General features: G+C 63.4%; 42 protein-coding genes (2 of these 42 cut by a window edge). 25 read left to right on the forward strand and 17 right to left on the reverse strand.

Going from position 1 to position 57,671, the window contains the following annotated elements; genetic code table 11:
• On the reverse strand, window positions 1-120 hold the beginning of the coding sequence (locus tag AC5E6W_RS14640; RefSeq protein ID WP_491753052.1) for an aldo/keto reductase. Its footprint begins 906 nt before the window's first position; only the first 120 of its 1,026 coding nucleotides appear in the window; the start codon lies at window positions 118-120; its stop codon lies beyond the left edge, outside the window.
• Between the two features lie 294 nt (window positions 121-414).
• On the opposite strand from AC5E6W_RS14640, the gene AC5E6W_RS14645 reads away from it, so the two are divergent.
• Complete coding sequence (locus AC5E6W_RS14645; RefSeq protein WP_491753053.1) at window positions 415-7,887, forward strand: choice-of-anchor D domain-containing protein; 7,473 nt, start codon at window positions 415-417, stop codon at window positions 7,885-7,887.
• Between the two features lie 12 nt (window positions 7,888-7,899).
• Here AC5E6W_RS14645 and AC5E6W_RS14650 read toward each other — a convergent pair whose 3' ends face one another.
• A complete protein-coding gene (locus AC5E6W_RS14650; RefSeq protein WP_491753054.1) occupies window positions 7,900-9,111 on the reverse strand; it encodes a BaiN/RdsA family NAD(P)/FAD-dependent oxidoreductase in 1,212 nt (403 codons plus the stop codon).
• Between the two features lie 83 nt (window positions 9,112-9,194).
• On the opposite strand from AC5E6W_RS14650, the gene AC5E6W_RS14655 reads away from it, so the two are divergent.
• Both AC5E6W_RS14655 and AC5E6W_RS14660 read left to right on the forward strand, forming a co-directional pair.
• Complete coding sequence (locus AC5E6W_RS14655) at window positions 9,195-9,524, forward strand: hypothetical protein (RefSeq protein WP_491753055.1); 330 nt, start codon at window positions 9,195-9,197, stop codon at window positions 9,522-9,524.
• Between the two features lie 47 nt (window positions 9,525-9,571).
• Window positions 9,572-10,861: a class I SAM-dependent rRNA methyltransferase gene (locus AC5E6W_RS14660; RefSeq protein ID WP_491753056.1), complete on the forward strand. Its 1,290-nt coding sequence runs from the start codon at window positions 9,572-9,574 to the stop codon at window positions 10,859-10,861.
• A 12-nt stretch (window positions 10,862-10,873) separates the two neighbouring features.
• Here the strand turns inward: AC5E6W_RS14660 and AC5E6W_RS14665 are convergent, their stop codons facing one another.
• The 3 genes from AC5E6W_RS14665 to AC5E6W_RS14675 form a co-directional block, all read right to left on the reverse strand.
• Entirely contained in the window at window positions 10,874-11,986 is a 1,113-nt protein-coding gene (locus AC5E6W_RS14665) for an alpha/beta hydrolase family protein (RefSeq protein WP_491753057.1), read from the reverse strand.
• A gap of 139 nt (window positions 11,987-12,125) precedes the next feature.
• On the reverse strand, window positions 12,126-14,945 hold the full coding sequence (locus tag AC5E6W_RS14670) for a M16 family metallopeptidase (RefSeq protein ID WP_491753058.1): 2,820 nt from the start codon (window positions 14,943-14,945) through the stop codon (window positions 12,126-12,128).
• Between the two features lie 160 nt (window positions 14,946-15,105).
• Window positions 15,106-15,819 carry a YceH family protein gene (locus AC5E6W_RS14675; protein ID WP_491753059.1) on the reverse strand — a complete coding sequence of 238 codons (714 nt, stop codon included), beginning with the start codon at window positions 15,817-15,819 and terminating at the stop codon, window positions 15,106-15,108.
• A 57-nt stretch (window positions 15,820-15,876) separates the two neighbouring features.
• Between AC5E6W_RS14675 and AC5E6W_RS14680 the strand changes: the two genes are divergently transcribed.
• From AC5E6W_RS14680 to AC5E6W_RS14710, 7 genes are all read left to right on the forward strand, one after another.
• A complete protein-coding gene (locus AC5E6W_RS14680; RefSeq protein ID WP_491753060.1) occupies window positions 15,877-16,338 on the forward strand; it encodes a DUF1569 domain-containing protein in 462 nt (153 codons plus the stop codon).
• Between the two features lie 80 nt (window positions 16,339-16,418).
• Window positions 16,419-18,530, forward strand: a complete 2,112-nt coding sequence (gene mnmG / locus AC5E6W_RS14685) for a tRNA uridine-5-carboxymethylaminomethyl(34) synthesis enzyme MnmG (protein WP_491753061.1) — start codon at window positions 16,419-16,421, stop codon at window positions 18,528-18,530.
• A gap of 56 nt (window positions 18,531-18,586) precedes the next feature.
• Complete coding sequence (locus tag AC5E6W_RS14690; protein WP_491753062.1) at window positions 18,587-19,573, forward strand: VWA domain-containing protein; 987 nt, start codon at window positions 18,587-18,589, stop codon at window positions 19,571-19,573.
• A gap of 152 nt (window positions 19,574-19,725) precedes the next feature.
• Window positions 19,726-20,697, forward strand: coding sequence for an SPFH domain-containing protein (locus AC5E6W_RS14695; protein ID WP_491753063.1), 972 nt, complete (start codon window positions 19,726-19,728; stop codon window positions 20,695-20,697).
• Window positions 20,698-20,759: 62 nt separating this feature from the next.
• A complete protein-coding gene (locus AC5E6W_RS14700) occupies window positions 20,760-21,707 on the forward strand; it encodes an SDR family oxidoreductase (protein WP_491753064.1) in 948 nt (315 codons plus the stop codon).
• 115 nt (window positions 21,708-21,822) lie between these two features.
• Entirely contained in the window at window positions 21,823-23,211 is a 1,389-nt protein-coding gene (locus AC5E6W_RS14705; RefSeq protein WP_491753065.1) for a nucleotide sugar dehydrogenase, read from the forward strand.
• Between the two features lie 44 nt (window positions 23,212-23,255).
• On the forward strand, window positions 23,256-23,966 hold the full coding sequence (locus AC5E6W_RS14710; protein ID WP_491753066.1) for a hypothetical protein: 711 nt from the start codon (window positions 23,256-23,258) through the stop codon (window positions 23,964-23,966).
• Between the two features lie 22 nt (window positions 23,967-23,988).
• Here AC5E6W_RS14710 and AC5E6W_RS14715 read toward each other — a convergent pair whose 3' ends face one another.
• Window positions 23,989-24,390, reverse strand: a complete 402-nt coding sequence (locus AC5E6W_RS14715) for a DoxX family protein (protein ID WP_491753067.1) — start codon at window positions 24,388-24,390, stop codon at window positions 23,989-23,991.
• A 174-nt stretch (window positions 24,391-24,564) separates the two neighbouring features.
• On the opposite strand from AC5E6W_RS14715, the gene AC5E6W_RS14720 reads away from it, so the two are divergent.
• From AC5E6W_RS14720 to AC5E6W_RS14750, 7 genes are all read left to right on the forward strand, one after another.
• Window positions 24,565-25,371, forward strand: coding sequence for an SDR family NAD(P)-dependent oxidoreductase (locus tag AC5E6W_RS14720; RefSeq protein ID WP_491753068.1), 807 nt, complete (start codon window positions 24,565-24,567; stop codon window positions 25,369-25,371).
• A gap of 101 nt (window positions 25,372-25,472) precedes the next feature.
• The gene (locus AC5E6W_RS14725; RefSeq protein ID WP_491753069.1) at window positions 25,473-26,132 is read left to right on the forward strand and encodes a hypothetical protein; all 660 of its coding nucleotides are present in this window, start codon (window positions 25,473-25,475) and stop codon (window positions 26,130-26,132) included.
• A 153-nt stretch (window positions 26,133-26,285) separates the two neighbouring features.
• The gene (locus AC5E6W_RS14730; RefSeq protein ID WP_491753070.1) at window positions 26,286-27,143 is read left to right on the forward strand and encodes a hypothetical protein; all 858 of its coding nucleotides are present in this window, start codon (window positions 26,286-26,288) and stop codon (window positions 27,141-27,143) included.
• 93 nt (window positions 27,144-27,236) lie between these two features.
• Window positions 27,237-27,815, forward strand: coding sequence for a 3-hydroxyacyl-ACP dehydratase FabZ (gene fabZ, locus AC5E6W_RS14735; protein ID WP_491753071.1), 579 nt, complete (start codon window positions 27,237-27,239; stop codon window positions 27,813-27,815).
• 4 nt (window positions 27,816-27,819) lie between these two features.
• Window positions 27,820-28,629, forward strand: a complete 810-nt coding sequence (gene lpxA, locus AC5E6W_RS14740) for an acyl-ACP--UDP-N-acetylglucosamine O-acyltransferase (protein ID WP_491753072.1) — start codon at window positions 27,820-27,822, stop codon at window positions 28,627-28,629.
• Between the two features lie 18 nt (window positions 28,630-28,647).
• Entirely contained in the window at window positions 28,648-29,535 is an 888-nt protein-coding gene (locus AC5E6W_RS14745) for an LpxI family protein (RefSeq protein ID WP_491753073.1), read from the forward strand.
• A gap of 121 nt (window positions 29,536-29,656) precedes the next feature.
• Window positions 29,657-30,187, forward strand: a complete 531-nt coding sequence (locus AC5E6W_RS14750) for a peroxiredoxin (RefSeq protein ID WP_491753074.1) — start codon at window positions 29,657-29,659, stop codon at window positions 30,185-30,187.
• Between the two features lie 87 nt (window positions 30,188-30,274).
• Here AC5E6W_RS14750 and AC5E6W_RS14755 read toward each other — a convergent pair whose 3' ends face one another.
• Both AC5E6W_RS14755 and AC5E6W_RS14760 read right to left on the reverse strand, forming a co-directional pair.
• Window positions 30,275-30,991 (reverse strand): hypothetical protein, encoded by a 717-nt coding sequence (locus AC5E6W_RS14755; protein WP_491753075.1) that lies wholly within the window; start codon window positions 30,989-30,991, stop codon window positions 30,275-30,277.
• Between the two features lie 239 nt (window positions 30,992-31,230).
• Window positions 31,231-33,180 carry a lytic transglycosylase domain-containing protein gene (locus tag AC5E6W_RS14760; RefSeq protein ID WP_491753076.1) on the reverse strand — a complete coding sequence of 650 codons (1,950 nt, stop codon included), beginning with the start codon at window positions 33,178-33,180 and terminating at the stop codon, window positions 31,231-31,233.
• A 72-nt stretch (window positions 33,181-33,252) separates the two neighbouring features.
• On the opposite strand from AC5E6W_RS14760, the gene AC5E6W_RS14765 reads away from it, so the two are divergent.
• The 4 genes from AC5E6W_RS14765 to AC5E6W_RS14780 all read left to right on the forward strand — a co-directional run bounded on the left by AC5E6W_RS14765 (window position 33,253) and on the right by AC5E6W_RS14780 (window position 38,160).
• Complete coding sequence (locus AC5E6W_RS14765; RefSeq protein WP_491753077.1) at window positions 33,253-34,440, forward strand: serine hydrolase domain-containing protein; 1,188 nt, start codon at window positions 33,253-33,255, stop codon at window positions 34,438-34,440.
• A 109-nt stretch (window positions 34,441-34,549) separates the two neighbouring features.
• Window positions 34,550-36,352: a translation elongation factor 4 gene (lepA, locus tag AC5E6W_RS14770; protein WP_491753078.1), complete on the forward strand. Its 1,803-nt coding sequence runs from the start codon at window positions 34,550-34,552 to the stop codon at window positions 36,350-36,352.
• Window positions 36,353-36,574: 222 nt separating this feature from the next.
• A complete protein-coding gene (locus tag AC5E6W_RS14775) occupies window positions 36,575-37,072 on the forward strand; it encodes an NUDIX hydrolase (protein ID WP_491753079.1) in 498 nt (165 codons plus the stop codon).
• 47 nt (window positions 37,073-37,119) lie between these two features.
• Window positions 37,120-38,160 (forward strand): YncE family protein, encoded by a 1,041-nt coding sequence (locus tag AC5E6W_RS14780; protein ID WP_491753080.1) that lies wholly within the window; start codon window positions 37,120-37,122, stop codon window positions 38,158-38,160.
• A gap of 53 nt (window positions 38,161-38,213) precedes the next feature.
• On the opposite strand, the gene AC5E6W_RS14785 is transcribed toward AC5E6W_RS14780, so the two are convergent.
• The 3 genes from AC5E6W_RS14785 to AC5E6W_RS14795 form a co-directional block, all read right to left on the reverse strand.
• The gene (locus tag AC5E6W_RS14785) at window positions 38,214-39,440 is read right to left on the reverse strand and encodes an acyltransferase family protein (protein WP_491753081.1); all 1,227 of its coding nucleotides are present in this window, start codon (window positions 39,438-39,440) and stop codon (window positions 38,214-38,216) included.
• 184 nt (window positions 39,441-39,624) lie between these two features.
• Window positions 39,625-40,449, reverse strand: coding sequence for a hypothetical protein (locus AC5E6W_RS14790; protein ID WP_491753082.1), 825 nt, complete (start codon window positions 40,447-40,449; stop codon window positions 39,625-39,627).
• A gap of 152 nt (window positions 40,450-40,601) precedes the next feature.
• Entirely contained in the window at window positions 40,602-40,784 is a 183-nt protein-coding gene (locus tag AC5E6W_RS14795) for a hypothetical protein (protein ID WP_491753083.1), read from the reverse strand.
• Between the two features lie 132 nt (window positions 40,785-40,916).
• On the opposite strand from AC5E6W_RS14795, the gene AC5E6W_RS14800 reads away from it, so the two are divergent.
• A complete protein-coding gene (locus AC5E6W_RS14800; protein WP_491753084.1) occupies window positions 40,917-41,279 on the forward strand; it encodes a hypothetical protein in 363 nt (120 codons plus the stop codon).
• A gap of 108 nt (window positions 41,280-41,387) precedes the next feature.
• Here AC5E6W_RS14800 and AC5E6W_RS14805 read toward each other — a convergent pair whose 3' ends face one another.
• The 3 genes from AC5E6W_RS14805 to AC5E6W_RS14815 all read right to left on the reverse strand — a co-directional run bounded on the left by AC5E6W_RS14805 (window position 41,388) and on the right by AC5E6W_RS14815 (window position 46,018).
• Window positions 41,388-43,088, reverse strand: coding sequence for a M20/M25/M40 family metallo-hydrolase (locus tag AC5E6W_RS14805; protein ID WP_491753085.1), 1,701 nt, complete (start codon window positions 43,086-43,088; stop codon window positions 41,388-41,390).
• Between the two features lie 239 nt (window positions 43,089-43,327).
• Window positions 43,328-44,656: a cytochrome P450 gene (locus AC5E6W_RS14810; protein ID WP_491753086.1), complete on the reverse strand. Its 1,329-nt coding sequence runs from the start codon at window positions 44,654-44,656 to the stop codon at window positions 43,328-43,330.
• A gap of 180 nt (window positions 44,657-44,836) precedes the next feature.
• Window positions 44,837-46,018, reverse strand: coding sequence for a fatty acid desaturase family protein (locus tag AC5E6W_RS14815; protein ID WP_491753087.1), 1,182 nt, complete (start codon window positions 46,016-46,018; stop codon window positions 44,837-44,839).
• Between the two features lie 417 nt (window positions 46,019-46,435).
• Here AC5E6W_RS14815 and AC5E6W_RS14820 point away from each other — a divergent pair, with 417 nt between their 5' ends.
• Window positions 46,436-49,705: a thioester reductase domain-containing protein gene (locus tag AC5E6W_RS14820; RefSeq protein ID WP_491753088.1), complete on the forward strand. Its 3,270-nt coding sequence runs from the start codon at window positions 46,436-46,438 to the stop codon at window positions 49,703-49,705.
• 81 nt (window positions 49,706-49,786) lie between these two features.
• Here AC5E6W_RS14820 and AC5E6W_RS14825 read toward each other — a convergent pair whose 3' ends face one another.
• Complete coding sequence (locus tag AC5E6W_RS14825) at window positions 49,787-50,542, reverse strand: hypothetical protein (protein ID WP_491753089.1); 756 nt, start codon at window positions 50,540-50,542, stop codon at window positions 49,787-49,789.
• Window positions 50,543-50,810: 268 nt separating this feature from the next.
• Here AC5E6W_RS14825 and AC5E6W_RS14830 point away from each other — a divergent pair, with 268 nt between their 5' ends.
• Window positions 50,811-53,063, forward strand: a complete 2,253-nt coding sequence (locus AC5E6W_RS14830; protein ID WP_491753090.1) for an MMPL family transporter — start codon at window positions 50,811-50,813, stop codon at window positions 53,061-53,063.
• Window positions 53,064-53,078: 15 nt separating this feature from the next.
• Here the strand turns inward: AC5E6W_RS14830 and AC5E6W_RS14835 are convergent, their stop codons facing one another.
• Window positions 53,079-54,212: a PepSY-associated TM helix domain-containing protein gene (locus AC5E6W_RS14835; protein WP_491753091.1), complete on the reverse strand. Its 1,134-nt coding sequence runs from the start codon at window positions 54,210-54,212 to the stop codon at window positions 53,079-53,081.
• Between the two features lie 14 nt (window positions 54,213-54,226).
• Complete coding sequence (locus AC5E6W_RS14840; protein WP_491753092.1) at window positions 54,227-56,575, reverse strand: TonB-dependent siderophore receptor; 2,349 nt, start codon at window positions 56,573-56,575, stop codon at window positions 54,227-54,229.
• A gap of 581 nt (window positions 56,576-57,156) precedes the next feature.
• Here AC5E6W_RS14840 and AC5E6W_RS14845 point away from each other — a divergent pair.
• Window positions 57,157-57,671 carry the start of a TonB-dependent receptor gene (locus AC5E6W_RS14845; RefSeq protein ID WP_491753093.1) on the forward strand. Its footprint extends 2,263 nt past the window's final position, so the window shows 515 of its 2,778 coding nt (coding positions 1-515); the start codon lies at window positions 57,157-57,159; its stop codon lies off the right edge, out of view.

A 57,671-nucleotide genomic window follows, 5' to 3' on the forward strand; every position in this document is an offset into this window, starting at 1 on the left:
ACGCATCCCGTAGAAGTCCGACATGCCCATGCAGCCGAGGCCCATGCGGGAGACGGTCGCGCCTTGTGATCCAAGCTTTACGGTAGTCAGCTTCGGGGTGTCCGGCTTCGCGATGCTCATGCAAACCCTTATACCGAATCGGGGCAGCTGAGGTCTCGGGGGCAACGAGCGCACGGATGGAGCGGGCGGCGTGCACGCCGATACTTCCGGGGGCCCAGGCGTGCACGGCCGCTCCTGCAATATTCGGATGCCGGATTCCAACAGGGGTTGACTCTGTACACGATCAAGAAGTCGCGTCTTCTTCGAGTTGCCTGCAGCTGGGGTTGCCCGTGACTGCGAGTTAGGGCAACTCGTTGCCGTTTCCTGCTACACTCAGCGCCAAACCGAAAGCCCGTTGTCCTGTTCCGATTCGGCATGCCTACTGGAGACGCCAGGAGTATCTTCCTCGCGCCATCCGGCAATCCTGCCGAAGATGCGGAAGATGAGCCGAGCACCGGGCCCAATATCGGTGGATTTGGGAATGCCTGCTTGCCGCTGAGTCGTATCGCGAGCTTCCCCTGCAGCTCGGCGTGGTCCTCCACGACGCCGGGCCGGATCTCTCTTGCGCGCAGACTTGTCGTGGGCCTCGCGGTACTTACGCTCACAGCGGGCCTGCCAGCCGCTTCACAGAGTGGCGACAACACCCCTTCGGCCCAGGCGCGCAGTCATGCGCGGGCGTTTGCGGCAGGGCGAGGGGTCACTTCGGCAGCATGGCGGACGGACGCCTCCCGCACTCCGGCTCAGGCGCTCGCGCAGGCACGGAATCAGTCGCAGGCGATGGCCGCAGCCCGCACGGCGCGGCCGGACAGTGCCACCCTAACCGCACCCTGGCAGCCCCTCGGGCCCAGTTCGGTGGCCTCCATCAGCTATGGAAACGTCACAGGGCGGATCACGACGATTGCGCTCGATCCGAACGATGCAACGGGCAATACGGTGTACGTGGGGACAACCGGCGGAGGCGTCTGGAAGTCGGTGAACGCCGCCGGAGCGCTGAGCTCCGTGACATTGGCTCCGCTCACGGACGACCTGCCGGTGTTCAGCGGCAATGCGGGTTCCTCCGTGATTCCGTCGATCTCGATCGGCGCGCTGGCCGTGCAACCGCAATCCAACCCGGTGCTGCTCGCGGGCACGGGCGACCCCAATGACGCGACCGACTCGCTGTACGGCGAAGGGCTGCTGCGCTCGACGGATGGGGGCCAGACCTGGACCGTGGTGCAGGGCTCGCACGACGGAGCGAACGGCAACCACAGCTTCATCGGACTGGGGACGGCGGGCATTGCCTTCTCGACCGCGACGCCGGCCCTGGTCGTGGCGGCGTTCTCTACTTCCGCTGACGGGGTTCTCACCGGGGCTTCCAACACTGCGACGGCGGGACTCTATTACTCCACCGACGCGGGGCTGACCTGGCAGATGGCCAGCGTCTACGACGGTGCGCAGGTGGTGCAACAACCGACCCCATATACGGGATCGCAGCCGGGCAACGCCGCGACCTCGGTGGTGTGGGATGCACAGCGAGCCATCTTTGTGGCCGCCGTCCGTTATCACGGCTACTACAGCTCGGCGGATGGCGTGACGTGGACGAGGCTGGCCTCGCAGCCGGGAGCGGGACTGACCACGGCCGACTGCCCCTCGATTACCACGTCGACGGCCTGCCCGATCTTCCGCGGCACGCTGGCCGTGCAGCCGCTTACGGGCGACCTGTATGCGCTTACCGTAGATGCCAGCGCGGGTGATCAGGGTCTGTGGCAGGACCTCTGCCGCCTGACCAGCGGCGTCTGCAGTACGCTGGCGCCGACCTTCCCCACAAGGCTGGACAACGGCGCGCTCGAGGTGGGTTCAGGCAACACGGCCATCGCACAGGGAACTTATAACCTCACGCTGGCGGCAGCCCCGGCGAGCTCGGGCGAGACGGAGCTCTATGCCGGTACGATCGACCTGTACCGCTGTACGCTGGCCAACAACTCCGGATCCTGCGCGTGGCGCAACACCACCAATGCGGTGAACGGATGCGCGGCGCCGGCGAAGGTGGCTCCTGCGCAGCACGCCCTGGCGGCCTTGAGTCAGGCTTCGGGATCGCCGCTGCTATTCCTCGGCAACGATAGCGGCCTGTGGCGCTCGCTGGATGGTGTTGCGGAGACCGGCGCCGCGTGCTCCGCGACCGACGCGAGCCACTTCGACAACCTCAACGCGGCGATTGGCGCCGGCGGCTCGCTGGCGGAGATTGTTGGTCTTGCACAGCATCCGTCGGATGCCAACACGCTCCTCGCGGGGATGGGACAGAACGGCTCGGGCGCGACCAGCGCGGCCAGCACTCTCGCGGCGTGGCCGCAGCTCTCGGCGGGCGAGGGTGGTTATCCGCTGCTCGATCCCAACACGCCGACGAACTGGCTGCTGGCGATCGGCGCGGAGGTGAACTTTTCCCTCTGTGTGGTGGGAGGGAGCTGCACGGCAAACAACTTCGTTCCGCCGGCAAGCGTAAGCGAGGCGCAAGTGAGCTACGACGCCGCGCAACTCGACGCGCCGGCATTGCTGGACCCGGGGAGAACCACCAACCTGGTGACCGCGACCTGCCGCGTGTGGCGTGGGCCTGCGTCGGGGAACGCGTGGTCGGCCAGCAATGCGCTCTCAAGCGCCTTCGACGGAAGGGCAACACCATGCACACCTTCAAGTGCGTTGGTGAGGTCTATCGCGGCAGGCGGTCCGGTGGCGAGCTCCGGGAGCGCACAGTGGGCCGGCTCAAAGGTGATGTATGCGGGCATGAGCGGAACGCTGGACGGTGGAGCGGCGATCGGCGGACATGTGTTCGTGACGACGGGGGCGGACACCGCCTCCAGCTCGAGCGTGTGGACCGACCTCAAGGGGTCGCCAGTCACCAATGACTCTTCCGGTTTCAATCCCGCCGGATTCGATATCTCAGCGCTGGCGGTCGATCCGCACGATGCGACGGGAGCCACCGTTTACGCCACAGTGATGGGATTTGGCCAGCCGCATGTCTACCAGTCCACGGACTTTGGGGCGCACTGGACCAATCTCTCCGCGAACCTTCCTGACGCTCCCGCGAATGCTGTTGCCGCCGATCCCGGCGATGCCAGCACCGTCTATGTCGCGCTTGATACAGGCGTCTACGTGACGACGGCCGTGACCACTTGCGCGACAGCCAACTGCTGGAGTCCGCTGGGTACGGGCCTACCGAATTCGCCGGTGACATCCCTGGTAGCGGGAGCGAGCCTGCCCACGGGCGATGGCCGCGTGGGCCTGTTACGGGCGGGCACTTATGGGCGCGGCATCTGGAGCACGCCGCTCCTCACGGCAGCACCCCCGGTGGTGCCGGCCATCACCGTGTCGCCGCTGAGCCTCGCGTTCCCGGCTACGGGAGTGGACATCAACTCCGCGACGCAAGTGGTGACGGTGACGTCCAGCGGAAATACTGCGCTCACTCTCGGCACGTTGACGATCAGCGGCAACTTTGCCATCACTGCCAACACCTGCAACGAAGTGACGTTGGCTGCAGGCTCCAGCTGCACGGTAGGCGTGGTCTTCGCTCCGGTGGTGCTCGGTGCGGCGACGGGAACGCTGAGCATTCCTTCAGCGGCGAGCACCGGGACTGTTGGAGTAACCCTGAGCGGCACGGGAGTTCACCCGCCGACAGACACACTTGCACCCACCTCGCTGACTTTTGCTTCGCAGCAGACTGGCACCAGCAGTGCGGCGCAAAGTCTTACGCTGACGAACTCGGGCGATCTCCCTCTGAGTAATATCTTGATCACCTCCTCGAGCCTTCAGTTCGTGGAGAGCGACACATGTGGCAGCTCACTGGCGGCGCAAAGCTCGTGCAGCATCAGCGTAACGTTCGCTCCCACGGTGAGTGGCGCGGTCACTGCCTCGTTGATAGTGGCGGACGCCCTCCGTAGCCAGACGGTGAGCCTTAGCGGCACAGCATTCAACCCTGCGACCGACACCCTCTCATCAACGTCGCTTACTTTCCCTTCGCAGATACTGAACACAACCAGCGCTGCGCAAACGGTGACACTGACAAACTCCGGCGACGTCGCGCTGGGTATCACGAGCATTAGCTCGACGAGCGCGGAGTTCGCGCAGACGAACAGCTGCGGAAGCTCCATCGCGGCACACAGCGCATGCACGGTGAGCGTTACTTTCACGCCAGGCGTGAGCGGCACGCGTACGGGCTCGATTATTGTGGCCGACGCTCTCCAGACGGAGACCGTGACGCTCAGCGGCGGCGGCTATCTTCCAGCGACGGACACGATGGCGCCGCTCGCGCTCACGTTCGCCTCGCAAGCCGTGAATACGACAAGCGCGCCGCAAAGCGTGACATTGACCAACACGGGCGACGTCGCCCTGAGCATCACGAGCATCACAGCTTCACCCGCGGTCTTCGCGCTGAATAATCCTTGCGGCAGCTCGCTGGCAGCGCACAGTTCCTGCACGCTGAGCATCAGCTTCACCCCCACAGCCAGCGGCACGGTCATTGGATCGCTCGTCGTCACGGACACGATTCGCGCACAGACCGTCTTGCTGAGCGGCACCGGCTACCTGCCCGCGACAGACACCCTCTCCACGAACAACATCAGCTTCGGCACGCAGCTGGTGAGTACGGCGAGTTCGCCGCGCGACGTCACACTCACGAACTCCGGCGATGTGTCTCTCGCGATCACCGGGATTGGCTCATCGAGCGCAGAATTCCCGCAGTCGAACACCTGTGGCAGCTCCCTGGCCGCGCATAGCTCCTGCACGATCACGGTGAGCTTCGTCCCGGCAACTCCCGGCAATCGCACTGGGAGCATCAATGTCGTCGACGCCAACGGTACGCAAAACATTGCGCTTACGGGTCTAGGCGTCGCGGCGCCAGGCGTCACGTTGACTCCCGTGAGCATGGGTTTCGGTTCGGTGCTCATCGGGACAACGAGCCCCGCGCAAATCGTAACGATGACCAACAACGGAGGCTCGGTGTTGACGTTGTCATCGGCGGTCGCGAGCTCAAACTTCGGAATTGCTTCTTCGACCTGCGCCGCGACGCTGGCCGTGGGAGCCTCCTGCACGTACAGTCTCACGTTTTCTCCACCGGGCAGCGGGACGTACAGCGGCAGCTTCACGCTCACGGACAATGCGCCAACGTCGCCGCAGGTCGTGTCACTGACCGGTACGGGAGCAACGCCGGCCGCGCTCCTGGTCTTGCCCGCGTCGCTTACCTTTCCATCCACGACTACGGGAAGCAGCAGCCCTGCGCAGGTCGTGACGCTGACCAACACCGGCGGCCTGCCGCTGACTCTTTCGGGCATAACGACCAGTGTGGAGTTTGTTGTGAGTTCCAACACTTGTGGGGGAACGCTGGCTGCAGGCGTCTCGTGCGCGGTGAACATTGTGTTTGTACCCACTGCCACGGGCGGGGTCAACGGCTCGCTGACGATCAGCAACAGCGCGACGCCCTCGACGCAGACTGTCGCACTCAGCGGCACCGGCCTGGCACCGGCTACCGACACGCTCGCACCGTTGTCGCTCAGCTTCGGCTCACAGCCCACGGGCGCCACCAGCTCTGCGCAGGGCATCACGCTGACCAACTCCGGCGACTCCGCGCTGAACCTCACTAGCGTCTCCACAAGCCCGACGTTTACCGTTGCGAACGGCTGCGGTATGGTGCTGGCCGCGCACAGTGCATGCACTCTGAGCGTGACCTTCAGTTCCGCAACGAGTGGCACCTCGACCGGCACGCTCAGCGTGAGCGATACAGGCCGCACGCAGACGGTTTCGCTGACGGGAAGGACATACGATCCGGCGACGGACACGCTCTCCTCATTAACGCTGAGCTTTGGTTCGCAGGCTATTGGCAGCACCAGCAACTCACAGCCGATAACGCTGACCAACACCGGCCAGGTGGTGCTCAACATCACCAGTATCACGACCTCGAGCGCGGAGTTCGGGGCAACAGGGAACTGCGGTTCGTCTCTTGCGGCGCACAGTTCGTGCACGATCAATGTCACGTTCACACCTACGGGCTCAGGACTACGCAGCGGCAGTATGACCGTCGTGGACGCTGTCCACACGCAGACGGTAGGCCTCAGTGGCACGGGCTACCTGGCCGCGACCGACACGCTGAGTGCGGCGTCGTTGAGCTTCGCCGCGCAACAGGTAAATACGGTCAGCGCGGCGCAGAGCGTTACGCTGTCCAACTCGGGCGATGTCGCGCTGGCAATCACCAGCCTTACGCCTTCAAGCCCGGAGTTCGCAGCGGTGACGAACTGCGGAGCGTCGCTTGCTGCACATAGCTCCTGCACCCTCAGCATCACCTTCACTCCGTCAGCCACAGGCACCCGTAGCGGAACGATCACACTGGTCGACAGTGCGCACACGGAGTCCATCGCGCTGAGTGGAACGGGAGTGGCGGCGGCCGATCTTGTGCTCACACCGGCGGCAGTCCTGTTCCCTGCGACGATCGTGAACCAGACGGCTGCAACGCAGGTCATCACGCTCTCAAACATCGGGGGCGTCGCTGCCACACTGCAGACGCCCATCATCAGCGGCGACTTTGCGATCGCGAACAATACCTGTGGGGGCCAGCTCGCGCCGGGCACTGGCTGCTCGATTGCGATTACCTTCACTCCCACTGGCAGCGGCCTGCGCAGCGGCTCCCTGAGCGTGGGCAGCAGCGTGGGCACGCAGACCGCGGCGCTGAGCGGCACGGGCAATGCTCCCGCAACCGATACGCTGACGCCCCTCGCGTTGACGTTTGCGATGCAGGTGATTGGCAGCACCAGCGCCGGTCAACAGGTCACGCTGACGAACAGCGGAGACGTGGCGCTGACGCTCCTCAGCGCCTCCACCTCGACGGCCGAGTTTGGGGCCGTCAACGCCTGCGGCACGTCACTTGCGGCGCATTCCACGTGCGCCGTGGTAGTGACATTCACGCCCGCAGCGACGGGGACACGTACGGGACTCCTGACCGTCAGCGATGCCTTCCGCAGCCAGACCGTGGTCCTCAACGGTACCGGTGTTGCTCCGCCGGGCGTCTCACTGACGCCGACCTCGCTGAGTTTCGCGCCCACGGGTGTGGGGCTGACCTCCGCCACGCAAGCCTTAGTGTTGACGAACAACGGCGGCCTGCCGCTCGACATCGCGAATGTCGGCGTCAGCCCGGGCTTTGCCCTGACGGCGAATGGTTGCGGAGCCACGCTGTCCGCGGGTACGAGTTGCACGATTCAGATCGTATCGACTCCTGGCGCCGCCGGACCGTATTCCGGCACATTGACGATGGTCACCAATGCCACGCCAGCTACACGGACGGTCACCCTCGAGGGGACTGGCGTGGACTTCGGGCTGACGGCAACCGGTGCGAGTTCGCAAACGGTGAGCAGCGGGGCCGTCGCAACATACTCACTGCAGCTCTCATCGCTAAGTTCTCTGAGCGGCGCCGTCGCGCTCAGCTGCGCGGGAGCGCCGGTGGACTCGCACTGCATCGTGACGCCATCGGCGGGAGCGCTGGGCGGCACACAGGTACTCACCGTAACGGTGACCACGGGCGTGGCAGCTCTCACTCCCGGAGCCGCTATGCCGTGGATGCGCCGTAGCGCTCCTGTGCTGTTCGCGATTGCCGCGCCGTTGTTGTGGTTGAGCAGGCGCAGGCGCAACATCGCAGGGCCGATGGTGGCAGTCCTGTTGTCGCTGGCAGCCGTCGGCGTCATGGGATGCAGTGCGGGACGAGCACTTCCTCCCGGCGCGACGACAACCAACCCCGACCCGACTCCTACGCCAAACGGAACGTACACACTCACCGTGACGGGGACGGCTTCCGGCGTATCGCACGCTGTCCAACTCACGCTGATCGTGCAGTAGCAGCGCGCGCGACTACGCCGAGCGGCCTGCCGAAACGCCGCTGGCCCAGGCCCACTGGAAGTTATAGCCTCCCAGCCAGCCGGTCACGTCGACGACCTCGCCGATGAAGTAGAGCCCCTCGACGCGACGACTCTGCAGCGTGCGAGCATCGAGCTCGCGTGTGTCGACGCCGCCGGCGGTGACCTCGGCTTTCGCGAAGCCCTCGGTTCCCGCAGGCCGCACAGTCCAGGCATGCAGCGCGGCTTCGAGCCTGGCGAGCCCGGTGTTGCTCCAGTCCTGCGGGTTCTCGTTCTCGATCCAACGCTCCGCCATGCGCGCAGGAAGCACGGCGCGCAGTGCGGCGAAGAGGGATGCGGGATCTCTGCGCGCGTTCTTCGCATAGAGCGGCTTGAGCACTTCGTGGCCGGGCGCGAGATCGAACCGCATCGCTTCACCTTCCCGCCAATAGCTGGAGGCCTGCAGTACCGCGGGGCCGCTGACGCCGCGATGAGTGATCAGCAGCTTCTCGCGGAAGGCGGGAATGCGTCCACCGCGAGTTTTCTTTTCGGGAGGATGCTCGGCCTGCGCGATCACTTCGGCGGAGATGCCGCTGAGGTCGCACCACCGCGCGCGATCCTCTTCGCCAAAGACCAGAGGCACAAGCGCGGGGCGCGGTGTGATGATGCTATGCCCGAACCGCCGCGCCACGTCATAGCCAAAGCCTGTTGCTCCCATCTTCGGAATCGACAGGCCGCCGCTCGCGATGATGAGCGATTCGCACGCGAAGTCGCCGGCGCTGGTGAGGAGCTCGAAGCGCAGCGGGGAAGCGACGAGGGGACGCACCTCGCGGACAGTGACGCCGCAACGTATCTGCACGCCAGCCTCGCCGCACTCGCGCTCCAGCATGGTCACGATCTGCCGCGCGGAGCCATCGCAGAAGAGCTGGCCTAGGGTCTTTTCGTGGAACGCGATCCCATGCTTCCGCACCAGTGCGATGAAGTCGCTCGGCTGGTAGCGGGCCATGGCGGACTTCGCGAAGTGCGGGTTTGCGCTGAGATAGTTCTCCGCGCGTGCGCCGAGGTTGGTGAAGTTGCAGCGGCCGCCGCCGGAGATGAGGATCTTGCGGCCGACCTGGTCGCCATGCTCCAGCACCAGGACGTGGCGACCACGGCGACCCGCCTCAAGCGCCGCCATCAGTCCGGCGGCGCCTCCGCCGATCACCACCACGTCCGTTTGCGTCTGCATCGTCTTCATTGTATGGAGCCGCGCGATTGGGAGCAGACGCGGCGGCGGCGGATGGCATCTCAACTGTGCAGGAGGACGACGCGATGACAAAGATGATTTCCTGGGTGGCAGCAGCGGCGGGTATTGCAGTGGCGGCTTATGTGCTGAAGAACATGCCGGCTCCGCAGCATGCGACAGGTTCCGATGACGTTGAGGGTGCAGCACGGCGCACGTCCGCGTGGGGTTCCAAGCAGCGCATTGGCGGCAAGGGGAACAGCGTGGTCGGCAGCATTAAGCAGGGTATCGGACGCGCGACCGGCAACCAGAACCTGCAGGATGAAGGTGCCGTCGACCACATCGGCGGTGCTGTGCAGGACGCCGCGGGTGAGCTGGCGCAGGCCGCAGGCAAGACCCTCCACGACCTCAATCGCTAGGCAATCGCGCGGCGGTGCGAATGCTGGGGTTCTACACTTGAACGAGAATGTCTGATTCTCCCCTTCTTCGCATCAGCCGCCGCGCCGCCGACCGTCTTCGTAACGGTCATCTCTGGGTCTATCGCAATGAGCTTGAGGACCCCGCGGTGGAATTTGCGCCCGGGGTTCTCGTCACGCTTGTGGATAGCCGTCAACGTCCGTTCGGCACGGCTCTCTATTCCAGCGCATCGTTGATTGCGGCACGACTGATCTCAAGCAGCGCCGGAGTCACGCGCGAGGAGTATCTCGCCGAGGTGCGGAAGCGTGTGGCAGCGGCCCTGCAGCGGCGGCACATCGTTGCTCCGCTGGATGAGCACAATACCGCGCAGCGCTTGATCTTCAGTGAGGCGGACGGTTTGCCAGGCATTATCGTCGACCGCTATGGCGCGATGGTTGTGCTTCAGTTGCTGACCCAAGGCACCGCGCAGCAGGACCTGCGTCAGGCGGTTGTGGACACGCTGCGAGCCGAGCTGACTCCCAACGGGGAGCCGCTCACCATCTGGGAACGGCCTGACTCTCGTATCCGCGAGATCGAACAGCTCAGCGCTCCCGCAACGGATGCGCTCTTCAGCAATCAACCCGAGCCCGAAGGTACGACTATCTTTTCGCTCAATGACCTGCGCTTCGCCTATGACGTGGGCGCGGGACAGAAGACGGGCGCGTTTCTGGATCAGCGGCTCAACTATGCCGCCGCCGCGGCGCATGTTCGCGCCTCGGGACTGCATAAGCGAGCGCTGGATATCTGCACCTACCATGGCGGCTTTGCGCTGCATCTGGCGCAGGTGTGCGAGCGCGTCACCGGGGTGGATCAGTCGCGTTCGGCGCTGGAAGCGGCGGAGAAAAACTTCCAGCTCAATGCCGATGCGTTGTCGAGCGGGAAGGTCGACTGGATCGAGGCGGATGCCTTCGACTTGATGCGCGCGCTGGACGATGCGCACCGTAATCCGGACGAGACGACGAAGCTTCCGCTCGATGCGCGCGAACCCTTCGATGCGATCGTGCTCGATCCTCCCTCGTTCGCGAAGACCAAGCGTGCAGCGGAGGGTGCGCTGCGTGGCTACAAGGAGCTGAACCTGCGTGCGATTCGCCTGCTCGCGCGGGGAGGCACGCTGATCACATGCTCGTGCTCGCACCATGTGTCGCTGGCGGAGTTCACCGAGGTCATCGCCGACGCTGCCGGAGACGCAGGCCGCCGCGTGCAACTACTGGAGACACGGGCCGCTGCGCCGGACCATCCTGAGGTGCTCACGCTGCCGGAGACGCGCTACTTGAAGTGCCTGATATTGCGGGTCGAGTAGGCGGGAGCAGCGCTACCAGACCTGCAGCTCTTTCCCGAAGAACTCCACCGCCATGCCAGCTACCTGCGCATGGACCTTGTCGCGATCGACTCCAGGTTCATCGGCGCAGTAGACACCGAGCTTCTCCTTGCCGAGCTCGGTGCAGCTATCGAGGAAGGTGTAGTGCGCGACGCCGCCGGGCAGAATGACCTCGCGCAGGCCGCGCACGCGCGAACGCAGGTAATCTCCGTTGAATTTCGCGGGCGCGATGGGATCGGCATTGCCGACGACGACCTCGATGGGCATGCGGATGGCCTTGAGGCTATCGGGCGTGAGCACCTCTTCGATAGCTGGTGAGATCGCAAAGACTGCGTGGATGCGGTCGTCCGCAAAGCTCTCACCACTGCGCGCCAGCGAGACGCTGCTGGTCTTCCGAGTGGTCTCCAGCATCTGGGGCGGCGGCCCGAAGGCCTTCATCTCGGGCACATGGCACCAGGCGAGGTCGGTGTGCTCGCGGCACTCGTCGTAGAGCACGCTCATGTCGGTCTGCGCGCCCGCGAGCTCCATCACGGTGTAGCCGCCGATGGAAAAGCCTGCAGCGCCGATGCGGTCGCGATCGATGCGCGGGCCAAGCTCTTCATCCGCAAGCATGCCGGTGATGACGTCGCTAAGGTCCGCAGCGCGTTCCCACCACAGGACGAAACCCTGCGCGGTATAAGGCTCGCTGCCGTTATTGCCAGGATGGTTCACGGCGGCGGCGATGAATCCTGCACGCGCGAGCGCCGTGCCCAGCCACGCCATCTGGTCCGCGGAGCCGCCGGTGCCATGCGAGAGCACGATGAGCGGTAGCTTGCGGGGGCCAGGGATGAGTGGAGCATTCGGCGCAGCGCTGCTTTTGCTCAGCAACGGAGCGTTTGGCGGCCCGATCCACTGCGGTGTCTCCGCTGCGGTCTCGGGCGCGGGATACCACACGGTCACGTCGAGCTGATGGCGGCCGCCGCGCCAGTCGCGGGCTTCCTTCGGGTGGAAGACGCGCGTCGTCACGCCCGCATGGACTGGCGGAAGTGGCGCAGGCCTGGGACGCTTCTCGGCAGTTGCCGCAAACGGGGTGAGGCAGAGCAGCGCAGTGAGGATGGCTCGTAGCATGTCGAACGGCTTAGACGACAGGGTAAGTCAAAAGTTTCAGAGCGTACCGTCCTGCAATGAGAGTGTCGCATGGCGGCAAACAAAGGCCGCCCGGATGTGGGCGGCCCTCGCTACTCTGCTATTCCGCTGTCGTGCTGCCTTACTCCACCTTCTTGCCGTTAATGTCCCGCACCTCGACCGCTCCAAGCTTCGCGTCCTTGAGCTGTGGTTCGATCTTGCTGCGGTCGCCGGCGGCGACGATGAGGAGCTGGTCGGGATGGATGTACTCCCGCGCGACGCGGGAGACGTCCGCCGAGCTGACGGCGCGATAGCGCGCTGGCAGGTTGGCGTAGTAGTCCAGTGGGCGGCTGAAGAGGAAGATGCTGGAGAGCGAGCCCGCGATGGATGCCGTGGTGTCGAAGCTGCCGGGCAGCGACTGCACGCTGGCGTTCTTCGCCTCTGTCAGCTCTGCCTCGGTCGGCGGCGTGTCCGGGAAGCGCTTGATCTCGTACATTAGCTGCGTAGCGGAGTCTCCCGTGACGTTGGTGCGCACCAGGCCGCCGGTGAGGAACGGGCCGGCGCCGCGATAGGCGCGGAACGCCGAGCTAGCTCCATAGGTATAGCCGTGCTCCTCGCGCAGGTTCATGTTGATGCGGCTGGCGAAGGCTCCGCCGAGGGTGTAATTCATCACCTGCACGGCGGGCAGGTCCGGCGAGGTGGCGGGAATGCCAACACCGAAGGTGAAGAGCGCGGTCTGCGGAGCGCCGGGCTTATCGATGATGACGACATGCGTGGGGCCGGGCGTGGGAGGCGTTGGCAGCGAAGCCGCGGCTACGGCCGCGCCTGTCCATTTGCCGAAGTACTGGTCGGCGATGGTGTGGGCTTCCTTCAACGTCACGTCCCCGACCAGCACCAGGGCTGAGTCCGAAGGACCGTAGTGGCCCTTGTAGAAGGCCGAGACGTCATCGCGCATGAGCTTGCCGATGCTTTCCATCGTTCCATTCGGCGAGCGGCCGTAAGGCGTATCGCCATAGACCAGCAACGGCCCGACGCGCTGCGCCATTGCTGCGACAGAGTCGGTCTCCTGCTGGATGCCCACCAATCGCTGCTTGCGGAGGCGCTCCATGTCCGACGCGTTGAAGGCGGGGTGCTCGACGACATCCGAAAGGAGGCCCATGCCAACGGCGGTGTTGTTGGCCAGCACGGTCATGGAGGCGGTGGCGCCGTCCATCGTCGCGCCCACGCCGATACGCGTGCCGATCAGTTCCTCAGCGCTGGAGAGCTGCTCGACCGAGCGTGAGTCCGTCGCCTCACCCATCAGCTGCGCGGTGAGACCAGCGAGACCGGCCTTGTCGGCTGGGTTGTTCTCGCTGCCAGCACGGGAGACGACCGCTGCCGAAAGAATTGGCAGAGCGTGCTCCTCGACGACCAGCACCTTCATTCCATTCGCGAGCGCGAAGGTCTGCGGCACGGGCAGGTGCACCGTGGGCGCCGGCCCCGGCTTGGGAATGGTCTTGCGCCAGTTCTCCGTCTCCTCGAAGGCCGGGGTGTAGGGGTTAGTGATCTTGACGTCCGCGTCCGTGTTGTCGGGCGAGCGCGGCACGTCGTCGAGGATCTTCTTGCCGGGCACACAGTAGATCACCACCGCCGCATCCTTGGTGAGGTACTGGTTGGCCGCGGCCTTGGTGCTGGCTGCGGTCACAGCTTCTTCCGCGGCAACATCTTTGGGCAGATAGCCGGGGTCGCCGATGTACTGGTTGTAGCGATCCAGCGTGTCGGCCACGCCACCGAAGCCGCCCAGCCGTTGCAGGCCAGTGATCTTTCGCGACAGGTCGCCGGCCTTGGCTGACTCGAGCTCCTCCGGGGTCGGCCCTTCGTCCTGCAGCTTCTTCAGGACGGTCCAGAAGGTGGCCTCGAGATCCTCGAGCTTCACGCCAGGCTTGGCGACGATGTCGCAGCTGGTGACGCCGGTGAGCTTCAGGGGCTCCGAGCCGCAGGTTACGCTCTGCGCCACCTGCGTCTTGATCACCAGTTCCTCATCAAGGCGGCTGGTCTTCGCTCCGCTCAGCGCGTAGATCGCAGCCGAGGTGGAATAGGAATCCGGGGTGAAGGCCGCGGGCGTCAGCCAGGACACGCTCAGGCGCGGAAGCTTCACCGTGTCGGTGACGGTGACACGCTTCTGCGACGTGATCGGCGGGGTCTGCACGTTCACCGGCTCCACGGCCGGGCCTTGCGGGATGGGGCCGAAGTACTTTTCCAGCAGCGCCTTCAACTGCTTCGGATCGAAGTCGCCGGCTATGGCGATGGACGCGTTGTTGGGCGTGTAGAACTGCTGGTGGAAGTCGCGAACATCGGCCACACGCGCGGACTCGATGTCCTGGTGGCTGCCGATCACCGATCCGTAGTAGGGGTGGCCTTTGGGGAAGAGCTGGTGGTACATCTCTTCGTCGGCCACGTCATAAGGGCGTCCCTCGCCCTGACGACGCTCATTGCGCACCACGTCACGCTGGTTGGTGAGCTTGACGCGATCGAGGCCCTCCATGAGGAAGCCCATGCGGTCGCTCTCCAGCCACAACGCCAGCTCCAACTGGTTGGAGGGCATGGTCTCGAAGTAGTTGGTGCGGTCGAAGTCCGTCGTGCCATTCACGTCGGTAGCGCCCGCGCCCTGCACAAACTTGATGTGGGCCTTCTCGCCGACGTGCTCCGAGCCCTCGAACATCATGTGTTCGAAGAGGTGAGCGAAGCCTGTGCGGCCTGGCCGCTCGTTCAGCGGGCCGACGTGATACCAGAGGTCGACGGCGACGAGTGGGAGACGGTGATCCTCATGCGTGATGACCTTGAGCCCGTTAGGCAGCGTGTAGGTCTCGTACTTGATCTCCGGCAGCTTGAGCTTGCCATGCTCCGGAGCGGCGGCAAACGCCTGCGCGGAGATTGCCGCGGCCATCGCTACGGCGAGCACTGTCCTCGTAATACGCATCATCGAAGTGACTCCCTGGACGCACCGAGGCGCCCGCTTGTGTCGTTCAGGTGAACTCTGGAACTGAATCATAGACGGTCGAGAGGGAATTTCCGTGCCGGGAGATACGCGCGAAGCGTCCCAGCCGTTCCCGCGGAGAAGCGTGCGAAACATCTCTGCGCGATCAACCTTCGTTGATTCCCAGCTGTGCCTCGAGTGCCGTCAGGCGGGCCTCCAGGGTCTCGATACGCGCCTCGAGCCGCGCGATGCGCTCCTGCGCAGCCGTATCGACGCGCAGAGCAACAGGCGCGCTGTGCACCGCCGACGCTGCAGGAACCGCCATCAGCGCGGCGTCCACCGGCCCGGAGAGCAGGTGCGCCCAGCGGGCCTCGCGAGCCCCAGGCTGACGCGGCAGCAGCGCGACCAGCGGGTCCTCGCGACCGGCGAGGCGCTCCAGCGTGGTCTGCACGGCGGAGTTATCGTCGAAGCTGTACAGGCGCTCCGCGCGGGCGCGAAGCTCTGCCGGCGTCTGCGGTCCGCGCAAGAGCAGGAGGCAGATCACAGCCACCTCATCGCGCCGGAGCGGAGCTCCTCCGAGGCCTTCTCGCATGCGGTGCTCGAACTTGGCCACGCGCGCGTCGCCGAGCGTGCGCACCAGGCCGAGCTGCTCCAGCTCAAACAGCGCGCCGCGCACGTCAGGCTCGCTGAGGTTCAGCACCGGCTCGCGGCTGGACTTCTGGTTGCACGCATTCAGCGTCGCGTTGGTGCTCAGTGGGTAGTACTCGGGGGTGGTGGTCTCCTTCTCCATCAGCACGCCCGCAACGCGGGCCTCGACATCGCTCAGCTTGATCATGGATTTCATGCTATCGGCTTCCGCGCGGAGCGTCGCATCGAGCATGAAATCACGCTCCTCCCCCTTGCCGCACCCGCCCGGGCTGCCTACACTGGCTGCGCCATGAAAGCTGCGGAAGACCTCTTCGACACGGAAACTCTCCAAGAGATGCGCCGCCGCATCCTGGCGCTGACGCCGGAGAGCCCGCGCCAATGGGGCAAGATGTCCTCCGCGCAGATGCTCACGCACTGCACGCGTGGCGTGCAGATGGCGACTGGGGAGCTGAACGTTCCACGCGTCTTCATCGGGCGGATCCTGGGCCCGATCATCAAGCCCATGGCGCTGAAGGAGGGAGAGCCGATGCGACGCAACTCTCCGACCGTACCGGCACTCCTGGTGACCGAAAGCTGCGAGTTCGAATCGGAGCGTCAGCGGCTGGTTACAGAGTTGGATGGCTTTGTCGCGGCCGGACCTGGAGGCTGTAGCACCCATCCCCACCCGTTCTTCGGCTCGCTCACTCCGGCGCAGTGGTCCGCGCTGGTGCATAAGCACCTTGATCATCACCTGCGCCAGTTCGGCGCGTAGGGCACGCGTAGGGCAACTGCACCTTGGCAAACTTCCCGCACTCGCTGCGACTGAGCCCTGCGCTCTCATACACTGGAAGGGTGAGTTTTTCCGAACAGTTCGATGTGCTGGTGGTCGGAGCAGGACACGCTGGTTGCGAGGCTGCGGTCGCCGCGGCACGCATGGGCCTGCGCACGGCGCTGTTCACGCTGAACCTCGATCTGATTGCGCAGATGAGCTGCAACCCTGCCATCGGCGGCGTTGCCAAGGGCCACCTGGTCCGGGAGGTAGACGCGCTCGGCGGGATCATGGGCGAAGTTGCCGACGCCTGCGGCATCCAGTTTCGCTTGCTCAACACCTCGCGTGGCCCGGCGGTGTGGTCGCCCCGCGCGCAGTGCGACAAAGCGCTGTACCGCGTGAAGATGCGCGAAAAGCTGGAGAGCATCCCGAATCTGTTCATCAAACAGGCGGAGGTCGTTGATCTTGTTGTAGAGCAGGTCGGCGAGGCAGCAGGTCGGCAAGCTAGCGATGCGACGGCGTCGGCCGACTCGCCGACCTGCTCGCATGTCACCGGCGTCGCACTGCGCGACGGGCGCACCATTTCCGCGAAGGCTGTCGTCGTCACCACCGGCACCTTCCTCAACGGCCTCATCCACTGCGGCGAGCAGCAGTACACCGCGGGCCGCTCCGGTGAGCCTGCGAGCGTGCTGCTCGGCGAGAGCCTGAAGCGGCTCGGCCTGCGCGAGACGCGGCTGAAGACGGGAACACCTCCGCGCCTCGACGGCCGCACGATCGACTGGGACAAGTTCGAAGAGCAGCCCGGCGACATAGATCCGACGCCGTTCAGTTTCCGCAGCGCGCCAAACGATGGCGACGCCACGTGGACGCCACCGCTGCGCCAGATCTCCTGCCACATAGCGCACACCACGCCCGAGACGCTGCGGCTGATCCGCGAGAACGTGCACCGTTCGCCCATGTACACCGGGCAGATCGAAGGCATCGGCCCGCGCTACTGCCCGTCGATCGAAGACAAGATCGTGCGCTTCCCGGACAAGGCCTCGCACCAATTCTTCCTGGAGCCCGAGGGACTGAACACGCATGAGGTCTACATCAACGGCATGAGCACCTCGCTGCCGATGGAGGTGCAGTCGGCGATGGTGCGCTCCATCCCTGGCCTCGAAAACGCCGAGATGCTGCGCCCCGGCTACGCCATCGAGTACGACGCCATCGATCCCACTGAGCTGGACCGTACGCTGCGCGTGAAGAAGTTCACCGGGCTCTATCTCGCGGGGCAGATCAATGGGACCAGCGGCTATGAAGAGGCGGCCTGCCAGGGACTGATGGCGGGCATCAATGCAGCACTGTTCGCCCGCTGGGCGAAGCAGGTTAGCGACAACCTTGGCGCTGACTCGTTGCCCGCCTTCACGCTTAACCGCACCGAGGCCTACACCGGCATCCTCATCGACGACCTCATCTCCAAGGGCACCGATGAGCCGTATCGCATGTTCACCTCGCGAGCGGAGTTCCGGCTGCATCTGCGGATCGACAATGCGGACCAGCGACTGACGGCGCATGGCCGCGAGCTCGGACTGATCGACGACGTGGCCTGGGCGGCGTTCGAGGCCAAGCAGCAGCGCTTCGAGACGATGAAGAAGATCCTCGAGACGGCGCGCCTCAACGAGGGTGACTTGGAGATACTGCAGGCAGCCGCCGACAGCAGCTCCGAGATCGATGCACCGCAAGCCTTTGCTCGCGGGGAACTCTTCGCGCAGGTGCTCAAGCGTCCCGCTGTCTCCATCGAGCTGCTGCTGATGGCCCTCCTCGCGCGCGTCGACGCGGTGGCTGAGCTGGCTCCGTGGTCGCGAGCGTTGAAGGCTGTAGACTTCACCCGGACGCGAACGCTTCCTGCCTGGGTCCGCAACGAGTTGAAGACAGTGGAGACGACGATCAAGTTTGCCGGCTACCTGGCGCAGCAGCAGCGCAGCATCGCGCGCCTGCTGGCCGATGAGGCTCGCGCCATCCCCGCCGACTTCGACTACACCATCGTCAGCGGCCTCTCACGCGAGATGCAGGAAAAGCTCAGCCGCGTGCGTCCCATGACGCTGGGCCAGGCCAGCCGACTGCCCGGTGTGACCCCGGCCGCGGTCTCGCTCATCCAGTGCTTTCTGGAGATGCGGGCCAAGGGAATGAGCACTCAGCGGCGCACGGCATAGTCCCCCACACGCAACAGCTTCGCGCTATAGTGCTAGGCCAGGGACGGGGTCCTTCCATGCGCATCCGTGCTGCCTTCGCGTCACTGCCGATCCTCCTGCATCCACTGCGCGCCCAGCAGCCATCGACGCCGCAGGAGCCTACTCAGACAACAACGATCACCGTGACCTCGCGCATCGTTGCAGTGGACGCCCTGGTGCGCGACAAGGCAGGGAATCTGGTCCTCGACCTTGCCCAGCCTGACCTGACGCTCAAGGTCGACGGCCACGTGCAACCGGTGCGGTACTTCAGCCGCGATCAGGACCTCCCGCTAACCGTCGGGCTGCTGTTTGATACTTCCGCGAGTCAGCACCAATACTTCGACGATGAAGCGCTTGCTGGATCGATCTTCCTGCGCGACACGCTGACGCACGAGAACGACCGCGCTTTCCTTGTGGCCTTCGATACTTCGGCCTTTCTATTGCAGCCGTTCACGCACTCGCTGCCTGCGCTGAACAACGGCCTGCGTCTGCTGGGGTATCGCACCAACCAGCTTTCTGCCGGGGCGAACGCGACGCATCTTTACGACGCGATGATCCATGTCTGCCGCGAGGTGTTGGAGCAGGATCCAACCAACGCCAATACCGGCCGTCGCGCCCTCCTGGTCCTTACCGATGGCGAGGACGTAGGCTCGCGCGCCAACGTGGAGGAGGCGATCCGCACGGCGCAGGAGGCCAACACCGCGATCTATTCCATCCTGTACACGCGCGAGACGCCCGACTATCCGCATGTGCCCGGCCAGCGCGATGGCATCGGCGTCATGCGCCGTATCTCCGCGAAGACCGGCGGACGCGAGTTCCTGGTGCAGCGAGGTGTTTCCATCAGCTCGGTCTTCGGCGCCGTCGCGCAGGAACTCCGCTCCGAGTACCGCCTGGCCTTTACCCCGCCGGAGTCCAAGCCAGGAAAATACCACCGCATTGAACTGAAGGCGAACGATCCGAGGCTGGTGGTGCAGGCCCGGGCGGGGTACTGGGAGAAGCAGCAGAACAGCGGAATAGCGAAATAGCGAAATAGCAGAACAGCGGGGATGGAATCCTAGCCGACTCGACCTCGCTGATCCTTCTCCGCTCAGCACCGTGTTCCGTCGGAGAACTGGCTTTAGCTACTCTGCTGTTCCGCTATTCAGCTAATCTGCTGTATCTCAGCTATGCTTTCCCCATGCCAGAACTAGCCCCGCTCGCGATCTTCCTGTTCATCGCACTTGCACTGCTCGTCCTTGTGCTCTTCGCGAAGACCTTCTACACGGTGCGCACGGCGACGGCGGGCATCGTGGAGCGCTTTGGCAAGTTCGACCGCATCACACGGCCGGGCGCGCACTTCCTCATCCCCTTTGCGGAGCGAGTGTACTTCGTGGACCTGATGGTGAAGCAAGCGCAGTTCCAGGTGGAAACCAAGACGCGCGACAACGTCTTTGTGCAGATCCCCGTGAGCGTCCAATACCAGGTGCTGGATGACCGCATTGGCGATGCGTTCTACAAACTTAGCTCGCCACAGAAGCAGATTGAGAGCTTCGTCTTCAACTCGATTCTTGGGCACGTTCCCAAGCTTTCCCTCGACGAGACCTTCGAGCAGCAGTCGGGCATCAGCGTGAACGTGAAGACCGAGCTGGACGTGACGATGCGCGACTTTGGCTTCAACATCCTCACCGCGCTGGTCACCGATATCATCCCCGATGCCAAGGTGAAGGCCTCGATGAACGACATCAATGCCGCGCAGCGTGCCCAGGTAGCGGCCCAGGCGCGCGGTGAAGCTGAGAAGATCCTGAAGGTGAAGCAGGCGGAGGCGGAAGCGGAGTCGAAGGCGCTGCAGGGCAAGGGCATTGCCGCCGAGCGCCAGGCGATCATCGATGGCCTCACGGAGTCGGTGGAGCACTTTCGCCAGGGTGTGCCCGGTGCCAGCGCGGAGGATGTGATGGCGCTGGTGCTGCTCACCCAGTACTTCGATACGCTCCGTGACGTGGGCACCCGCGGCGGCACAAACACGTTGTTCCTGCCCAGCAACCCAGGCGCTGCAGCCGACTTCCAGACCCAGATTCTCGCCGGCTTGCGCAGCACGAGCGCGAACGGCCAGCCTGCCGTGCCTGCCAGCAACCCCCTGCCACCCAGCCCCACGGGATATCCGGGCGCATAGGCGGAGACGGCACCCCAGGTATTGCTCGTCCAGTGAGCTGGGCCTGGGAACGCAAAGGACACATGAAGAGATTCCTCATCACCGGAGCCGCCGGATTTATCGGCTCGCATCTGGCCCACACGCTTGTGCAGCGCGGTCATGTCGTCCGCGCTCTGGATAATTTCTCTACCGGCCACCGTGCTAACCTTGCGGGCCTCGAGGGCGAGATTGAGCTGATCGAGGGCGACCTGAATGATCGCGCGGCGTTGGCCCGTGCCTGCGAGGGCGTCGAGGTCATCCTGCATCAGGCAGCACTGCCCAGTGTGCCTCGTTCCATCGCAAACCCTGGGCCTAGCCACATCTCCAACCTCGATGGCACGTTTGCCTTGCTGGAGGCCGCCCGCGCCGCCGGGGTGAAACGCATCGTCTATGCCGCATCCTCGTCGGCTTATGGCAATCAGCCGACCTTCCCGCGTGTGGAGACCATGCGCCCGGAGCCCATCGCACCGTATGCCGTTCAAAAACTCGCGGGAGAGCTTTACATGCAGTCGTACTGGCGCGTGTACCGGCTCGAGACTGTATGCTTGCGCTACTTCAACATCTTCGGGCCGCGGCAGGATCCGAACTCGCAGTACTCCGGCGTGATCCCTCGCTTCGCGGCGGCGATGCTGGCCGGGCGCACGCCGACGATCTTCGGCGACGGCGGCCATGCCCGGGACTTTACGTACATCGCCAATGCGGTCGAATCGAATCTGCTGGCCGCCGGGGCTCCAGCCGAGCGCTGCGCGGGCCGGGTCTTCAACATCGCCTGTGGCGAGGCGCACACACTCAACGATCTGTATGCCGCGCTGGCGAAGGCGCTTGGCTTTCCGCACCCTCCACAGTACGCCGCGGAGCGCACGGGCGATGTTCGCAGATCCCTGGCGGATATTACCGCTGCACGTGAGGCGCTTGGCTACCAGCCACGCGTCAGCTTCGAAGAGGGCATTGCTCAGACTGCGGCGTGGTATCGGGAGCATGCGGGGCGATAAGCAGCGACAATACTGAGGATAGGAGAAGCGATCCAAAGAGAGTGGCACGGCTGAATCGGATGGCCCCACAACGAGCATCTGATACTCGTAACGAGTCCACCGCAAGGAACTGCCGATGCCCCTGACTGCCCCCGCCTCTACCGCCGCTGCCACTCTCGGCGAGCTCCTCGACCGCATCCATGGCCGTACGGCCCGGGTGGGTGTGGTGGGGCTGGGCTATGTGGGCCTGCCGCTCTCGCTGCTCTTCGCCGAGGACGGCTTCCGCGTTACCGGGTTCGACATCGACCAGGCTAAAGTGGACGCGCTCAATGGCGGCGAGAGCTACATCCACCGCATCGAGGCTGAGCACATTCGTGCGGCGCAGGCCTCTGGGTTCCGGGCTACCTCGGCCTTCGCTGAGGCTGCCGATCTCGATGCGATGTTGCTATGCGTGCCCACACCTATGCACGCCGACCACACGCCCGACATGAGCTACGTGATCGTCACCATCGAGGCTCTGGCGCCGCATCTCCGCGCAGGTCAGCTGGTGGTGCTCGAGAGCACCACCTGGCCGGGCACGACCGAGGAGATCATCGTTGCGACGATTGAACGCGCCGGACACCGCGTGCTGCGCGCCGGCAGCCCTGCGGACCACGCGGCTGCCGGAACCACCCAGCCGCTCGACGGCGTGATGGTGGCTTTTTCGCCCGAGCGTGAGGATCCAGGAAATACGACGGTGCCACGGCGCACCATCCCGAAGGTGGTCGGCGGTGTCGATGCCTGTGCCACGGCAGCGGCATGCGCTCTCTACGGCCAGGTCTTCGCGAGCACCGTGCCCATGTCCTCGCCCGCCGCGGCAGAGATGACCAAGCTGCTGGAGAACATCTACCGTGCGGTAAACATTGCGCTGGTGAATGAACTCAAGCTCCTATGCGCCCGGCTCAACATCGACCTGTGGGAGGTCATCGCGGCGGCCTCGACCAAGCCCTTCGGCTTCCAGGCCTTCTATCCCGGCCCCGGCGTGGGCGGACATTGCATCCCGGTGGACCCCTTCTACCTGAACTGGAAGGGTGAGCAGGTGGGCTTCTCTGCGCGCTTTATCGAGCTCGCCGGCGAAGTTAACGAGTCGATGCCCGGCTATGTGGTGGACACGACGCGGGAAGCTCTGGCAGCGCGTGGAGTCGCAATGAAGGGATCGAAGGTGCTGGTGCTCGGCGTGGCGTACAAGCGCGACGTCGACGATCTGCGCGAGTCGCCCTCGCTGCGCATCCTGGAACTGCTGCGGGAGGCCGGAGCGGAGATCGCTTACAACGATCCCTTCTTCCCGAGTGTAGGTACTGGCCGCCACTATGAGCTCGAGATGACGTCCACGCCACTCGACGAGGTGGCGAGCTTTGATTGCGTGCTGCTCGCTACGGATCACTCCAGCTACGACGTGGCTGCACTGGTGGCAGAGGCAAAGCTCTTCGTCGACACACGCAACGCGACTCGCGGGCTGGTGGCTGGGAATATCGTGCGCTGCTAAGGCGACGTTGCGTTCACGAGGCCGTGCCATACTTGAGCCAAACCATGCCTTACACCGGACAGCTTGAGTACGCGGACCATCGCAAGATGCGCACCCGCAACACCGTGATTTACCGCACCCTGCATTGGCCTATCTGGATCTGGGTGTTCTTCCTCGCGCCGGGGCCCTTGACCTTTTCGCTCTTCGCGCACGGCTTCTCGAAGGCGAATGCCACGTGGCTGGCGGCAGTACTGCTCGGCACTGGAATCGCCGCGGTCCGCGGCGCGCTGCCTGGAGCCGAGCCTGCGCCCTACATCCTGCGCTTCGATGAGGACAAGCCCAACCCACTCTACCGGCGGGTCTGCTACACCTTCGCATGGAGCGCGGTCGTCACCTTCGCGAGCCTCAACTTCGCGGGTCTCGCTGTCGCCGTCATCACTGGCCACTGGTACCTGAAGCAGATTTACAACTACGCCTACGCCCCGCTAAGCCTGACGATTCTGCTACTCGGCGCGTTAGGCCAGCTTCCACGCGTGAAGAAGTCGACACGCGGTGAAGGCTTCGAGCGCCGCTACTTCTATGGCAGCGTGTGGTCGGTCACTCTCGCGCAGACCGTGCTGATGATCTTCTGGAAGACGCTGCCCAACACCCGCGAGGCCTCGGCGATCAAGCTTGCGATCTACACCATCGCGCTCGCGCTGCTAGGCGTGGCGGCCGCGAACGGACGTCTGCCCCGCACGCGGCCCATCGTTCCGGGCGAGCTGATGGTGGACTGAGCAGGAAACTGCAGCCCCTCTGCTAGATCGACAGCGGCGCCTTGGTCTGAAACAGCCCGCGAAACGAGTCGCGGTAGCCGTAGAGCACCACCAGCTCCAGCACGCCCGTCACCAGTCCCGGCGCGATCGCATGTCCGCCCGTCAGGAACAGGTGGAAGCACAGGATGTTGAACGTCTGCGCGCACAGGAGCACCATTCCCAGGGGCAGAAGAAAACCGCTGAGCACCAGCGCGCCACCCAGAACCTGCACGCCGGACAAGACCTTCATCCAGCCGGTGGTCATCATGATGCCCGTCCACGTCATCGCATCCTGGGGCATGGCGGGAGCACCCTTCATCGGAATGAAGGGATGGAGACCGTTGAGGCCGAAGACGACAAACATGAGTCCGAGCAGGACGCGGCAGATGAGTACGGCGATCTTCATAGGAACCTCCTACAGGTAGAGACGCATGGTTTGGCCCGACGGAGTCAACATAGCAGAGCGGACGCTTCCCGGTCAGTTCGATCTTTGTCGTATCAAATCGATGCAGAAAATGCGCTGCTGCCGCCATCGCTAGAATGAAGACGCGGCAGCCAGCCGCGAACGGATTCTTCCAGCATGCAGCTTTCTCTCGCCAACAAGGTTGTGCTCATTACCGGAGGCTCGCGCGGCATTGGGGCGGCAGCCGTCCGTGTCTTCCGCTCCGCTGGTGCGCGTGTGATCTTCAGCTACCGCGCCGCGCAACCGCAGGCTGATGCGCTCGTCGCTGAGTGCGGCGGACCGGACCTTTGCCGCGCGATCCAGCAGGAGCTCGCCAGCGCGGAGGATGGGCAGGCGCTGGTCGCCGCAGCCATCGCTGTCTTCGGCCGGCTGGACGCGGTCGTCGTCAATCACGGCGTGTGGCCTCCGCACGACCAGTCCATCAACTCCATGCCCGCCTCCCAGTGGCGCTCCACGCTGGGCATCAATCTGGAGAGCGTCTTCGGCATCACGCAGGCAACCGTGGCACAGATGCTGGCCCAGCCGTTGGTGGCGGATGATTCGGTGAGCTGGAAATCCTCGCCCACTCGTGGACACATCCTCTTCGTCGCCTCCACGGCGGCCCAGCGCGGCGAAGCCTTCCACGCAGACTATGCCGCCAGCAAGGGCGCGCTTCTCTCGCTGACCAAGAGCCTGTCGTCCGAGCTGGCGCCGCAGGGCATTCTCGTCAACTGCGTTGCTCCGGGCTGGGTGCGGACGGAGATGTCCGCGGGCACGCTGTCCGACCCGGCGCTCGCGCCACGCGCGCTCGCCCCGATCCCACTGGGCCGCCCTGCCGAGCCGGAGGAGATCGCCGGGCCGCTCGTCTTTCTCTGCACGCCGTGGGCAGGGTTCTGTTCCGGCGAGATCTTCAACGTCAACGGCGGCGCGGTGCTTGTGGGATAACTCGCCGGTTTGCCCCGGATTGGGGATGGAAGCTGGAGTCATCCCGGACTATGGTTCATTAAGCGCGTGGCAAGACGGATACCGCGCGTTTTGAGGAACGCATGACGCAGACGACGCTGTTGGGGCTCGGTGTACTTCCCGTACTCGTGGGACTCGGCTTTGTCTTCTATGGCAGTGCCGCCCCCATGATGTGGGAAGACGGGCATCCGCCCACGCGGCTGACGTCGAAGCGTTTCTATGTTCCGCTCTTCGTCGGTGATGTCTTCCTGACCTTTCTGCTTCTGCTGTGGGCGAACTATTTCCTGGCTTCCCGGTCGGCGTGTCCAACGTTTACCGGGACGGTGACCCGGCTGCACTGGACACAAGTAAAGAGCGGATGGAAGACCCAATTCAACCTGCACGGCGATGACGGGACCAGCCATGCCGTTGATGTCTATGGATACATTCGAAGTCTCAAGTCGGGCGACCGGGCAAGCGCGACGATACGCACCTACGATGGCGAGACTCTGGCATTGCATGTGTTGACTGGAGATCGCATCGGACTGCAGACGCAGTACCACGCTCATGATCTCTCCGCCACGATCATCATGACGCCGTTCATCCTTGCGTTCGGCGGATTCTTGCTGGGCGCGGCGACAGGACGGATCAAATCCCATCCAAGGCCACGGAACCCTATGCCGTTATCCCCGTGGTTGGCCAACGCTATGTCTGGCTCCAATGCAGCATCGCACCCGGGCGATCAGCAAAAACCGCAGCAGTAGCCTGGCCACAGCGGGCGTGCCGAAGCGATTCATGGTTACCGCGCGCCCTCTTCCTCCTCGTGTTCTCCCTTCGTCCCTCCCTCTGCATTCCCCCCGCTCCACGCACCGTCTAATCTAGACAGGGAGTCCACGCTCCGCGGTGCCCACCCACGTATGAATCTCTTCACTCTCCCTCGCCGTCTCGCGCTTGCCGTGTTCCTCCTGCCACTGTTGGCCGTGCCCGTGCGCCTCCACGCGCAGGCCTCCGCTCTGCCCAGCGCGGCCTCCGGTCCCGAGGAGCCTGGCGGCGGCAAGGGCAAGAAGTTGCTGGATCAGATGGTCGCCGCACTGGGCGGCGACGGCTGGTTGAATCGCACCACCTGGACCCTCGAGGGCCAGTCGGCCTCGTTCTACCAGGGGCGTCCGCATGAGGGCGTCACGCACTTCATTACCTACGACCGCGCTCAACCCTACGGGGAACGCGTGGTCATCATCACCAAAATCGGCGTCTTCTTCCCGACCGACCACCGCGACGTAGCCGAGGTCTGGACTCCCGATAACGGCTACGAGATCACGTACAAGGGTAAGAAGGAGCTGCCGAAGCTGGACGTCAGCGACTTTCAGCGCCGCCGCGCACACTCCATCGATGCCGTCGTCCGGGATTGGCTGAAGCAGCCGGGAGTGCTGGTCACCTACGAGGGCCAGACCACGATGGACCGCCATCTTGCCGAGAAGGTAAGCGTGCTCACCACCGCGAATGATGCGGTGGAGATCCTGCTGGATACAGGAACCCACCTGCCGCTGGCGCGCACCTTCCAGTTCCGCGACGACCGCTTCCACGACTGGGACACCGACACCGAGGTCTACGACGACTACCAGCCCTTCCAGGGCATCATGACGCCGATGAACATCACCCGCTCCCACAACGGGGAGATGGTCTCGCAGCGCTTCTTCACCAAGGTCCGCTACAACGACACCATCTCCGACGACGTCTTCAATCCGGATCGTTCGCTGGAGAAGAAGGTGAAGTAGCCTCGAAGCCACAGGCGGAAGACTTTCCCCTTGACCTCGATGCGCTGAGGGCACGGCAGCCGCAGCGGAGACCTTGCTATCCTTGAGTCTGCTATGAGTGACACCCAGACCACCGCTGTGGCGGAGAACCCTGCAACCGAAGCGTCGACCATTATCGTCGGCAAGACCACGCTCGACGTCGGCGAGATCATGTCGATCATCCCGCACCGCTATCCGTTCCTGCTGATCGACCGGGTCATCGACATCGAGCGCAAGAAGCGCATCGTGGCCACCAAGAACGTCACGATCAACGAGCCACAGTTCCAGGGCCACTTTCCGGATTACCCCATCATGCCAGCCGTGATGACCGTAGAATCCATGGCCCAGGCCGGCGCCACGCTGCTCCTCACCGAGTACACGCTCGAAGAGCGCGAGAACAAGTTGATGGTCTTCACCGGCATCGAGAAGGCGCGTTTCCGTCGCCCCATCGTGCCGGGCGATCAAGTGCGTTTCGAGGTTACGGTCCTCAACTGGCGTTCGAATGCCGTCAAGATGCACGGCGTCGCGACGGTCGAAGGCAAGCTTGCCGCCGAGGCGACCTTCCTGGCGGCGCTGGTGCCGCGTCCGAAGAAAGATTCGGCCCCTGTGGCGAAGGCCGGCCCCGTTCCTTCTGCGAATCCCGCAGCGGAGTAAGACAGTGCCTGCGAACATTCACCCCAGCGCGAACATCCACCCAACGGCAATCGTGGCCGAGGGCGCCGTGGTTCCGGCCAGCACGAAGATCGGTCCCTTCTGCACGGTGGGACCGCACGTAGTTCTGGGTGAGGACTGCGAGCTGATCTCTCATGTCGTGCTCGACGGCCATACCACCATCGGCCGCGGCAACCGCTTCTTTCCATTTGCCAGCGTGGGCATTGAACCCCAGGACCTGAAGTACAAGCAGGAGCCCACGCGCTGCGTACTCGGTGACGACAACGTCATCCGTGAGAGCGTCACCATCTCGCGCGGGACTGTAGGTGGTGGTGGTGTGACCCTTATCGGCTCCGGCTGCCTCATCATGGCGTACGTGCACATTGGGCACGACTGCAAGGTCGGCAACGGATGCATTCTCGCGAATGCTACGACACTCGCCGGTCACGTCATCATCGAGGACTACGTCACGACCCCCGCCCTGGGACCTGTCCACCAGTACTGCACTATCGGCAAGCACGCGTACGTAGGCGGCGGGACGACGATCACGCAGGACGTGCTGCCCTACTCGCTTACCTCCGTCGAACGCAATAATCATGCCTATGGCCTGAATAAGGTCGGCCTGCAGCGCAAGGGCTTCACCGACGAACAGCTGCGCAAGCTCACCACCGCGATGCGCCTGATCATCGGCGGCAAGCTCAACACCACGCAGGCCCTCGAAGCGTTAAACGACATGATGGATGACGGCGCCGGCGACGAGCATGTACAGTACCTGATCGACTTCGTGAAGAAGAGCGAGCGGGGCGTGATCAAGTAGCTCATGCAGGGAACCCCTATGAGCTCCGGTTCTCTCGGCCTCATCGCCGGCAACGGACGGTTCCCGTTCCTTCTGCTCGACGCTGCGCGGGCGCATGGGCTGCGCGTCGTCGTTGCCGCGATCAAGGAAGAGACCGATCCGGAGATGGACGAGCGGGCGCGGCTCGACCCGGATCACATTCGCGTGTACTGGCTCTCGCTGGGCGAACTCTCGAAGCTGATCGAGACGTTCCAGCGCGAAGGTGTGACACGCGCCGTCATGGCTGGGCAGGTGAAGCACAAGCAGATCTTTTCCGCGATCCGCCCGGACTGGCGGCTGGCCAAACTGCTGATGAGCCTGCGCACGCGCTCCACGGACATGTTGCTGGGCGCGGTCGCGAAGGTGCTGGGCGATGAGGGCATCCATCTTGAGTCCTCCACGGCGTACCTGGAGCCGATGCTGGCGCCCGCCGGGCCGCTAACAGAGCGCATGCCTACGCAGGAAGAACTCGGCGATATCGCCTACGGTGTTGACGTTGCGCGCGGCATCGCCGGCTTCGACCTCGGGCAGACGGTTGTCATCGCGGCTCGTGCCTGCGTTGCGGTCGAGGCAATGGAGGGAACCGACGCCACCATCGCCCGTGCTGGAGCTCTGATGCGTACGCTGATCGAGGAATCCTGCGGCCAGGAGGTTGCCAGCACCCTGGCGCGCTCGCTCACGGTCGTCAAGGTCGCCAAACCGAAGCAGGATCTTCGTTTCGACGTTCCGGTGGTGGGCCTGCCAACAATCGAGGCGATGCGGTCTGCAGGCGCCACGTGCCTTGCAATCGAGGCTGGGAAGACGCTCACCTTCGACCGGGCGGCGATGATTGCCGCCGCCGACGAGGCTAGCATCGCCATCTTCGGGCACTCAGGGCCGACAGCCTGAACGGAGCCCCGCAGCATTCCATTGACAACTCCCCTCGCCGACACAGGTAATATGTCAGCACCCGCGAACCGGCCGGCGTCCGCGCCGCGACCGAGATACGGCTCACACAAGGAGATGCACCATGCTTCTGAAGAAGATTGCGGCCGCAGCTATGCTGGCCGGCCTCGTCCTCGGTCCCGCGCTGGCCACGGCGGAGCCCCTCGCCGTCGGCGCCAAGGCGCCTGACTTCACGCTTCCCTCGCAGGAAAACAAGCCCGTCTCGCTGCATGAGTACAAGGGCAAGTGGGTGGTGCTGTACTTCTATCCCAAGGACCAGACCTCGGGCTGCTCGCTGGAGGCGCACAACTTTCAGCGCGATCAGGACAAGTACAAGGCGTTGAACGCCGTCGTGCTGGGCGTCTCGCTCGACACGGTGGAGAGCCACGCGACCTGGTGCACCAAGGACGGATTCAACTTCAAGATGCTCGCCGACCCGGAGCACAAGGTTGTCGACGAGTACGGTGTGCCAATGATGAGCCACGGCGATATGCACTTCGCCAAGCGCCAGACCTTCCTCATCTCGCCCAAGGGCAAGGTGGTGAAGTTCTGGGACGTCTCCGACATCCAGAACCACAGCGATGAGGTGATGGCGGCGATCAAGGCCGGCGAGTAGTCTCCACGACGAAGCCCAAACGCAAAAGCGCCCGGACCGAAGTCCGGGCGCTTTTGCTTGCCTTGTTGTACAGCGGGTGAGCGAAAGTTACTTCGCAGCCTTCTTGGCGGCCTTCTTCGCAGCCTTCTTGACGGCCTTCTTGACGGCCTTCTTTGCGGGAGCCTTCTTCACTGCCTTCTTGACTGCCTTCTTCGTTGCCTTCTTCGTTGCCAAGGTAATACCTCTCATAGTTGATTTTTTGGTGCTAGTGCTCTTGTTGCCGACTGCCTTCTTACCGCGCAGAGCACTGGATTTCTTCGCGGCAGAACCTGAAACCTTCTTGGCCGCCTTCTTGGCGACAGCTTTTTTGACGATGGTTTTCTTCAATGCTTTCTTGACCACTTTCTTCGCTGCCTTCTTGGCCGGCGTTTTCTTGGCTGCCTTCTTTACGACAACCTTTTTCGCCGCTTTCTTTGCGGGCGACTTTACGGCAGCCTTTTTGGCCGCCTTCTTGGCGGGGGCCTTCACGGCCGCCTTCTTTATGGATTTCTTCGCAGCCTTCTTCTTCGCGGCCTTTGCAGGTGCGGGAGGCTCAGGGGTGGCCTCGAAAGACATCGACTCCGCTGGCTCGTAAGGTTCCGAGGGCGAAGGCGGCATGGCCACGATCACTACTTCCTCTGCGTGCGTATCGGGCTGCGTGCTGAACTCTTCCACTTCGTCCTCTTCAATCTCGTCGATCTCATCGGGCGAGTCCAGGTCATCCATATCGTCCGGATCTCCATCAGCGGATGCGTAGAGCTTGATGGTTTCGTCGTCCTGCAGCATACCCAGTCACCTCATACCTTCAGGAGAGCGGCTTATTGCCTCAATCCCTTGCCGCTTTGCCTGTCTTCGACACAATGCGCGATTGCAAATGCTACACACGCTTCGCACGAATTGTACGAGTAGAATTACGCCGCGGTGCACCAAATAGCAAGCACCTTTTTTGGTGCAGCCTTACTTTTTTGCAATTGCTGTTTAGCATCTTGCATCACCTGCGTGTGAAGACGCATGATCGCTCCCTGCTACTTCTTCTTTGTGGTCTTCCTCGCGCTGGATTTTGCGCTCGGTGTGCTCTTCCTGCTCGACGCGGAACTCTTCGATGCAGCGCCTCTCGATGCGGTAGTGCGCGAAGACGTGTGCGCGCCGCTCGTGCTCTTACTATGATGCGAACGCGAGGCACGCACGCTAGGCGCCAGGCGGACGGGTTCGGCGACGAACAGCGTGCGGCCGGCAGTCACAGTGTTCGTGCTCATGTGATTCCATGCACGCAACTGCTCCACGCTCACGCCAAACCGGTCGGCTACGGTCACCAGCGTATCGCCTCGGCGCGTCGTGTAGTGCTGCTCGCCATTGGAGCCGCTGGAGCGAATCGGAATGACCAGCTCATCGCCTGTCGCCATCGGGTTCGCCGCGGTGATCTCGTTGACGCTTGCAATCTCCGGCGCGTGAGCGTGAAACGCCGTTGCGATGTCATCCAGCGTCTCGCCGGCCTTCACCACATGAAAACGCCAGCTCCCGCGATTGTCTTCCGGGATGTCTTTCAGCCTATCCAGGAAGATCTGCTTCGAGCCTGGGGGCAGGCGAAGGTCGTAGGGGATGTCGCGCGGCGTCTGTAGCCGCAGCAGCGCGGGATTGAGCGCGACGACCTCGCCGACACTCACATTCGTGAGGTCGGAGACGAGCCGGAGGTCGATTGAGTAGCTCGTCGTCACTGTGTCGAAGAGCACGGGCGCCATCGGCGTCACGTTGGCCAGCCCGTACTGCTGCGGGTTCTTCGCCATGATGGCCGCGGCGATGATGCCCGGCACATACGCCCGCGTCTCAGCCGGCATGGCGTTGTGACGCAGCAACTCCCAGAAGTCCGCATAGCCTGTACGGCTCACCGCACGCTGCACATTGCCCGGACCCCAGTCATACGCCGCCATAGCCAGGTACCAGTCGCCGAACTGGGCATAGAGGCCCTTCATGTACTTCGCGTACGCGATCGTCGACTTCTCGGGATCGAAACGCTCGTCGAAGTAGCCGTTGCGTTCCAGGTTGTAGGCTCCGGCGAAGGGCATGAACTGCCACATCCCGCCTGCACCCGAGCGCGCATTAAGCGCCTGCGGCTGGAAGCCGGACTCTGCGACGGCTTGGTAGATGAGATCCTGCGGCACGCCGTTCTCGCGAAGGATGCGCTGGATCATTTCCTTGTACTTGCCCGCGCGCTCCAGCGATGCGACCAGGTGCGCATGGCCGGCCTGAGAGTTCGAGAAGTAGCTGATGAAGCCGGCCACATAGTTGTTCACCACGAGCGGAAGATCCGACTGTGTCGTCTTCAGCTCGGCGTTGACCTTGCCGATGAGCGCGGGATCCGGCGGCCCGAAGGTGACCTCGCCGAGTGCCACATCGAGTGGTGCAGGCTCGACCTTGGGCGAGAAGCCGTTGCCCTGCTTCAGCGCCACCATCTCCAGCGAGTTGATACGCGAGATCAGCGAGTCAAACTCGTCCGCGAGCTGCTGATCGCCCTTCAGGTCCAGGCCGCTTGAGAGCATCTGGTCGACGGCAGAGTCGAAGTCCATGCGCGCGGCGTCGAGCCGGTTGGCGTTATAGTTCGCCACGCCAGAGTTGTACGTCGCTTCAACACCGTTGATCAGGTCCTGCGCCTTGCGCGAAGTCTGCTGAGCGGATGGGGAGGCGGGCGGAGATGCGGGCTGCTGCGGTTGCTGCGCTGCGGTCTGCTGAGGACTGGGGCCTGAGGGCTTGGTCGTCTGCGGCTTGCTGGCTTGCGAAGCCTGCGGCGACGGATAGACCGTGCTGCGCGAGATCGACGGCGCGGTTGCAGCTGCAGGCATAACGCCCGCTGCATCCGGTGGAGGCAGCGAATCGTCAGGGCATCCAGCCAGCAGCACCAGCAGCGGCAGGCCGCCCAGCGCCACCAGCAATCGCTTCCATCCAGGGCTCCGCCGCAGGTTCACCATCGACCTGATCATTGTACGGGCTGGAGCGCCGATTGGACGCGGCTCCGCAGGATCGCTGCTGCGCGCCGCCGGTAAGATGAGGCCATGAAACAGCTCAGCGTCCCTGGCCGTCGCGTCCTGCAGTGGACGCTTGCCCTGCTCGTGGTTGTTCCTTTTGCCGAAGCTCAGCAGTCTCACGTCCCCACTTCGCAGCCTTGGTTCACAGCACAGCAGCGTGTGGAGTTGGATGCGGTGTTCGCCGCCAGCGCGCATCCGGATACGCCCGGCTATGCGTTTGGCATTGTCAAGGATGGGGAACTTGTCGCCGCTCGCGGATATGGGCAGGCCAATCTCGACGACGGTGTGGCCATCACTCCCGAGACCTCGTTCCACCTCGCATCGGTCTCCAAGCAGTTCACCGCCACGGCTATTGCGCTGCTGATTCTCGATGGCAAGATCAAGCTCAGCGATCCGGTCGCGAAGTACATTCCAGAAACCGGGAAGTACGGTCCGGAGCTGACGCTCGCACACCTGGTCTACATGACGAGCGGCCTTCACGAGTACACGGACGTGCCGCGCGATGGCGGTCAGCCGTGGATGAGCTTCTACTACTTCACGCGCGACGAGGCGATCCGTACAGCGCTTAAGCCAGATGCGCTGGAGTTTGCACCGGGTACGAAGTGGGCTTACCGCAACATCAACTACATGCTGCTGACGAAGGTCGTCGAAGTCGTCTCCCACCAGAGCTTCGCGGATTTCATGCAGCGGCGCGTCTTCGGGCCGTTAGGGATGAAACACACGTTGATCGACGACGACAGCACCGCAATTATTCCGCATCGCGCGATCGGCTACGCCCGCCGCGACGATCCACGCGTGGTGAAGGAGCTCGCCGGGGTGGGCGTGAACATCAAACCCGGCGCGGGGTGGGTGCGACTGGTGCGCGTCTCGCCGCACTTCGGCGGGAGCGGCGTCTTCTCCTCCGTCGAGGACCTCGCCCTGTGGGACGCGAACTGGTATTCGGGAAAGCTCGGGCCTGGCTTCACCACGCAGATGAACCAGACGATGAAGTTCCAGCACGACAAAGCCAACGACGCCTTCGGCCTGGTGTGGCGGGAACTCTACGGGCACAAGCTGCTGGACTACTCTGGCGGCGATACCGACACCTCCACCTACATGGCGCGCTTCCCGGAGCAGCACCTCAGCGTCATCGTGCTCGCCAACAACCCGTTGGGCGACGCCGAAGGCAAGGCCCACGAGGTGGAGGAGTTGCTGCACAAGTGGGGCAAGCTGTAGACCACCGGAGAACACGCTCCGGACTCCTGGCGCTCGCTCTGTTAGCCTAGAGATTCGAGGCCTTTCGCGCGTTTCGCGCACTCTCTGCCTCGCCCCGAAGCAAAAAAGCATGGACCCAAGCCACATCCGAAATTTCGCGATCATCGCGCACATCGACCACGGCAAATCCACCCTCTCCGACCGCCTGCTGGAGATCACGGGAAGCCTCACCTCCCGCGAGATGCAGGCCCAGGTGCTGGACGCGATGGACCTGGAGCGCGAGCGCGGCATCACCATCAAGGCCCACACCGTCCGCATGGCCTACAAGGCGGACGACGGGCAGATCTACCAGCTCAACCTCATCGATACCCCCGGCCACGTGGACTTCAGCTACGAGGTCTCACGTTCGCTCGCCTCGTGCGAAGGCGCGCTGCTCGTCGTCGACGCCTCGCAGGGCGTCGAGGCGCAGACCCTCGCCAATGCCTATCTCGCCATCTCCAACGGCCTCGAGATCATCCCGGTCATCAACAAGATCGACCTCCCGTCAGCGGACATCGAGCGGACCAAGGCGATGATCGAAAAATCGGTGGGGCTGCCTGCCGATGATGCGGTGTGCGTGTCGGCCAAGACTGGCCTCAACGTCGCCGACATCCTCGAAGCTGTCGTACACCTCATCCCGCCTCCCAAGGGAGATCCGGAAGCGCCGCTGCAGGCGCTCATCTTCGATAGCTGGTTCGATCCCTACAAGGGCGTCATCATCCTTGCGCGCGTCATTAACGGCCGGATCCGCAAGGGCGACAAGATCAGAATCATGTCGAATGGCCGGACGTTCGATGTCGATTCCATCGGCGTGATGACGCCCAAGCCGGTTGTGCTCGAAGAGCTTTCGGCAGGCGAAGTCGGCTTCTTCGTGGCAACGATCAAGAATGTGGCTGACACGAAGGTGGGCGACACCATCACCCACGTCGACCGCCCCTGTGCGGAGGCTCTCCCCGGTTTCGAAGACATCAAGTCGATGGTCTTCGCCGGCCTCTATACGGTGGACTCCCACGAGCACGGCATGTTGCGCGATGCGCTCGAGAAGCTGCGCCTCAACGACGCCAGCTTCAACTTTGAGCCGGAGTCCTCGGTCGCCCTCGGCTTCGGCTTCCGCTGCGGCTTCCTCGGCCTGCTGCATCTCGAGATCATCCAGGAGCGCCTGGAGCGCGAGTACGACCTCGACCTCATCATCACCGCGCCCGGCGTGCAGTACAACATCACGATGACCGACGGCTCCACGCGCATCGTCGACAACCCTTCGCGCTGGCCCGATCCCTCGGAGATCGAGCAGATCGATGAACCCGTCATCCAGGCCAAGATTCTCACCAACGAAGAGTATGTCGGCAACATCCTGAAGCTGGTCGAGGACAAACGCGGCCGCCAGCAGAACATCGAATACGTCTCCGAGACGCGCGTCATGCTCAGCTACGAGCTGCCGCTGAACGAGATTGTCCTCGACTTCTACGACCGCCTCAAGTCCGTCTCGCGCGGGTACGCTTCGCTCGACTACCACCTGGCGGGAACGTGGGTCTCGCCGATGGTGAAGATGGACATCCTCATCGGCGGCGATCCCGTCGACGCGCTTTCCATCATTGTTCACCGGGACTCCGCCTACGACCGCGGCAAGCTGCTCGTCGAGAAGATGCGCGAGCTGATCCCGCGCCAGATGTTCGAGGTCGCCATCCAGGCGGCCATTGGCTCGAAGATCATCGCGCGTTCGACCGTGACGGCCATCCGCAAGAACGTCATCGCCAAGTGCTATGGCGGCGACATCAGCCGTAAGCGCAAGCTGCTGGACAAGCAGAAGGAAGGCAAAAAGCGGATGAAGCGCATCGGCAAGGTAGATATCCCGCAGGAAGCCTTCCTCGCCGTCCTCAAAGTGGGCGAGGAGTAGTTGCTCCGGTTCCGGCTTTTCGAGGCGGCTGGTTTGCGCGAAATGAGCCGGAAGGACTTGCCCGTCCACTCGTGCCAACAATCGGCGGAATCCTCATCATCGATCGCGCCCACAACGTGAATCGCTCGGCTGACGCGCTTATCGTTGGCAATCAAGCCGGGGTGCCCCACGTCTCGAATCTGAGATGTGGGTTCGCAGGATGCAAAGGACAACCCTCGACGAATGAAGAGCAAAAAACAAAGCGCCGGTCTTTTGATGTACCGCCGCAGCGAGGGGGGCCTCGAGGTCTTCCTCGTCCATCCCGGCGGTCCCTTCTGGGCGAAGAAAAACCAAGGCGCCTGGACGATTCCCAAGGGCGAATACCTCGATGACGAGGAGCCGCTGGCAGCAGCCCGCCGCGAATTCACCGAAGAGACCGGCTTCATCCCGCATCCGCCCTTCCTCGAACTCGGCTCCATCCGGCAAAAGAGTGGCAAGACCGTGCTCGCGTGGGCGTTCGAAGGTGATTGCGACCCGGCGCTGCTCGTCAGCAACACTTGCGAGGTCGAGTGGCCACCGCGCTCCGGCGAACAGATAACCATCCCCGAGATCGACCGCGGCGCCTGGTTCACGCCGACGGACGCGCGCCGCTTTCTCCGCGAAGAGCAACACGCGTTCCTCGATCTCCTGCAAGAGGAAGACGGCCGTCCACGCCAAGCGCGGCCTCCTATCGCTTCCTGAAGACATCTTCATCTCGTCTTCAGCTTCGCAGGAGGATAATTTCGCGCATGCGCCACAACTTCCTCGCCCCCGTCCTCGGGCTCCTCGCAGCCGTCTCCGCCCCGGCAATTCTGGCCCAGAGCAGCGGCCCTTACCAGGTTCTTCAGACCCTGAAGGTGGGGGGCGTGGGAAGCTGGGACTACGTCGCGGCCGACTCCGCTGAGCGCCGTCTCTATGTCGCGCGGTCCGGGTCGGCAGGCAGCATCCATGTCTACAACCTCGACACCCTCGCCGAGATCGGTGTGATCCCCGGGATCAACGCGCACGGCGTCGCGATCGACGACGCCTCGCATCACGGATTTGCCACCAGTGAGGGCGTCGCCATGTTCGACACGAAGACGCTTGCCGTCCTCAAACCCTCGCTCGACGTGCAGGGCAATCCCGACGGCTATCTCGCCGACCCCATTACGCACCACATCTACATCCTCAGCCACTCCGCGCCCAACGTCACCGTGCTGAACGCTGCCGATGGAGCCATCGTCGGGACCATTGATCTAGGCGGAGCGCCCGAGCAGTCCGTCCTCGACGGCAAGGGGCATCTCTACATCGACATCGAGGACAAGAGCAGCATCGCCGTCGTCGATACCGCGAGCCTGAAGGTGCTGCGCACCATCGATGTCTCGAGCGCCGGCGGGGGCTGCGCTGGCCTCGCGATGGACGCGAAGAACGGGATTCTGTTCGCGACCTGCCGCGAGAAGAACAACATGATCATCGTGCATGCGGCCGACGGCAAGATCCTCACCGCCCTGCCTACCGGCGTTGGCTCGGATGGCGCGGCCTTCAACCCCGCGACGATGGAGGCCTTCAGCACGCAGGGCGACGGCACGCTGACCATCGTCAAGGAAAGCTCTCCGACGTCCTTTGCCGTCGAGCAGACTGTGACGACGGCAGTGCGCGCGAGGACCCTGACACTGGACGCGAAGACTGGCCACATCATCACCGTCACCGCGGAGTTCGGCGCACCAACCGCGCCCGCCACGCCCGGCGGACGGCCTCCCCGCGCTCCGATGATTCCCGACACCTTCAAGATCCTTGTCATCGGCCGCTAATGGCAGACAGTAGGGGGTAGACAGTAGCAAGTGCCACGCACTGTCTACTGTCTCTAAGCTCTCGCCGGCGCTGCTCCCCGCAGCCTGCGGTTCAGCGGCTCCGCGAAGTATTTGTTGAGCACCCATCCCAGAGGTGCGGTGAGGACGACGATAGCGACCACATAGAACGTGATCGCTGTATGGGGCGCGGGGTTGAGCTTCACACCGTGCGGTGTGGGATAAAAGTGCGCGAAGAGGGCGACGCCGGCCATCACCACGAATTCGTGCGAGAGGTACAGCTCATAGCTGTGGCGCCCGAACCATTGGAGCGCATGCAGCGGCGCAGCCCAGCGTGAGCGGGGCTGCTCCTCCGGGCTCTGCCAGACGCGAAGGGTGACGGCAACCATCACCATCGCGGTGGAGACCGAGAGCAGGGTGTCGTCCGTGCCGCTTGCCCCCAGCAGGTGCAGCACGCTCGACTTCGGCCAAATGGAGATGAGCGCGATGAGGGCCGCGCCGGAGAATTGCAGAATCTTCAGCCAGGTCTGGCTGACGATGAGCTTGTAGCGCAGAAACCAGTTCAGGAAGACTGCAGCGATGCAGCCCACGGCGATATCGCTCATCCCGGCGAGATAGGAGTTCTCCGCCGCGAGGTCGTTCGCAGGCCAGACGACTCGCGCCCATGGTCCAACGATCACAAACGCGAGCGCAAGCAGCAGCCAAACCCGGATTCCCCCGCTCCATCGCCGCATCAACCCGACGGCGACAAGCGGGAAGAAGAGGTAGAACATCTCCTCGATCGACAGCGACCACAGGACGGTCCAGACGGCGGGGAGATAGCCGTTGCGCGCAGTCTCGAGCCAGTTGAGATGGAAGGTGAGCGCCGCGAACAGCGCGCGCGGCAGCGTGGCGATCTTCGGGTCGATCACGAACCCTGGCACCTTGGCCAGATGCATGACGCTGAGCACCACGAGCAGCAGCAGAAGCAGCGGCATGATGCGCGCGAAGCGTATGCGGTAGAAGACTGCGGGCCTGATCGCCCCAAGCGCACCGAAACGCCGCAGTGATGTGAGTGTGATCAGGAAGCCGGAGACGGTGAAGAAGATGGTGACGCCATTGCCTCCGTTGTGGAAGACGAGGTGCGCCAGCAGCGGATTCCAGTTGGTCCCCAGCCGCACGGCAGCGACATGAAAGCGAATCCATGTGTGCAGCAGGATGACAGCCAGGATGGAAACGCCGCGCAGCACATCGATGCCGTCCAGGCGCTGAAGCGCGGGCTTGGTCTCGGGGTTTTGCGTCACCTACCGATGGTACGAGAGCGGGATCGCGTGCCTGTCCTTAGATTCGCCCCCGGAATACGTGCAACAAACCCGCTGCATTCGACGGGCTACAGATGTCTTTCTGGCTGCCACAACGCACACACGGCCCGGAGAGTTCCGGGCCGTGCGTGCAAGACGCGTCGTGAAGTGCCATGTCCGTTACGACTTAGCGGTGGTGGAAGCCGCCGCCAAACCCACCTCGGAAACCGCCGCCGTAGCCAAAGCCGAAACCGATTCCAACCGGATAGCCCCATCCCCAGTAGGGATCGCCCCAGTACGGCCCATAGCCATAGCCGTAGTAGGGATAGCCGCCATAGGCGTAGCCGGGATAGAAGCCATCGCCATATCCCCCATAGCCGTAACCAGCTTCAGCTTGCTCGGGCTGCGCACCGGGCAGCAGGTCCCCGCGCAGGTCGAAGGGAGCAAACTCCGTTGCGCGCAGTTCGCCGCCGAAGGTCAGGGCATGATCTTCCTTCACCTTCACGGGCTTCGCTGAGGCGTTCGTTCCCGAATAGGCTTCGGCCTCACCCTTCAACGTGCGTACGGTATTCGTGTCGGCGTTAAAGGTGTAGAGACCGTCCTTGAGCACCGCCGTCTGTCCGCCGGGAAGGTCCACAAGAATCTGGGGGCGATGATCCGGATGATGGATGTTCAGATTGGCCACACCGTGATCGATGCGAATCTCCACCTTGTCGGGTGTCGCGCTCAGCGTCTCGGTGTGCGTGGTCCCCGTGGTCCGGAGCCACACGCCAGGGGCGACCGTCGTGTTGTTCAGCCGCGGATATTGCATGCGGCGCTGGGGTGGAGGAGCGCCTTCACCAGGAGCGTAACCACCTGGGACCTGCATATTCTGCGCCGCCGCGGGCGCATAGCTGCGCTCGATCGGCGCGGGCGTTTGATCCTGTGTGGCGCTAAGGTTCGAGTCCTGAGAGAACGCAACGCCCGCTGAGAGCGTCGCCAGTGCTGCAAATGTAGTGATGATCCGGTTCATGCCGCAAAATCCTCTGCTCTTATAGATGCGGCTCGGAGCAGAATGTCGCGGTCCGCAGAACTCTCGCTTTGATGGCAAAAGATAGTCTGGTTGTCCGGGGGGCGCGTAAACACTGGCGGCGAGGCACGCGTCTTACGTTACCCAGCAGATTCTCAATCGCGGTGGCGGCGGATGCTCGCACCCAGCGTTCCCGTGACTCCCAGCGCCACCACGACCAAACCCAACAGCGCCAGGACTGCCAGCGCGGCGCGGGAGAACAACAGCAGCAATGCGCTCGCAAACGCGCGCAGGATGGCCACGACCAGCGTCACGACGATGTGGATGATGGTCGCCAAACAGGCTCCAGCTTACTGGTTGCAGCGCAGTTGGATGCGTCTCGGCCCAGGGAGTCAACTTGGCGGCCCCATTTCGGGTGCGCACCGTTTCACCTGCACCTCGGGCATAGTGTACGAAGGGGAACCGGGGCGATGACGCCTCGCCTCGCGGCGGCCCTTCAGGCCCCGCCGCGACCCGAGAAGGAGCACGCGAAGTTGGGTCTCAAGCTGACGTCATACCGCGGCAAGGAGCGCCGGCCAACTGGCGGAGCCTCGCTGGGAGCCCGCACCACCGTGCCAGGCTTCGTGAATGCCAAGGGCCAGCAGGTGGTGGAACGCACCGGTGCCCGCTCGACCACCTTTCCCGGCCAGATCATCTACCGGATGAAGTGCCGCGGATGCAGCCACGAGTACGGCTCCAACGGCTGCGACATCCACGCCCGGTCCTGCCCAAGCTGCCAGCAGGGAACTGCAGGAGAGCCATTGACGGAGAAGCCGGCTGGGTTGTTCTCGTAGGTCTCCGCGATCGCTGGAGAGAGCGTCAATCGACCCAATTAGCATTCGGCAAAAACACCGGCGTGGCACAGGAGCACTGTGCCACGCCGATTTGATTCGGATTTCTGCTTACTTGAGCCCGCCTTTGGGAGGCGTGGTGGTGGTGTTGGCGAAGTTGTAGAGTTCGTCGACGATGGACTTCTCCGCTCCGGCCATGCCGTAGACCTTGCCGGAACCCTCGATCACCCAGAATTCATTGGCTGCGTGCGCGCGGCCACCGTAACCTGCACTGCCGCCGGCGATGGGGAGTCCGATGGGCGTCGTGCCCGGATCGCCCTGTTTGCCATTCGTGAAGAGATAACCGGGCCACGCGCCGCCCATATTGGTGTCTTCAGCGTCCATCGTGGTGGTCTTGCTCAGCGGAGGATTCCACTTGATGCCGAACTTGTCGAACATCTGCTCGACCGAGTGGGCCACGTCGGTGTCGAAGTCCATCGAGGACCAGGGCTGGTCGCCGATGAGGCGAAGCTGCACGTCCTTGTAGCCCTGCTTGTCGAGATGCGCGCGGATCTTCTTTAGCAGGTCGCCGCTGTTCATGTCCGGCACGTAGCGGATGGAATGCTTCGAGGTGACCTTGTTGGGAAGGATAGCTCCTGAGCCGCCGGCATACATGTTGCCGCCCCAGATGCCATCGAGGTTGAAGGCCGTGCCGAAACTGGAGGCCTTGAGCACCTGGTAGGGATCGTCGGAGCTGAAGCGGGCTACGCCGACGGCGTCCGCCATCTTCTTGAGGTCAGCCTTGGCCGCGGCTTCGTGAAGCTTCTTATCCGTCTCAGGATCGATGGGCTTGATGTGGTCGTAGAAGCCGGGGATGTTGACGCTATTGCCGTCCTTGGCGATAAGTGTTCCGAGCATCGTGATGTGCCGCCACGCCGGTGAATCGGTGGAGCGCTTGAAGATGCCGTGGATATCCGAGACCGTGGGGCCGCGGCCCCAGGCCGTGCCGCTCGTGGTGAGCTCGATGTACATCAGGCCTTCGGAAGCGCCCATGATCGACGCCGGACGCGCACCGTTCTGGCCGCCAAACATGAGCATCGCGTCGGCTCGCTTCAGCAGGTCCGGGTGCGTCGTTACGAACTTGTTGAGACCCATCGACATGCGCTCTTCGTCCCCCTCGGCGATGACGATGAGGTTGACCGGAAGCTTGCCATTAGCCGCCTTGATGGCCTGGAAGGCGTTCCACTGCGTCATCTCCGGGCCTTTGGAGTTGACTGCGCCGCGGCCAATGAGCACCTTCTTGAACCCGGGATCGATGCCAGCGGTCTTGCCGTCTACGAGGCGCGCCTCGAACGGCGGAGCGACCCACAGCTCCGGCTGCGTGACCGGCATGGTGTCATACATCCAGTAGACGAGCAGCGTCTTGGGCGCGCCCTCATTGCACTCCGCGTAGACAACGGGGTTGCCAGGCTGGCCCCACTTGGTGATGCCGACGTCGTTGATCTGCGTCTTCTGGCAGCCAAGTTTGTCGAAGAAGCCCTTCACCATCTCGGGCGACTCCTGCATGCCTTCGCCGCTATTCGAGATGCTGGGCTGCTGAATCCACTTCTGCAGATTCTCAACATGCTCGTCGATGTGCTCGTCGATGTACGCGAAGGCCTTCTTTTCGGCATCGGGCATCTTGCTGGTGTCGATCTTCACGGTCTCGTCGCCATAGGGGCGGATACCGAGCTTGTGAACCGAGGCGGTAGCAGCCGGCTTGGCGGCCTGCTTCGAGCAGCCGCTGATTCCGGCGGTTGCGATAAGGCATGCTGCGAGGTACCGATGGCGCATAGTCACTCCAGAAACTTGGATTCCGCGAGGCTTTGGTACGGATCTTCGGCGCAACTCTGCATGAAGGGACGGGCAGATATAGAGGAGGACCGCGATACGCGAACGCGTAGCGCCCCCCGGGGGACAACCTTGATTGCAAGCTTGCCGAGCAGTGTATCGCATCGCCACGGGATTCCGGCAGCTCATCCGCTGCGGGCAGCGTGCGAACACGCGAGCCGAGCCGCCTGGGGCCTTTTCGCTTAGACCCCGGTGGGGACGGGCTCAGCGTGGCGCTCGGCCGCCATGGCTTTGGTGAAGCTCATGCGGATGCCGTTCTTCGGACGCAGAATCACCATCGCGCGTTCTTCGATATCCTGCCCCGGCGTGAGTTCGAAGTCATAGCGCCGGAGCAGCGTGCTGAGGATCATCAAGATCTGCAGCATGGCGTACTGGTTGCCGATGCACACGCGCGGACCGCCACCAAAGGGAAGATAGGTGAACGGCGTACGCAGCTTCTCGTTCTCCTTGACAAAGCGCTCCGGCCGGAACACGTCCGCGTCCTCCCAACGGCTCTTCGCGTGGTGCGCGCCATAGACGTAGACGATGACCATGGAGCCGGCGGGGATGACGACATCGCCAATGCGATCCTCGTTGATGGCCATGCGATCGATCATCCAGAAGGGCGGATAGAGACGGAGCGACTCCTGAATGATCTGGCTGGTGAAGGGGAACTTCATCACATCGCCATGGCTGAGCATGTTGTCGCCGAGGACGGAGTCGAACTCCTCACGGACGCGCTCGAGACAGTCGGGCCGCGTGCTCAGCAGGTAAAGGATCCACGAGAGGCCATTCGACGAGGTCTCGTGGCCGGCGACGAGGAGCTGCATGCTCTCGCTCAGCACCATCTCGTCGCTCATGCCTTCGCCGTCGGCGTAGCGGGCGTCCATCAGGCTCTGGAGCAGATCGGTTCCAGGCGGCTGCGTGCGACGAGCCTTGATCAGTTCGAGCAATACACTATCGGCGCGGACCCGCATGTCCTCGTGCTTCTTCAACTCGCCGGAGACGGCAAACCAGGGGTTCATGTAGGGCTGCAGCGTCTGCCGGACGATGAACTCCTGCACGGTGCAGATGGTATGGCTGACAAGGTCGATGTCTTCGCGCTTGAGCCGTGCGCCGAAGAGCGACCGGGCAACCATCGCGAAGGTCATCTCCATGAGCTGCGGATAGATGTCGACCGGGCCGTCCTGGATGCGGCGGTCGAACTCCTGCAAGGAGTCCGTGAGCGAGTCCTGCATGATGGCGGTGAGCGCCTCGAGCTGTTTGGGAGCGAAGCCCTTCTGGATGAGGCGGCGCTGGTCGCGCCAGGGTTGGCCTTCGGTGGTGAGCAATCCCTTGCCCAGGAAGTGACCCATCCGCTTCACCTGGATCTCGGACTTCTGGTAGTTCGCGGCGTTGGTCTTGAGGACGTGCTCGATGACGGCTGGAGCCGTCGTGACGATGGCTTCCTTCAGCCCGCCGAGATAAAAACGGAAGGTGTCGCCGTGGGTCTCGGTATAGGTCTGGAGAACAGTGACAGGATTTCGCGCCATGGCGGGCGAATCCTTGAAGGAGCGGAGCCGGGAGACAGCAGGAATCGATGCGGACAACGTCACACCTCGCCGCAGGTACGGTAGCTGCCGGTTGGGCGAAGCGCGGGCGACTTGCCTTGCAGCCGTACGTGGGGACTGGGATCAGAGATCAGAACAAACAGGTCAAAGCGACCGTGGGACTCAGGACCAGGTTCCGTCGCCCAATTGCTTCAAAAGTATCAGGTGGTGCCGGATCGCGCGCGTCATCGTGGGATGCTGGCGGTAGGGCACGCCGAACTCCGCTGCCGTCTCCTTCACGATCTTGGTCAACGGAGCGTAGTGTGTGTGGCACACGAAGGGGCACAGGTGATGCACGACGTGATGATTCAGGCCGCCCGTAAGCCAGCCGACCATGGGACTCGTCGTGGCGTAGTCGGCAGTCGTCGCGAAGATGTGATACACCCCGTTCTCGAACTCGTTGCGGCCCTGCGGAAAGTAGGTGCTGTCCACGGTATGCGTCGTCTGGAAGACCAGCGCCACGCTCAGGCCGACGATGAGATGCACCAGCAGAAACGCTGCGGCTACCAGCAGCACTGGCTTTCCGAGCAGAAGCACCGGCAGCACGAGCATATAGATGAGGTAGAAGGCCTTGCCGACGAAGAGAATGACGTACTCGCGTGCGGGGTGCTTGGTTCGCGAGAGGTAATCGTGCCCGGGTTTGAAAAAGCATTCGAAGTCACGAACAAAAACGTAGTCCAACGAGAAGACCGCGTAGAGAAACAAGGCGTAGAAATGCTGGAAGCGCTGCATGGGGCGAAGCGGCTCATGCGGCGTAAACCGGAGCAGGCCTCGGCCCGTCAGAGCATCGTCCTCGCCATGCACGTTGACGCAGGAGTGGTGGCCGCGGTGATGCAGGATGCGCCACATATACGAATTGATCCCGCACACGTCGAAGACGTAATTGAGCGCCTTGTTGACGGAGGCGGTCGACGAAATGGCATTGTGATTGCTGTCGTGTGCGATGTTCAGCAGGAGGAAGGTCTGGGCCAGTCCCCCGAGAAGATAGAGACCAACGAACCACGTGGCGCCGGGCCGCAGGGCGTAGATCGCCGCCCAGCTACCTGCCAGCACGGCAAGTCCAACGCCAATCTTGATCCACATCATTCGATTGGCTTTAGGGGAAAGGTTCTGATCGGCGAAGTAGCGATCCAGACGACGGCGCAGTACCTTGGGGAAGGATGGATCGCCCAGGGTGGCCGCCTCTGGAACCGTGTCGTGGGGTACGAGATCCTCCACGGGAGTCGGCGCGACCGCAGTAGCGAGGGGGAATGTCACGGACTGATGCGTCACAACCGCCTCCGCAATCCTGTTGAGCGTGGTCATTGTTCCCGAATGGGAGGTTCAAGCCCACCTGGGCCAAAAACGCGGCCCAGCGAGGCTACAAGTGCTGATCGTAGCTTGGAAGCGAGCACGGATCAAGGTGTTTCACCCTTGACGAAAGATGGCGTGCCTCCCGCCGCAGGGCGACGCGGGCGCGTAGCATTTGATCTTCTCTCTGCTAGCATGGTCGGATAACTGCACACGAATGGAATGAGTTGATCAGCACCCGGAAACCCCGGACCCCGTCCGGACGTCTGCCCTGCTGAAGCGAAGAGTTGTTTATTGTTGGCTCAGGACTGCCTGCAGACCTCAGTCGTCAATTTTCGGAAGGCGCATTGGAATACGGAAAGCGGTGAGATGCGGCAATACTTCGGCTCAGGTCTAACCATTCAACGCTCGAAGGGGCTTTGCTGATCTACTATGGCGTCGATCTTAGATGAACTGGACAGGCTGGGAGGGGAGCATCCGCACAAGCTCCTGTTCTCCTATCTCGACTTGAATGGCAACACGCTCGAGAGCTACACCTATGCCTCGTTCCTATCGAGAACCAAGGCGATCGCCGGCCACCTGCTGAAGGATGGGCGTTTCGCTGCAGAGGATCGTGTCCTGCTTGCGTACCCTCCCGGGCTGGAGATGATCTGCGCGTTCTTTGGATGCGTCCGCGCCGGCCTGATCCCTGTTCCCGTGTATCCGCCCAGCTCGCGCGGATTCCAGAGTGCGCTCTACAAGATGGTGCACATCGCCAAGGACTGCCAGGCCGCCGGCGTGCTGACCAGCAGCGAGTACCACGCTGCCCTGAAGATCAATCTCGCCCGCAGCGGCGTCGCGACCTCGGGCGTCGATGTCGACTACATCTCCGGAATGCCGTGGCTCGTCACCGAAGCGTTCGAGCATGAGCTTGGCGAGGATTCCTTCCCGACTCCCGGCAAAATCCTCTTCCTGCAATACACCTCCGGCTCCACGATGGAGCCCAAGGGCGTGATGGTGACGCACGAGAACATCCTGCGTACCGCACCGCTGGTCATCGATCACGTCTCGCCTATCGTCGTCTCCTGGCTTCCGCAGTACCACGACATGGGCTTGATCGGCTGCTACTTGTATCCCGCGTTGCGCGGCGGCACCACTTACGGCTTCTCACCAACAGACTTCATCCAGCGGCCGGTGCTGTGGTTCGACGCGATGAGCACCTACAAGGCCACGGCGACCGCTGCTCCAAACTTCGCGTACGAATACTGCCTGCGCGCTGGGCGCATCCCAAAGGAAAGCCTGGAGCTGTGCGATCTGAGCTCGCTGCGCGTCCTCATGGTCGCGGCGGAGCCGGTGAAGGCCGACACGTATACCCGTTTTCTCGAGGCGTTCCAGCCCTACGGCCTCCATGCCGAGGCCTTCTATGCGGCGTACGGCCTGGCCGAGAACACGCTGGCCGTTTCGATGGGCGGGCGCAACATCATTTCCGTGAGCAAGCAGGCGCTCGCCATGGGGAGGGCGCGACTCTCGACCGAGGTTTCAGAGATCGGCTCGTCCACGAAGGTGGTCAGCTGCGGGAAAGTGCTCCACGGCATGGACGTCCGGATCGTGGAGCCGGAGCTCCACAATGCGTTGGCGGACGGCCGTATCGGCGAGATCTGGATCGCGGGTGCGGGCAAGTGCGTCGGCTACTGGAACAATGCTGAGCTGACCCTGAAGCAGTTCCGCGCTCGCCTCACCGACGACACGCCGTACGACGATGGGTTTCTCCGCACCGGCGACATGGGCTTCTTCCACGATGGAGAGCTGTTCGTGTGCGGCCGCATCAAGGACATGATCATCCTGCGCGGGCAGAACTACTATCCGCAGGACATCGAAGGCGTTGTAGAGCGGGCCTCGCCGCTCATCCGCACGCACTGCGTCGCGGCTTTCCAGATCCATGAAGACAGCGAACCCGCGCTGGCGATTGTGGCCGAAGTGAAGAACCCGAGCCAGCTGCCCGACGCGCGCAAGATCGCGCAGGCGGTGCGCAACTTCCTCAACGTCGAGGTAGCGTTGATCTCCTTTATCGCGCCGCGTGCGATTCCGCGCACGAGCTCCGGCAAGATCATGCGCCACAAGGCCAAGCAGATGTGGGTGGCCGGCGAGTTCAAGGTGTTGAACGAGTTCTCGCGCGAGAAGGATGCGGGAGCCACCTGCGGTAGCGAGAAGCAGACCCCGTTCGACGAACTGAAGGCCCGCTACAACCTCACGGGCAACGAGTCCTACAACCTCGTCGATGCCGGTCTCGACTCGCTTGACCTCGTCGTCTTCATGCACGAGATCAAGGAGCTGCTGAAGGACAAGGGCGCCGACGTGCTGGCACGGCAGGTGGACATCGGCGTCATCCAGCGCGTCAGCGTCGCGGAGCTCTTCCAGCTCGCCGAGCAGCTGGAGAGCGCGCCGGAAGAGGCGCTGGAGCATCTGCGCGTCTCGCTGCATGCCTTCCGCGAAGAGCAGCGCGAGTCCGAGCGAAAGATGATGAGCGAGGACCGCAAGCTGGTCTTCGATCCTCCCGTGCCGCTGCCCGTTCCTAAGGTGCCCGTACCGCACCATGTGCTGCTGACTGGCGGCACAGGATTTATCGGACCGTTCCTCATCAAGAGCCTGCTGGAGCAGACGACGGCGAGGATCTATGTACTCGTGCGCGCGTCGGACGATGAGCAGGGCAAGCAGCGTCTCCGCGGGGCCATGGACTCCATGGGAGCCTGCAGTCACTCGCTGATGCAGATGTTCGAGTCTCGCGTGACGCCGCTGTGCGGCGATCTCGGGCAGCCCAGCCTCGGTCTCCCCCAGGACGCGTGGGATTTTCTGGCAAGCGAGTGCGACACCATCTTCCACAACGGCGCGACCGTGAACTACCTCTTCAACTACGACCGCATGCGCGATGCGAACGTGATGGGAACGAACGAAGTTCTGCGGCTTGCGTTCGAAGGCCGGCCGAAGGAGTTCAACTACGTTTCGACGACGTTCGTCTTTGGCTGGGCAACGAAAGACGTCCTCTGGGAGACGGACTTCAACGAGAAGCTCGAGCTGCTGGACTTCGGCTACAGCCAGACCAAGTGGGTCGCGGAGCAGGTGGTCGCGGATGCGCGCAGCAAGGGCCTCTCGACGCGCATCTTCCGTCCGGCACTGGTGAGTCCCTCGGTGGATGGCGGTGGCAACAACTTCGATATCGCCGTGCGCCTGGTTGCCTTCATGGTCAACCACGGCATCGGCGTCGATGCGTTGAACCAGGTGAGCTTTGTCCCCGCGGACATCGTGGCGAACAACATTGTGGCGATCTCCACTACAGCGGATACAGCTAACAAGACGTACCACATCGTGCGTGACGACTACGCGAACATGATGGACATCACCAACCTCATCACGAAGTCCACGGGAAGGCAGTTCGAGGCCTTCGCGGTGGATGACTTCGTGCCGGAGCTGATCCGGCGCTGCCGCAAGGAAGACCTGCTCTTCCCGCTGCTGGACTTCCTGGTGGGTTCGGTGGACAACATCACCGCGATGGAGTTCAAGCGCTACGACAATTCGACGTACCAGCTGGCCCGCGATGCTTCCAAGCGGGGACAGCCGGATCCAACGCTTGAGGACACCGTGAACGGCATCCTGAAGTTCATGCACCGCAAAGGCATCATCTCGGTGGCGCCGCGTGAGGTCGATGCTGCAGTCCCAGCCGACTGATCGAAGGCTTACCCATAGCAAACGGCCCACCTTCGCGGTGGGCCGTTTTGCCTTGATGCCGCGCAATCTCTTTATGGCTGGCTACTTGCGCTGAAAGACGAGCTTCTCGGTGAAGTGCTGGCCGGTCTCGAGGGTTCCCGAGCTGGTCAGCGTCATCGTCTTCCCGTCGGCTGCTACCGCCCAGCGATCTTTCTGCGCAATCTGCTGATCGCGGCGATAGGTCGCATCGACCGTATGCGCGTCGGCCATCGCCAGCTGCACGCTGTCGTTGCGCGAGTTCTTCACGTCGTACGGCTTGCCATCGAAGTGCGCGGTATAGCTGTACTCTCCTGCGAAACGCACGCCATCGGTCCCGACGGCATCGATGGTGAGATTCATTCCCTGTTTCAGGCGAGTCTTGCTGACGTCCTGTGTCCAGTCGCCGGCAAACGGATCCGGCGAGCCCTTGCCAGGCGTGGTGCGCGTCCACACAGTGGTCTGGTCGGGGTGCCCGGGGCGTGACGTGATGAGGGTCAGCTCGCTGCCATCCTTCGAGAGGCTGTCGTGGATCGTCGCGACAACCGCGCCACTCTTTTTCTCGGTGACCGCGACCTGCTTCTTGTTGATGCGGTGAAGTTGAATCTGGTCGAACATCGGATTCGCGGGCACGGGAGTCTGCTTGCCATCGGCCTTCGCGGTGAATTCGAGGTGCGTCTCGCCGGTCATGAGAACGTGCACGGTTCCATTCGCGGAGACGATGGTCAGCTTATCGGCGGGGTCGAGCGACGACTGCGCGGAGACCAGTGTCCATGCGCCTGCGCGAGGATCGGCGCCCTGCGCAGAGGCCACGCAGAGCATGCCCACGAGCGCACCTACCGCCAATCGGAATGTCGAAAACTTAGGGATGATTCCTCCTCTACCGCGGCGCGGTTCCCACAATGTAGCAGACGCGGATGAGCCCGCAGCGTGAGAGCGAACACGGTGTATCCTGACCTCGTTACGAAGCCCTCAGATACGAGGCGGGAGGGCCAGTTTCGGTTGCCCGCGCTGATCTGCTTTGCTCCCGTAGCCCCCGTAACAGTAGTCGCCGTCTTAGAACCTGGGCGCGGGCCCCTTGTCGACCATCATGAGTTTCAAGCCATCGCGACGCTTCTGGATTGCCGCCGTAGTCTTCGCGGGCGTGCTTTCGCTGCTTCCATTCTCCTTCCATTCGGAACGCCACCTCGAGACGGCCACGCGCGTGGAGGGAAGCGACGCGCAAACCGTCGTGCAGGAGCTGAAGACGCGCTTCCACTCGCCCTTTGTGGACCAGGTGGTGCTGGTCGTCCAGGGGTTGCCGGCGGCGGATACAGATGCCGGCGCACAGGCGCTCTCAAGCATCGTCGATGGGCTGAAGAACCAGCCCGGCGTCTCCGGCGTCGTCTCGTACCTCGATCTGCATGATTCGCTCTTCCTCGGCAAGGGCGGAGGGACGTACATCGTCATCGGCCTCGCGTCGCCTGATGGCCCTGTTGAGTCGCTGGTCCCGGGGCTCTCGGCGCAGGCGAGGTCACTCGCGGCCCAACTCCGGCCACGCTATCCGAAAATCAGCCTCGAGCTCACCGGCGAGATCCCGCTGAACTTCGACATCCGCAAAGCCAGCGCGGAGGAGGTGCAGCACAGCGAGAGCCTGGTGATCCCCGCAACGCTGGTGCTTCTGCTGCTCGCCTTCGGAAGTCTCGTTGCCGCCTTGATTCCGCTGGCGGTGGGGCAGCTTGCCATTGCGACGACGCTGGCAATCGCCGCCCTGCTCGCCGCGCGCTTCCACCTCTCGATCCTGGTGCAGAACCTCGCGACGATGCTTGGCCTTGGTCTGGGCATCGACTACACGCTGCTCATGGTCAGCCGATTTCGCGAGGCCATCGCCGCCGGCCACGATGGCCCGGCCGCTTCCTTGATCGCAGCAAAGCGCGCGGGCCGCACTCTCTTGATCTCCGCCTCCACCGTCGCTATCGGTTTCGTTGCCCTGCTCACCGTCCCGATTAGCGAGATCCGCTCCATCGGCGTTGCCGGATGCCTTGTCGCGGCGACGAGCGTGCTGATGGCGAACACGCTGGTGCCAGCGGCGCTGGGACTGCTTGGCCGGCGCATCGACGCAGGCCGCTTGCCGTTCCGGCCGCGGATGGATGCCTGCAGCGACGAGAACGTCGGGCGGCGCTGGCGTCGATGGGGGCAGGGCATCGTCGCTCATCCATGGCTGGCGATGGTGCTGGCGGGAGCTCCTCTTCTGGCTCTCGGCTGGCAGGCGACGAAGCTGGACACCAGTCTGCCGAAGGGGGACTGGCTTCCTAAAACTGCGGAGTCCGTGCACGCTCTGCACACGCTCGAAGGCATGGACCGGGCGGGCATCGTGCAGTCGATGCGCGTGATCGTTGAGCTGCCGAACGAATCCATCGCGGAGAGCGATGAAGGGTGGGCTGCGGTGGACCGCGCGAGCAAGCTGCTGGCGAGCGATCCTCGCACCGAGCGCGTGATCTCGCTGACGACCCTTGCGGGCGGCGACCGTTCGTACCTCTCCAACATCTCACGCGAGACGCGGCGCACCTTTCTCAGCAGCGATGGACATGCAGCGCTGCTGGAGGTCCTGCCGAAGACTTCAGTCTCCCTTCGCGACCAGGTGGATTGGGTGCGCGAGGTGCGAAGGACCGGCGGTCCCGCGCTGACCGAAGTTGCCGGATCGACGCTGCTCATCGGCGGCATTCCTGCGCTGAACGGCGACTACCAGACGATCATCGCCAACCGATTTCTGCCGGTAACGGAGCTCGTCGTGATTGGCACGCTGCTGGCTTTGCTGGTCGGCTTCCGCTCAGTCTTCGCGGCGGTCAAGGCCATCGTGCTGAACCTGCTCTCTGTAGCTGCCTCTTTCGGTGCGCTGGTATTGGTCTTTCAGAAGGGCTACGGCAGTGGGTTGCTCGGTGTCCCAGGCGGTACGGGGAGCGTGTTCCCCCTGGTGCCGATTGTGACCTTCGCCATCGTCTTCGGGCTCAGCATGGACTACGAGGTCTTCCTCGTCGCCCGCGTGCTGGAGGCGCGGCGAAGCGGACTGAGCGAAGACGAGGCGATTCCCGAGGCGCTGGCCCGCACGGCCGGGCTGATCACCAGCGCCGCCGCGATCATGATCGTGGTCTTTGCGGCGTTTACCTTCGGCAACTTCCTGGTGGTGAAGATGATCGGCTTCACGCTGGCGATCGCCGTGCTGATCGACGCCACGCTGGTGCGCATGGTCATTGGTCCGGCACTGCTGTGCGTCGCAGGCGATTGGAACTGGTGGCCGGGAGGTCTGGCGAAACCGGCGTCAGCCTGCATCCCAAACCCCAAGACCGCTGCGTCAGGCGATTGACGCAAGCCGTTACGCTCAAGTTCGTGCGTGGACGCGGTGACGCAAGAAGCGGTTCCAATACGTCAGCAGACCCGTAATGCTAAGGAGAGCAAGCGCGACGCCCGCCAGCGCCCACAGCGACTTAAACGCGAGCCCCCAAAGAGTACCGAAGTGCAGAGGGTGCATCGCCCACAGGAACCAATCGCCTGGGGTGTGGTTTTCCCCGTAGTGCCAGACTGTGAGGACGCGTGCGTCTTGAGTAGACATCGTCACGATGTCGCGGTGAGAGAAGTCGCCGGGGGCGCGGCGGTCCACCAGGGCATATACCGTAGGTCCGGTGAGTTCAGGGTCGCTGAGGCTGAAGAGGTGACCGTGGGGGGAAGCGTGCTCCACCGACGCCAGGATCTCCGGGAGTGTCGTGCGTATTGCAGCACTGGAAGGCATTGGTGGAAGTGATGGCGAACGCATGCCTTGAAGCGGCGAGATCGCGGACACCACCGCGGTCACCTGCCTGTACCACCCGAAATACACCCCTGAGACAGCCCACCAGGTGACGAGCAGCAGCGTCCAGAAGCCGATGGCGTTGTGCGCGTCGTAGGCGATGCGCCGCCAGTTGTGCTTGAAGCTCATGCGCAGGCCGCGCGTCCAGAGCTTCACGCCCGGCCACCACAGATAGAGGCCGCTTGCCGTGATCAGCAGCAACAGCGCCGAGCCAATGCCATTGACCTGCATGCCATAGCTCTTGCCGAGCAGGAGGTAGACATGCAGGTCATAGACCCAGTCCAGCCATGTGCGGGTCTGACGTATGAGCGCTCCCGTGGAAGGATCTGCCAGCAACGTGAGCGGTCGTTGGCTGCCGTCGGTTCCGGTGAGCACGAAGACGGGTAGTTGCTCTGAGGTTGTCTGCAGGCTCGCCAGCTTCGCGCCCGGGTAGTCGAGCTGGAACCGATCGACCACCTGTTGGAGCGGGATCTCGCGCGTAGCGTCATACACCCGCAGGTTGCGCGGAAGTGTCAGCCTCGTGAGCTCAGCCCGAAAAACAAGGATCGAGCCTGTCAGCGCGATCACCACAACATAGAGCGAGAGCAGGACGCCCGCCCAGAGATGAACCTGGAAGAGCGCCCTGCGCAGCCATAGCTCGCGGGGATGGTGAACGAAGGTGCGCAGCACAGACACTTCGTCGATTAGAACCGATACTTCGCGGTTCCGATCACGTTGCGCACATAGCCGTAGTAGCAGGCATTTAGACCGGTACATGTCGCGACGTAGCGCTTGTCGGTCAGGTTGGTGGCGTTCACCCCAAACTCCGTGTGGCGGTAGCTGAAGCGTAGGGCCCCGTCGAGCAACGCGTAGTTCGGGATGAAGAAGCTGTTGGCTGCATCCGCTGCGTTAGTTCCGACAAAGCGCACGCCGAAGTTCCCACCGAAGCCAGCAAATCTTCCGCGCCGCTGCGTATAGTCCGCGAAGGCGCCGACCTGGTTGCTGGGGGTTTGCGGCAGCCAGTTGCCGATGTTCGTGGTTGTAACGTCCTTCAGGTCGGTGGTTGCAGTGTGGGTGTAGGAGGCGTGGAAGTTGAGACCATGCGAGAGGCTGGCGATGCCCTCCAGTTCCACCCCGCGGGAGCGCACCTCGCCGTCCTGATGCTCGTTGAAGCTAGAGTCGGCGACCAGCACGTTCGTCTCGTTAATTTGGAAGACAGAGGCGGTGAAGAAGCTGTTGGAGCCGCGCGGCTGGATTTTTACGCCACCCTCAATCTGGCGAGCGTCTGATGGAACCGCTGGTGTCGTCGAGAGTCCCGTCGTTGGGTTGTAGACGTAGGTTCCGGAGTTGGGCAGGAAGCTGGTGGAGTACGCGAAGTACGGAGCGATTCCGAAGTCGGTGAGATAGGAAACACCCACGCGCCCGGTGAACTTTTCGTCGAGATGCGAGAAGTTGCCTGTGCTGGAGAGGAAGCTTGTGATGTCGTTCTTCGCGAAGTCCTGCCGGCCGCCCAGGGTGAAGATGAGGTGACCGCGATACTTGATCTGGTCCTGCGCGTACAGGCCATGCTGTTGCAGCAGACTGTTGTTATTGAGGTAGGGTGCGCCGGTCGGGATCGTCGCCTGACCATAGACGGGATTGTAGATATTCAGATCACTGACGCCGAAGAGGTAGTAGCTGGTGGCGCGCTGTTCGATGTGCTGGTAGTCGTAGCCGAAGAGTACCGTCTGCTCCCACTTGCCCGTGCTGAAGCGGTGCAGAGCCCGCGTATCGACCGTGTTGAAGCGGTTCGTGTTCGGCGTGGCGAAGAGGTAGCGTGAGACGTTCGTGGTGCTCGTGCCGTCGAGGCCATTGCCCGCGATAGTCTGGGCTTTGAGGTCGATGTACTGGTAGCGATAGTTGGAGTGCACGTTCCAGCCATCCTGGAAGAGATGATCGCCGGTGTACGCCACCGAACCCTGGTTGCGGGACACGTTGTCATACCCAGGCTCGCCGAGGAACGTGTTCACCGGAATGATGCCGTTGGGGTTGGTGTTGTAGAGCGTGCCCTCGGCGGGAAGGAACTGGCTCCAGCGGGTTCGGTCGTGCTGGTAATCGGCGAGCACGGTCAGATTCGTACGATCATCCGGGTGCCAGGTGAGCGAGGGCGCGATCAGCCGGCGGTCATCGGGCGTGTAGTTGGTCTGGGTTCCGCTGTTGCGCACCAGGCCCAGCAGCCGATAGCGGAAGTTCTCCGCGCGGTCGAACGAGCCGGTTGTGTCGACCGAGCCCTGGCGGCGATCGAAGGAGCCGAACTGGCCCTCCACCACCGTGCTGCGCTCAGCCTCTGGCCGCTTGGTGACCTGGTTGATCAGGCCTCCCGGAGGAATCTCGCCATACAGCACGGAGCTGGGCCCCTTCAGCACTTCGACCGAGTCCAGCTCCAGAGGATCGAGCTTGCCGGAGAGGGAGTTGAACCGCATCCCGTCGCGGAAGATGCCGAAGGTCTGGGCGTCGAATCCGCGAATCTTCAGCCAGTCGAAGCGAAGTTCCGTGCCGTACTCGTCGGCCTGCACGCCCGGGGTATAGCGCAGCGCCTCATTGACGGTCGTGACGGAGCGGGCGTCCATCTCTTCGTGGCCCACGATGGAGATGGACTGTGGGACCTCAACCAGCAGCGCGTTCGTCTTCGACCCGGCGTTGGAGGCGAAGGGCACGAAGCCACTGTCTCCGGAGACGTTGACCGTATCTGTAGCCGATCCGACCTCCATCTGCACCTCGAGCGGCGCGGACGAGGGAACGTGGATCGTAACGTTGGCCGGGGCGAATCCCGGAGCCCGCGAAGTAAGCACGTAGTCGCCGGGGAGTAGACGGAGGGTAGTCTCGCCGTCGCTGCCGGAGATCCCGGTGACGGCGGTGACGCCGCAGCGGGCTTCGAGCTCCGCGCGACCGATCATCGCACCAGTGAGGTCGGTGACGTGGATCGCTGTGATCACCGGGACGGCTGCGGTAGAGATAGAGCAGTTCGCTTCCGGGGCGGGCACCGCGGCGGAAGTGGCCGAATAGGCTGGCATGACAAGCAAAGAGGAAAAGACGGCAGGGAGACAGGAAGTGCGGAAGGTCTTGAAGTCGGTCAACGGAATTCTTCTTTCGAACGCTCTGGACCCGGTATGCCAGACGAATTGCGCTACGCCTCTTGGGCGGCAGTCTTTGGCCAGAAGGCGCTTGACGACTGCTGAATCGAATATAGGACCGAAGTAGTCCTTATTCAAGAAGATGCGGCGAATATCGCGCATGCGAGTCGATTATGGGGATTCCGCCGCCACGGCGGTATTTCGATTTCGCTGACCGGCCTTGTGTATTTCGCCCGTATCTTGCTCGAATCAGACGATAGCGGATGGGCGTCGACCGCTGAGATGCCGCTGTCCCCGCATTACAAATCGCCCTGCGGGCTACGCTGCCGCCAGAGGCATTAACTTGAGGGGCACGTTCGGCGGCTGTGGGAACCATCGTTGCCTCGCCTGCGTACCCCCATCGATCGACTCATCACTTCTGACTTCTGCGGCAACATTTTGCATCCTTGCTCGACCGCAGCCTCGTTATAGCGTGTAGTGCCGCGGACGAAACCCTGCGGCTCCAAACCCCAGAGGACCCCATGCGACTCTCCGCTGCCGCCGCCTGCCTTGCGGCGCTCACGATCCCCTGCGTTCTGCACACCGCGACCGCGCAATCGGCCTGCGTCACGGGTGGCCCACTCACCGGATTTATTCGCGACACGACGGACGCCATCATTCCTGGCGCTCAGGTGACCCTGGACGGCGGCAGCGTTGTTGTCTCCGGCTCGGACGGCCGCTACCGCATCGCCTGCGTGCCGGCGGGAAGCCACAAGCTGCACCTGAGCGCCGAGAGCTTCGCCCCGCTGGATACCGGCGTCACCACCCCGCGCACCACGGACCTGAACTTGATCCTGCAGCCGGGTTCGGTGGAGACGACTGTGGATGTGGTGGACGACAGCGACACCGCGGCGACGAAGTCTACGACCTCCAGCGGCCCGTCGCAAACCATTACCAGCAAACAGCTGGTCTCGCTCGCCGATGACCCGGATGACCTGCTCCGCGAGCTGCAGCAGCTGGCTGCAGCCGCCGGAGGGTCGCCATCGGGCGCCACGGT

It is taken from the genome of Bryocella sp., from assembly GCF_058498515.1.

What these genes read in the sequence shown, in the direction of transcription:
- AC5E6W_RS14705 (WP_491753065.1), top strand. Translation starts at nt 21,823, where the DNA reads ATGCCCCTGACTGCCCCCGCCTCTACCGCCGCTGCCACTCTCGGCGAG.
- AC5E6W_RS14700 (WP_491753064.1), top strand. Translation starts at nt 20,760, where the DNA reads ATGAAGAGATTCCTCATCACCGGAGCCGCCGGATTTATCGGCTCGCAT.
- AC5E6W_RS14670 (WP_491753058.1), bottom strand. Translation starts at nt 14,945, where the DNA reads ATGATGCGTATTACGAGGACAGTGCTCGCCGTAGCGATGGCCGCGGCA.
- AC5E6W_RS14745 (WP_491753073.1), top strand. Translation starts at nt 28,648, where the DNA reads ATGAGCTCCGGTTCTCTCGGCCTCATCGCCGGCAACGGACGGTTCCCG.
- AC5E6W_RS14775 (WP_491753079.1), top strand. Translation starts at nt 36,575, where the DNA reads ATGAAGAGCAAAAAACAAAGCGCCGGTCTTTTGATGTACCGCCGCAGC.
- AC5E6W_RS14665 (WP_491753057.1), bottom strand. Translation starts at nt 11,986, where the DNA reads ATGCTACGAGCCATCCTCACTGCGCTGCTCTGCCTCACCCCGTTTGCG.
- AC5E6W_RS14750 (WP_491753074.1), top strand. Translation starts at nt 29,657, where the DNA reads ATGCTTCTGAAGAAGATTGCGGCCGCAGCTATGCTGGCCGGCCTCGTC.
- AC5E6W_RS14820 (WP_491753088.1), top strand. Translation starts at nt 46,436, where the DNA reads ATGGCGTCGATCTTAGATGAACTGGACAGGCTGGGAGGGGAGCATCCG.
- AC5E6W_RS14815 (WP_491753087.1), bottom strand. Translation starts at nt 46,018, where the DNA reads ATGACCACGCTCAACAGGATTGCGGAGGCGGTTGTGACGCATCAGTCC.
- AC5E6W_RS14645 (WP_491753053.1), top strand. Translation starts at nt 415, where the DNA reads ATGCCTACTGGAGACGCCAGGAGTATCTTCCTCGCGCCATCCGGCAAT.
- AC5E6W_RS14790 (WP_491753082.1), bottom strand. Translation starts at nt 40,449, where the DNA reads ATGAACCGGATCATCACTACATTTGCAGCACTGGCGACGCTCTCAGCG.
- AC5E6W_RS14695 (WP_491753063.1), top strand. Translation starts at nt 19,726, where the DNA reads ATGCCAGAACTAGCCCCGCTCGCGATCTTCCTGTTCATCGCACTTGCA.
- AC5E6W_RS14830 (WP_491753090.1), top strand. Translation starts at nt 50,811, where the DNA reads ATGAGTTTCAAGCCATCGCGACGCTTCTGGATTGCCGCCGTAGTCTTC.
- AC5E6W_RS14755 (WP_491753075.1), bottom strand. Translation starts at nt 30,991, where the DNA reads ATGCTGCAGGACGACGAAACCATCAAGCTCTACGCATCCGCTGATGGA.
- lepA (WP_491753078.1), top strand. Translation starts at nt 34,550, where the DNA reads ATGGACCCAAGCCACATCCGAAATTTCGCGATCATCGCGCACATCGAC.
- AC5E6W_RS14650 (WP_491753054.1), bottom strand. Translation starts at nt 9,111, where the DNA reads ATGCAGACGCAAACGGACGTGGTGGTGATCGGCGGAGGCGCCGCCGGA.
- AC5E6W_RS14765 (WP_491753077.1), top strand. Translation starts at nt 33,253, where the DNA reads ATGAAACAGCTCAGCGTCCCTGGCCGTCGCGTCCTGCAGTGGACGCTT.
- fabZ (WP_491753071.1), top strand. Translation starts at nt 27,237, where the DNA reads ATGAGTGACACCCAGACCACCGCTGTGGCGGAGAACCCTGCAACCGAA.
- AC5E6W_RS14800 (WP_491753084.1), top strand. Translation starts at nt 40,917, where the DNA reads ATGACGCCTCGCCTCGCGGCGGCCCTTCAGGCCCCGCCGCGACCCGAG.
- AC5E6W_RS14655 (WP_491753055.1), top strand. Translation starts at nt 9,195, where the DNA reads ATGACAAAGATGATTTCCTGGGTGGCAGCAGCGGCGGGTATTGCAGTG.
- AC5E6W_RS14720 (WP_491753068.1), top strand. Translation starts at nt 24,565, where the DNA reads ATGCAGCTTTCTCTCGCCAACAAGGTTGTGCTCATTACCGGAGGCTCG.
- AC5E6W_RS14825 (WP_491753089.1), bottom strand. Translation starts at nt 50,542, where the DNA reads ATGCTCTGCGTGGCCTCTGCGCAGGGCGCCGATCCTCGCGCAGGCGCA.
- AC5E6W_RS14840 (WP_491753092.1), bottom strand. Translation starts at nt 56,575, where the DNA reads ATGCCAGCCTATTCGGCCACTTCCGCCGCGGTGCCCGCCCCGGAAGCG.
- AC5E6W_RS14805 (WP_491753085.1), bottom strand. Translation starts at nt 43,088, where the DNA reads ATGCGCCATCGGTACCTCGCAGCATGCCTTATCGCAACCGCCGGAATC.
- AC5E6W_RS14715 (WP_491753067.1), bottom strand. Translation starts at nt 24,390, where the DNA reads ATGAAGATCGCCGTACTCATCTGCCGCGTCCTGCTCGGACTCATGTTT.
- AC5E6W_RS14780 (WP_491753080.1), top strand. Translation starts at nt 37,120, where the DNA reads ATGCGCCACAACTTCCTCGCCCCCGTCCTCGGGCTCCTCGCAGCCGTC.
- AC5E6W_RS14710 (WP_491753066.1), top strand. Translation starts at nt 23,256, where the DNA reads ATGCCTTACACCGGACAGCTTGAGTACGCGGACCATCGCAAGATGCGC.
- AC5E6W_RS14680 (WP_491753060.1), top strand. Translation starts at nt 15,877, where the DNA reads ATGAAAGCTGCGGAAGACCTCTTCGACACGGAAACTCTCCAAGAGATG.
- AC5E6W_RS14660 (WP_491753056.1), top strand. Translation starts at nt 9,572, where the DNA reads ATGTCTGATTCTCCCCTTCTTCGCATCAGCCGCCGCGCCGCCGACCGT.
- AC5E6W_RS14760 (WP_491753076.1), bottom strand. Translation starts at nt 33,180, where the DNA reads ATGATCAGGTCGATGGTGAACCTGCGGCGGAGCCCTGGATGGAAGCGA.
- AC5E6W_RS14730 (WP_491753070.1), top strand. Translation starts at nt 26,286, where the DNA reads ATGAATCTCTTCACTCTCCCTCGCCGTCTCGCGCTTGCCGTGTTCCTC.
- AC5E6W_RS14675 (WP_491753059.1), bottom strand. Translation starts at nt 15,819, where the DNA reads ATGCTCGATGCGACGCTCCGCGCGGAAGCCGATAGCATGAAATCCATG.
- AC5E6W_RS14810 (WP_491753086.1), bottom strand. Translation starts at nt 44,656, where the DNA reads ATGGCGCGAAATCCTGTCACTGTTCTCCAGACCTATACCGAGACCCAC.
- AC5E6W_RS14690 (WP_491753062.1), top strand. Translation starts at nt 18,587, where the DNA reads ATGCGCATCCGTGCTGCCTTCGCGTCACTGCCGATCCTCCTGCATCCA.
- AC5E6W_RS14725 (WP_491753069.1), top strand. Translation starts at nt 25,473, where the DNA reads ATGACGCAGACGACGCTGTTGGGGCTCGGTGTACTTCCCGTACTCGTG.